Source organism: Streptomyces sp. NPDC101490, assembly GCF_044767145.1.
In the GTDB taxonomy this organism is placed as follows: domain Bacteria; phylum Actinomycetota; class Actinomycetes; order Streptomycetales; family Streptomycetaceae; genus Streptomyces.
On the sequence record NZ_JBIWNI010000006.1, the window covers coordinates 1 to 56,977 of the forward strand.

The window sequence follows — 56,977 nt, forward strand, 5'->3', positions numbered from 1 at the left end:
ACCTGCTGGCCACCTGGACCGGAACCTGCCCCACCTGCCGACAAACCACCCCATGGCAGCCCTACGACACCACCTAACAAAGCACTACTAGGGCGCTGAGAACCGGCCCCGGCGGTCAGCTCCCCCCCAGCCGTCAGCACCCCCAGCGGTCGGCCCCCCGGCGGTCAGCCCCCGGCGGGCGCGCCCAGCTCGGTGACCTCGACCCACGACACCCGGTCGAGGTCGGTCACCGCGAGGGAGTTGTCCCACGTGTCGACGGCGACGACGGCGAAGCGGTACGTGTCGCCGTCCTGGACCGAGCCGTAGAGGTGCGAGGTGGCGTCGGCGGGGAAGTACTCGACCCGCTGGTAGACCCAGACGCCGCCGCCCGGCTCCTCGTCGTCGGGCCAGAACTCGCCCTTGAGCAGCTCGTAGTGGTCCAGGTCGGGCTCGGTGCTCGCCGCCCACTCCAGGAACACCCCGTCCTCGCGGGCGACGCCCTTGAGTCCGGCGACGGGCGCCGGGGCGACCAGGTCGCCCGGGGTGGTGAGGGTGAACGGCGCCGAGGGGGCCGACTCGTGGCCCGCCGCGTCGACGGCGGTCACCGTGTACCGGTACGTCGAGCCGTAGCGGGCCGAGCGGTCGGTGGAGGTCCGGGTGGTGACGGTGTTCCACAGGACGCCGTCGCGGTAGACCCGGTAGGAGGCCACGTCCCGGTCGGCGGGCGCGGCCCAGTCCAGGAACACCGCGCCGTTGGCGCTCTCGTGACGAGCCGTCAGACCGGTGGGCGCACCCGGCGCGAAGTCGCCGTGGGAGACGGTGACGGCGGTGCGGCCGGAGGTGTTCCCGGCGGCGTCGACGGCCGACACCCAGTAGCCGTAGGCGGTCTTCTCGGTGACGGCGGTGTCGGTCCACGAGGGGGTGGTGAGCCCGGTGGCGACCTGGACGACGGGGGCCGCCGGGTCGGTGCCGGCGCGCCGGTGCACGGTGTAGCGGGTGGCGCCCGCGACGGGCCGCCAGCCGAGGGTGACGCCGCCGCGCGCGTCGGCCGCGGTGAGCCCGGCCGGGGCGGCGGGGGCGGTGCGGTCGACGGTGGTGACGGTGAGGTCGGCGCCGCCCGGGGACTCGTTGCCCGCCCGGTCGACGGCCCGCAGCTCGTAGAGGAACCTCTCCCCTGTGGCGGGCGGGGAGTTGACGTACGAGGTGGCGGTGATCAGGGTGGTGGGGCTGCTGACCCTGGTCCACACCGTGGTGGTGGCGGCCCGCCGGTAGAGGCGGTAACCGGCGTGGTCCACCTCCTTGTTGGGCGCCCACTTCAGGGTGACCCGGTTGAGGGTCCGGTCGTAGGCGGCGGTGGCGCCCGCCGGTGCCAGCGGCTTGACCCGGTCGACCGTCGCCGAGGTGTTCGGGGTGTAGCCGAACTTGACGTTGGCGGCGCCGGTCCAGTGGGCGTAGTCCACGCGGATCGTGTGCCGTCCGGCCGGGACGGTGACGGCGACGGCCTTCTTCTGGGTGGTGGAGACGTTCCGCCACAGATCGGTCGTGCGGACGCCGTCGAGGTAGACGCGGATGCCGTCCTGCGCCTCGGCGGTGAAGGTGAACGGGCCGCCGGAGCCGAAGTCGCGGGTGAGCGACCAGCGGACGGAGAAGTTGTCCTTGGGCAGGGTGACGCCCGCGGGGTCGCCGAGGCCGTAATTCTCGGCTATCGCGCTGTCGCAGGCGGTCAGCTTCGGGGCGCCGCCGAAGGTGGTGTTGGCGTAGTACTGCGCCGTCCACACGGGGGACGCGCAGCTGACGGCGGCGGTGGCCGGGGCGGCGGCGAACAGGCCGCCGGACGCGGCGAGGGCGGCCGAGGTGGCCAGTGCGCTCAGCCGGTGACGAGTCATCACGAAGAGGGGCCCTTTCCGGACCTACGGGAGACAGGTGGCGCGGGGGGAGGGCGACGGGCGGTGCGGGTGGGGCCGGTCCACCGCCGTCGCCCCGCGACTTTACCGTCCCTTTCCCTTGGGACGACAGGGGTTTGCGCGCCGGGACGCCTCTTCCGGGCGGGTGCGGGACGCCTTCCCGGTCCGGTCCGGGACGCCTTCCCGGGCCTCTGCGGAGGCCCGGCGCGGGCGCTCCCCCGGTCCGGTGGGGGAGCGCCCGGGAGGTCACCCGTAGCGGCGGGGGGTCCAGGCGATCGTGCGGCCGTCCGCGCGTTCCACCGCCCGGGTCTGCGAGGAGCCGATCAGGAGCAGGGTCCGCATGTCGACCTCGGACGGCTCCAGGGTCTCCAGGGTCACCACCCGCACCGACTGCTCCGGTCCGCCGACGTCCCGGGCGACGACCACCGGGGTCCCCGGGGCGCGCAGCGCCAGCAGCAGTTCGCGGGCGGCGGCCACCTGGTGCGTACGGGACTTCGAGCCCGGGTTGTAGAGGGCGATGACCAGGTCGGCCTCCGCGGCGGCGCGCAGCCGCGCCTCGATGACCTCCCAGGGCTTGAGCCGGTCCGACAGGGAGATCGTCGCGTAGTCGTGGCCGAGGGGCGCGCCCGCGGCGGCGGCGGCCGCGTTGGCGGCGGTCACCCCCGGCAGGACCCGTACGGGCACGTCGGCGTAGGCCGGTTCGCAGGCGACCTCCAGGACGGCGGTGGCCATCGCGAAGACGCCCGGGTCGCCGCCGGAGACGACCGCGACCCGGTGGCCCCGGCGGGCCAGGTCGAGGGCGAACTCGGCGCGCTCGGACTCGGCCTTGTTGTCGGAGCCGTGCCGGATCTGCCCGGGGCGCAGCACCGGCACCCGGGCCAGGTAGGTGGTGTAGCCGACGAGGACGTCGGCGTTGACGAGGGCGCCGCGCGACTCGGGGGTGAGCCAGGGCGCCCCGGCGGGGCCGGTGCCGACGACGACGACCTCGCCCCGGTCCCGTACGGGGGGCACGGCGTCGACCCGGGAGGGCAGGACGGCCACCGAGAAGTAGGGGACGGTGCCGGGGTCGACGTCGGCGAGGCCGCCGGTGCGCTCGCCGGGCATGAAGGCGCGCTCCACGTACCGGGCGTCGTCGAGCCGTCCGGCCCGCTCCAGGGCCCGCCGGACGGTGGGGAAGGTGCGGCCGAGCTTCATCACGACCGCCGAGTCGGTGCCCGCGAGCCGGGCCGTCAGCTCGTCCTCGGGGAGGGTGCCGGGGATGATCGTGAGGACTTCCTCGGCCTCGCACAGCGGCTCGCCGAGCCGGGCGGCGGCGGCGCTGACGGAGGTGACGCCGGGGATGACGGTGGTGTCGTAGCGGTCCGCGAGCCGCTTGTGCATGTGCTGGTAGGAGCCGTAGAAGAGGGGGTCGCCCTCGGCGAGCACGGCGACGGTGCGGCCCGCGTCGAGGTGGGCGGCGAGCCGGGCGGCGGCCTCCTCGTAGAAGTCGTCCAGGGCGCCCCGGTAGCCGCCGGGGTGGTCGGTGGTCTCCACGGTGAGCGGGTACATCAGCCGCTCCTCGACGTGGTCCTCGCGCAGGTGCGCGGCGGCGATGGAGCGGGCGATGGACCGGCCGTGGCGGGCCGAGTGGTAGGCGACGACGTCGGCCTCCCCGATGGCCCGCACGGCGGCCAGCGTCATCAGCTCCGGGTCGCCGGGCCCGAGGCCGACCCCGTACAGCCTGCCCGGGGTGCGCGGTGCGGTGCTCATGCCTGGATCTCCGCTTCGTGGGCGAGGGCGTTGAGGGCGGCGGCCGTCATGGCGCTGCCGCCGCGCCTGCCCCGCACGACGAGGTATTCGAGGCCCAGGTCCTGGGCGGCGAGGGCGTCCTTGGACTCGGCGGCGCCGATGAACCCGACGGGTATGCCGAGGACGGCGGCCGGCCGGGGCCCGCCCTTCGCGACCATCTCCAGGAGGTGGAAGAGGGCGGTGGGCGCGTTGCCGATGGCGACGACGGAGCCTTCGAGGCGGTCCCGCCACAGTTCGAGGGCGGCGGCGGAGCGGGTGGTGCCCAGCTCGGCGGCGAGGCCCGGCACGGCCGGGTCGGAGAGCGCGCAGATCACCTCGTTGTCGGCGGGCAGCCGCTTGCGGGTGACGCCGCTGGCGACCATCTGGGCGTCGCAGAGGATCGGCGCCCCGGCGCGCAGTGCGGCGCGGGCCCGGGTGACGACGCCGGGGGAGTACGCGATGTCCTGGACGAGGTCGGTCATCCCGCAGGCGTGGATCATGCGGACCGCGACCTGGGCGATGTCGGCGGGCAGGCCCGAGAGGTCCGCCTCGGCGCGGATCGTGGCAAAGGACCGGCGGTAGATCTCCGCCCCGTCCTTCTCGTAGTCGAACATCGTGGTGCTCTCGCTCATCTCGTGTGGGTCGCCGGGTTGCGGGCCGCCGCGACCGCCTCGGACAGGGCGGCGCGGGGGGTGGGGACGTCGTCCACCAGGTAGCCGTCGTCACCGGTGGCGACGACTTCGGTACGGGCGCCGTGGGGGTGCCCGCAGCGGCGCGCGCAGCCGGAGTAGTGCACCGGCAGCGGGCCGGGGGGCGCGGCGAGCGCGTCGGCCCGCACATCGGCGAGGGACTTGGCGCAGCCGGGCCGCCCGGTGCAGACGGTGACGCCGGTGCCGGGCGCGTCGGGCCGGGTGATCAGGCCGTGCGCGGCGAGCGCGGGCAGCCTGCCGGGGCCCGCGCCGACGACGACCGCCCCGCGCCAGGGCGTGAGCCGGACCTCGTCGGCGGGCAGCAGGGCCCGCAGCTGGGCGGCGGTCAGCCTGCCCAGCGGGGCGAGGACGTGCGGGGTGCCGCCGGGCAGTTCCCCCGGCGGGGGCGGCGGTGACACCGGCGGCGGGGGTACGGCGACGGGCTCGGCCGCGATCCCGGCGCGGGCCAGCGCCCCGGCCCAGTCCGGCGCGTGCGCCCCGGGCAGTTCCCGGGGGCGCCAGGCCCCGGTCCCGGCGGCGTCGGCGGCGTCGAGGAAGGCGAGGGCGGCGGCCAGGGCCGCCGGGACGGCGTCGGCGGCGCCGGTCCTGAAGACCAGCGGGCCCAGCCGCAGCAGGGCGGTGCCGCCGGGCGCTGCGACCAAGGTCACATCGCCGCCGAGTCCGGCGACGTCCCCGCGCCCGTCGTCCAGGACGAACAGGAACCGGCCCGAGAGCGCCGCCGCGCGGGGCTCGGCGCACAGGGCGGCGTCCAGCGTCCGGGCCCACAACTGCACGTCGCCGTGGCCGAGTCCGTCGAGCCCCGCGGTGGGCGAGGCGACGATGTTGCGGACGCGTTCGTGCCGGGGGGAGGGCAGCAGGCCCGCCGGGGCGAGCCGGGCGGCGAGCGCGGCCCCGCAGTCGTCCGGGAGGCCGCGCAGTTCCGCGTTGCCGCGCGAGGTGACACTGATCCGGCCGTCGCCCAGCTCCTCCGCGACCGCCGCCAGGACCTCCACCTGAGGGGCGGTCAGACGGCCCCCGGGGAGCCGGAGTCGGGCCAAGGCGCCGTCGTCGGCGGAGTGCAGGCGCAGCGCTCCCGGGCACGCGTCGCCGCGGTCCCGGGTGCGGGGCGCGCCCGGCGCGGGCGGCGGGAGCGGGGTGGGCGGCATGGCGGCGAGCATACCGACGGGGGACCGGGCGGCCCCCGGGTGTGATCCGGGCGACTGCGAGGTCGGCCCCGGCCCGCCGACGGCACGTTCTACTATGCAGACGGCATGGGGTCCCAGGACCCCGGGGAGGAAGCCCGGTGCGATTCCGGCGCGGTCCCGCCACTGTGAGCCGGCCCGGCACCACCGGGCCGGTGAGCCAGGAACTCCCGCCCTCCACACGACCACCCGGGGCGCGGACCACCCCGAGGAAGGCCTGCGTAGCCATGCTCCTGCTGCTGTCGCACTCCGACACCGACCTGCTCAGTGCCCGCGCGGCCGGCGGACCGGTGGAGTACCGCTTCGCCAACCCCGCCCGGCTTCCGCTGGCCGATCTGCCCGGCCTCCTGGACGGCGCCGACCTCGTCGTCGTCCGTCTCCTGGGCGGGCTCCGCTCCTGGCAGGAGGGCCTGGACGCGGTCCGTGCCGCCGGACTGCCGGTGGTCGTCCTCAGCGGCGAACAGGCCCCCGACGCCCAGCTGATGGAGGCGTCCACCGTCCCCGTCGGCGTCGCCACCGAGGCCCACGCCTATCTCGCGCACGGCGGCCCGGCCAACCTGGAACAGCTGGCCCGCTTCCTCTCCGACACGGTCCTGCTCACCGGCCACGGCTTCGAGGCCCCGGCCGCCGCCCCCACCTGGGGCCCGCTGGAGCGGACCGCCCGCACGACGGACGGCCCGACCGTCGCCGTGCTCTACTACCGCGCCCACCACATGAGCGGGAACACCGGCTTCGTCGAGGCCCTGTGCACGGCCGTCGAGGACGCGGGCGCCCGGCCCCTCCCGCTGTACGTGGCGTCCCTGCGGGCCCCCGAGCCGGAGCTGCTCGACCGGCTGCGCACCGCCGACGCGATCGTCACCACCGTCCTCGCGGCGGGCGGCACCAAGCCCGCCGAGGCGCAGGCGGGCGGCGACGAGGAGGCCTGGGACGCGGGCGCGCTGGCCGGGCTCGACGTGCCGATCCTCCAGGCGCTCTGCCTGACCTCCTCGCGCGCCGCGTGGGAGGAGAGCGACGAGGGCCTGTCGCCGCTGGACGCGGCGAGCCAGGTCGCCGTCCCCGAGTTCGACGGGCGGCTCATCACCGTCCCGTTCTCCTTCAAGGAGATCGACGAGGACGGGCTGCCCGCGTACGTCGCCGACCCCGAGCGGGCGGCCCGGGTCGCCGGGACCGCCGTACGGCACGCCCGCCTGCGGCACATCCCGAACGCCGACAAGAGGCTGGCGCTCGTCCTCTCCGCGTACCCGACGAAGCACTCCCGCATCGGCAACGCCGTCGGCCTCGACACCCCCGCTTCCGCCATCTCGCTGCTGCGCCGCCTGATCGACGAGGGGTACGACTTCGGGCCCGCCGACGAACTGCCCGGTCTGGTCTCCGGCGACGGCGACGAGCTGATCTACGCCCTCATCGAGGCGGGCGGCCACGACCAGGACTGGCTGACCGAGGAGCAGCTGGCGAAGAACCCGGTCCGCATCCCGGCCGCCGACTACCGGCGGTGGTACGCGGAGCTCCCCGCCGAGCTGCGCGAGCGCGTCGAGGAGCACTGGGGGCCCGCCCCCGGCGAGATGTTCCTCGACCGCTCCCGGAACCCGGAGGGCGACATCGTCCTCGCCGCGCTGCGGCGCGGGAACCTCCTCGTCCTCATCCAGCCGCCGCGCGGCTTCGGCGAGAACCCGATCGCGATCTACCACGACCCCGACCTGCCGCCGTCGCACCACTACCTGGCGGCGTACCGGTGGATCGCGGCCCGCGCGGACGACGGCGGCTTCGGCGCCGACGCCATGGTCCACCTGGGCAAGCACGGCAACCTGGAGTGGCTGCCCGGAAAGAACGCGGGCCTGTCCGCCGCCTGCGGTCCCGACGCGGCCCTCGGCGACCTGCCGCTGGTCTACCCGTTCCTCGTCAACGACCCCGGCGAGGGCACCCAGGCCAAGCGGCGCGCCCACGCCACGCTCGTCGACCACCTGGTGCCGCCGATGGCCCGCGCCGACTCCTACGGCGACATCGCGCGCCTGGAGCAGCTCCTCGACGAGTACGCGCAGATCTCCTCCATGGACCCGGCGAAGCTGCCCGCGATCCGCGCCCAGATCTGGACGCTGATCCAGGCGGCCCGGCTCGACCACGACCTCGGACTGGAGGAGCGTCCGGGGGACGACGGCTTCGACGACTTCCTGCTGCACGTCGACGGCTGGCTGTGCGAGGTCAAGGACGCCCAGATCCGGGACGGTCTGCACGTCCTGGGCGGCGCCCCGGCCGGTGAGGCCCGGGTCAACCTGGTCCTGTCCATCCTGCGGGCCCGGCAGATCTGGGGCGGCACGCAGGCGCTGCCCGGTCTGCGGGAGGCGCTGGGCCTGGACGAGTCGGCCGCGACCCGGACCACCGCCGACGAGGCGGAGGCGAAGGCCCGCGAGCTTGTCGAGGCGATGGAGGCGGCGGACTGGGCCGTGGACGCGGTCGCCGAGGTCGCCGCCGCGTACGGACCCGACGTCCACGCGGTGCTGCGGTTCGCCTGCGAGCAGGTCGTGCCGAGGCTGGCCGCCACCACCGACGAACTCACGCACGCCGTGCACGCCCTGGCCGGCGGCTTCGTCCCGGCCGGTCCCTCCGGTTCGCCGCTGCGCGGACTGGTCAACGTCCTGCCGACCGGCCGCAACTTCTACTCGGTTGACCCGAAGGCCGTGCCGTCCCGGCTGGCCTGGGAGACCGGGCAGGCGCTCGCGGACTCGCTCCTGGAGCGCTACCGCACCGACAACGGCTCCTGGCCGACCTCGGTGGGCCTCTCCCTGTGGGGCACGAGCGCGATGCGCACCTCGGGCGACGACGTGGCCGAGGCGCTGGCCCTGCTGGGCGTCCGGCCGCTGTGGGACGAGGCGTCCCGCCGGGTGAACGGTCTCGAACCGATTCCGCTCGCCGAGCTGGGCCGCCCGCGCGTCGATGTCACGCTGCGCATCTCCGGCTTCTTCCGGGACGCGTTCCCGCACGTCATCGGGCTCCTCGACGATGCCGTACGGCTGGTCGCGGGCCTTGAGGGCGAGTCCGCCGAGGACAACCACGTCCGGGCGCACACCCAGGCCGACCTCGCCGAGCACGGCGACGAGCGGCGCGCCACCACCCGTATCTTCGGCTCCCGGCCGGGCACGTACGGCGCGGGCATCCTCCAGCTGATCGACTCCCGCGACTGGCGCACGGACGCCGACCTCGCCGAGGTGTACACGGTGTGGGGCGGGTACGCGTACGGGCGCGGTCTCGAAGGGCGCCCGGCGCGGGCCGAGATGGAGACCGCGTACAAGCGGATCGCGGTGGCCGCGAAGAACACGGACACCCGTGAGCACGACATCGCGGACTCCGACGACTACTTCCAGTACCACGGCGGCATGGTGGCGACCGTCCGCGCGCTCAAGGGCACCGCCCCGGAGGCGTACATCGGGGACTCGACCCGCCCGGAGACGGTCCGCACCCGCACGCTCGTCGAGGAGACGTCCCGGGTGTTCCGGGCGCGGGTGGTCAACCCGCGCTGGATCGAGGCGATGCGCCGCCACGGCTACAAGGGCGCGTTCGAGCTGGCGGCGACCGTCGACTACCTCTTCGGGTACGACGCCACGACGGGCGTGGTCGCGGACTGGATGTACGACAAGCTCGCCCAGGAGTACGTCCTCGACCCGGTGAACCAGGCCTTCCTGAAGGAGGCCAACCCGTGGGCCCTGCACGGCATCACGGAGCGCCTCCTCGAAGCCGAGTCGCGCGGGATGTGGGAGAAGCCGGACGCCCAGACCCTGGCCGCCCTGCGCCAGGTGTTCCTGGAGACGGAGGGCGACCTGGAGGACGCGTCCGACGACTAGGACGCTGTAGCTGTAGCTGTAGCTGTAGCTGTAGCCGTCGCCCGAGCCGCCGTCGCCGAGGCGGGAGCCGGGGCCGGGGTCAGTTCGAGGACCCGGCCCCGGAAGCCCGCCCGCAGCCGCCGGTCGTGGCTGACGACGACCAGCGTGCCCCGGTACGGGACGAGCGCGGCCTCCAGCTCCTCCACGAGCGCCGGGGCCAGGTGGTTGGTCGGCTCGTCGAGGAGGAGCAGGTCGACGGGTCCGGTGACGAGCCGGGCCAGTTCCAGCTTCCGGCGCTGCCCGGTGGACAGGTCCCGGACCGGGGTCGTCAGGTCGCGGGCGGAGAACAGGCCGAGGGCGAGCAGTTCGTCCGTACGGTCCTCCCCGAAGGATTCGCCCACCGTACGGGGGTCGGTGGGCGGGGCCGTCTCCTGCCGGAGCAGCCCGGCCCGCGCGGGTCCGTCCTGCGTCCTCGTGGCCACCCTGCCCCGGTCCGGGGCGAGTTCGCCCGCGAGGAGCTTCAGCAGGGTGCTCTTCCCGGCGCCGTTCGGCCCGGTCACCAGGAGGCGCTCGCCCGGTTCCAGACGGAGGGCGTCCAGCCGCAGCCGCCCCTCGATCCGTACGTCGGCGAGGTCCACGGCCGCGCCCCCGCCGGTGAGTTCGGCGCGGAACGCCAGCGGTGGCGGCGGTGCGGGCACGGGCGCTCCGGTGAGCCGGGCGAGCCGTTCCCTGGCGGCCCGGATGCGGCTCATGGCGCCGTGCGCCCGTGACCTGGCCCGGAAGGCGCCCGCCCCGCTGAAGGCAGCCGGGGCCTTGCGGGGGATCGCGGAGAAACGGTCGATGTGGGTGTCGGCGAGGGTCCGGTGGCGGTCCAGTTCCCGCTTCCACTCCTCGTGCTCCCGCTGTCCGCGGGCCCGTTCGGCGGCGCGTCCGGCGAGATAGCCGGGGTAGCCGTCGCCGTACCGGCGCACGGTCCTGCGGTCCTCGTCCACCTCCAGGACGCCGGTGGTGACCCGGTCGAGGAAGGTCCGGTCGTGGGAGACGGCGACGACCGTGCCCCGGTGGGCGCGCAGCCGTTCCTCCAGCCAGGCCACGGCCCGGTCGTCGAGGTCGTTGGTGGGTTCGTCGAGCAGCAGCAGCTCGGGTCCGGCGGCGAGGACGGCGGCGAGCGCGAGCCGGGAGCGCTGTCCGCCGGAGAGCGCGGCGAGCGGCCGGGCGCGGTCGAGCGGGCCGTCCCCGCCGAGGCGGCGCAGCACGGTCTCGACCCGCCGGTCGGCCCCGGCGCCGCCCCTGGCCTCGTACGCGGCGAGCAGCCCGGCGTATCCGGCGAGGTCGCCGGTCCCGGCGAGTGCCGTCTCGGCGGCGCGGATCGCCCGCTCCAGCTCCCGCACGTCCGCGAGGGCGTGGTCGACGGCGTCCCCGACGGTGGCGTCCGGGGGCAGGTCCCGGGTCTGGGCGAGATGGCCGACTCCCCCGGGGACGTCGACGGTGACGGTCCCGGCGTCGGGGGCTTCGAGCCCGGCGAGCAGCCGGAGCAGGGTGGACTTCCCGGCCCCGTTGTCGCCGACGACACCGAGCCGTTCGCCGGGCCGCAGCGCCAGCGAGACCCCCTCGAACACGGCCCGGTGCCCGCCGTCGGGCCGGTGGTGGTGCCTGCTGACCTCGGTGAGTAGGACACGGAACAAGGGCGGCCTCCGGACGATCGACGACAGAACCAACGAGACGAGACGTCCCGTCTCGTTCGATGGGGAGAACGTACAGCACGGGCGAGCCCTTCGCAAGACGTCCCGTCTCGTTCGAGGGATCGAAGGGATCCAGGGGATCGAAGGGATCGAGAATTTCGAAAAGAAATCCCGCTGGAGAGCGATGAGTACGGCCCGGCCCGGACGTCTACCCCTATGACTGGCTCACCACTGAGGAGAACACCATGGCCGAGACCGACACCCGCATCCTGGAGACCGTCGGCGCGACCCTGCGCTACGACGTCCGGCCCGGCACCGGGACCGACCCGCGGCCCCTGCTGCTGATCGGCTCCCCCATGGACGCGAGCGGGTTCGTCAGCCTCGCCTCGCACTTCACGGACCGCACCGTCGTGACGTACGACCCGCGCGGGGCGGGCCGCAGCGAGCGGACCGACGGCGCCGCCGAGAACCTCCCCGACGAGCACGCCGACGACCTGGTCCGGCTGATCGAGGCGCTCGGCGCCGGACCCGTCGACATCTTCGCGAGCAGCGGCGGCGCCATCAACTCCCTCGCCCTCGTCGCCGGGCGCGGCGACCTGGTCCACACCCTCGTCGCGCACGAGCCGCCGAGCGCCCAGGTCGTCCCGGACCGCGAGGCCGCCCTCGCGAGCTGCGCGGACGTCCACGCCACCTACCAGCGGGAGGGCTGGGGCGCCGCGATGGCCAAGTTCATCGCGCTGACCAGCCGTACGGGCCCCATTCCGGCGAACTGGGCCGAGGAGCCCGCGCCCTCCCCGGACACCTTCGGCCTGCCCACCGGCGACGACGGCTCCCGCGACGACCCGCTGCTCGGCCAGAACATGCGGGGCTGCACCTCCTACCTCCCCGACTTCCCCGCCCTGCGGGCCACGTCGACCCGGATCGTCGTCGCCGTGGGCAAGGAGTCCGAGGGCACCTTCGCCGCGCGCGCCGCGGTGGCCGTCGCCGAGGGCATCGGCACCCCGGTCTCCCTCTACCCCAGCCACCACGGCGGCTTCCTGGGTGGCGAGTTCGGGCAGCAGGGCGCCCCGGCGGAGTTCGCCGAAGCCCTGCGCGCCTCGCTCGCGGGCGCCTGACCCCCCGACACTCCGACACTCCGACACCCCGACACCCTGACTCACGGGCCCCGGTCGCCCGGGGCTCGTCCGACGGGTGACGGTCTGCTCCTTCCACGCGGTGGCTGCCTTCACGGCAGCCGCCGCGTCGGCGTTTCCGGGGCCCGGTTCCGGGATCCGCCCCGGGTTCGCCGCCGTGTCGCGGACCGTCGCCGCGAGCGCGTCCTGGTCGAGGCCCCGGTGGTGCGGCAGAGCCGCCACGGCGGAGACGTACGGCCTCCCGCGCGTACGGATGTGTCCAGGTCCCCCGCGCATGCGGACTCCTCCGTGTCCCCCGCGCGTACGGACATCCGCGTGGCTCCCGCGCGTACGGACACGCGGCGCGCGGATGTCAGTGGACGGGGTGCGAGGACCCCACATGCGAGAGGACCCCACGTCTCGGCGGCAGCCCGAGAACCGATTCGACTTGTTCTAGCGAAGTACGAACAACTTGTTCTATCCTGGTGCGAACAAAGGAGGTCTCATGCATCGCGCCACGCTCCGGCTCCGCGTTCTCGCCGCCCTGCCCCACGTCCTCGCCCTCACCGGCTACCTGCTGTTCCTCGCCCTCCGCTGGGACCGGCTCCCCGACACCCTCGCCACCCACTTCGGCGCCGATGGAGGCCGTGCCGACGGCTTCACCGGCCGCACCGCCTTCGCCTTCGTCAGCACCGCCCTGCTCCTCACGCTCGGCGCGGGCTGGACCGCCCTCGTCCAGCGCGGTTCCCTCTGGGGCGCCTGGGCCACCGCGGGCTTCACCGGCGCGCTCCTCGTCCTGCTCGTCCGGGACAACCTGGACGCCACCGACCCCGCCCTCGTCGAGTCCTCCCTCACCGTCCCGCTGCTCGCCCTGGCCTCCGCCGCCCTCCTCGGGCTCACCGGCCTGGCACTCACCCGGACCGTCCCCCGGACCGCCCCGACCGGCGCCGTCGCCGGTCCCGACGCGCCCCGGCTGCCGCTCGGCGCGAGCGAGATCGCGGGCTGGTCCCGCGCCACCGCCTCCCGCACCCTGACCGTCCTCGCGGCGCTCGCCCTGGCCGCGACCCCCTTCGTCCTGCTCCTCGCCCCCTGGCCGGGCGCCCTCCTCGGACTGCTCGGCCTCCTCATCGGCCTGCCGGGCCTCGCCCTCGCCCGCGTCCGGGTCAGCGTCGACCGGCGCGGTCTCACCGTGCGGTCCGCGCTGCTCGCCCGGCCGCGCGTCCGCATCCCGCTCGACGAGGTCTCCGGGGCGGCCGTCCGCACGCTCGACACGGCCGCCGTCCTGAGCCAGTTCGGCGGCTGGGGCTACCGCGTCCGGGCCCACCGGACGGGCGTGATCGTCCGTACCGGCGAAGCCCTGGTCGTACGGCGGGACAGCGGCCGGGAGTTCGCGGTCACCGTCCCCGACGCGGGCACCGCCGCCGCCCTCCTCAACACGCTCGCCGAGCGCCATGGGAAGGTCTGACCGTGCTCTTCCGTGTCGACCCGGCCTCCGCCGCGCCCCTCGGCGACCAGATCGCCGCCTGTGTCCGGGGCGCCCTCGCCGACGGCTCCGCCGCGCCCGGCGAGCGCCTCCCGGCCGCCCGGGAACTCGCCGACTCCCTCGGCGTCAACGTCCACACCGTCCTGCGCGGCTATCAGCGGCTCCGCGAGGAGGGCCTGATCGAACTGCGCCGGGGCCGGGGGGCCGTCATCGTCCCCGGCGCCACCGCGCCCGACCGCGCCCGGCTCGTCTCCCGTCTCCGCGAGGCGGCGGCCGACGCCCGGGGGCTCGGCCTGACGGCCGAGGAGTTCCTGGAACTGGCCCGCACGAGCCTGGACTGACGCCCGGGGGCGGGCGTCCGGCCCGCACGACTCCCGCGCACGGGACCGGCAGCCGGGGCGTGCGCCCCCGGGGCCGGTCTTCCCGGGGGGCAGGGGTACGGGCTTGGCCGACGGGGTCGTACGGCCCCGGGAGCGGAGGGCCGTACGGACACGGGACCGAGCGTCGGAGCCGTACCCGCTCCGGGCGCACCAGGCGCACCAGGCGCTCCGGGCCTCCGGCCGTACGGCCTCGGGAGGCCCGCCCCGGCGGGGGAAGCCCGCCACCGGGCCCGGGAAGCCTCACGGGTACGACGGCCGGGGCCGCCTCAAGGCACCGGACGCCGGGCGCCGCACCCGTGCCGGGTCCCGGCGCCGGGCGCCCTCAGGCCAGTTCCCGTACCGGCGTCCCCGCCAGGAACGCCTCGATGTCCTCCACCGCCTGGCCGAAGTACCGCCCGTAGTTCCCCTCCGTCACATAGCCCAGGTGCGGCAGCGCGAGCACGTTCGGCAGGGAGCGCAGGGGGTCGTCCAGCGGCAGCGGCTCCGTCTCGAAGACGTCGAGGCCCGCCCCCGCGATCCACCCCTCCCGCAGCGCCCGCAGCAGCGCCCCGCCGTCCACGAGCCCCGCCCGCGAGGTGTTCACGAGGTACGCGTGCGGGCGCATCGCCCGCAGCTCCGGCTCCCCGACCAGCCCGCGCGTCCGCTCCGAGAGCACCAGGTGCAGCGAGACGAAGTCGGCGCCCGCGAACAGCTCCCGGCGGTCCCCCACGTACCCCACGCCGTGCCCGGCGGCCCGCTCCTCCGTCAGGTTCGGGCTCCACGCCCGCACGTCCATGCCGAAGGCGAGACCGACCCTCGCCACCCGGGAGCCGATCTTGCCGAGGCCCACGAGCCCCAGGGTCCGGCCCGCCAGATCGGCGCCGACGGTCGACTGCCAGGGCCCGCCCCCGCGCAGCGACGAGGCCTCCGCCGGGACGTGCCGGGCGAGACCGAGGAGCAGCGCCCAGGTGAGTTCGGCGGGCGGCTCGGAGCTGCTGGCGGTGCCGCAGACGGTGATCCCGCGCGCGCGGGCGGCGGCCACGTCCACGGAGGCGTTCCGCATCCCGGAGGTGACCACGAGCCGGAGCCGGGGGAGCCGGTCCAGGAGCGCGGCGTCGAGCGGGGTCCGCTCCCGCATGACGACGAGGACCTCGCAGTCCGCGACGGCGGCGACCAGCGCGTCCCGGTCGGCCAGGTGCTCCCGCAGCACCCGCACCTCGACCCGGTCCGCGAGCGGCCCCCAGTCGGCGGAGGTCAGGGCGACGCCCTGGTGGTCGTCGAGTACGGCGCAGCGCAGCTTCATGCCCGCATGATCGCGCACCGGGCACCGGGCGGGTAAGGCCCCTCCTCCGGTCCTCCGATCGCCCCGCCCGGAGCGACAGGAACGCCACCGGTGCGGAGAATTGCCCTGACTTGTCAGGAATCGGGTGCGAGGAGTGGATGCCATGGCCGCCGTGGACGACGGTGCCGACGCCGGTGACGAACTGGCCGCCCTCCGCGCCAGGGTGGCCGCCCTGGAAGGCGGGGGGACCGCGCCGCCGTCCCACCACCGCGTCCGGTCGTTCTTCGCCGCCCTGCTCATCGTCCTCGGCTGCGTCCTCGTGCCCCTCGGGCTCGTCGCCTCCTGGACCTCCGACATCGTCGGCGACACCGACCGGTACGTGAAGACGGTCGCCCCGCTCGCCTCCGACCCCGCCGTCCAGGCGGCCGTCGCCGACCGGGTGACCGGCGCCGTCATGGACCACATCGACCTGGCCTCCCTCCTCGAAGGCGTCGCCCCCGACCAGCGGCCCCTGGTCGAGAAGGCGCTCGGCAAGCTCGGCGGCTCGCTGGAGAGCGCCGTCCGCAGCTTCGTCCACGACCGGGCGCAGGACGTCGTCGCGTCCCCGGCCTTCGAGACCATCTGGACCGACGCCAACCGGGCCGTCCACACCTCCCTCGACCGGGCCCTGACCGGCGACGACAACGGCGCCGTGAAGATCGGCACGGACAAGGTCACCATCGACCTGGCACCGGTGATCGACCAGGTCAAGGCCCGTCTCGTCGACTCCGGTCTCACCGTCGCCGGGAAGATCCCCGAGATCCACACCGACTTCACCGTCCTCCAGGCCGACGACATCGGGAAGGTGAAGACCCTCTTCGCCCTGCTCCAGGCGATGGGCGTCTGGCTGCCGGTGATCGCGGTGCTGCTGGTCGCCGGGGGCGTGCTCCTCGCGGTCCGCAGGCGCCGCACCCTGGTCGTGGCCGCCCTCGGCGTCGCCCTCGCGGCCCTCGTCCTCGGGGCGGCGCTCACCATCTTCCGTACGGTCTACCTCAACGCCCTTCCGAACGGGACCTCCCCGGCGGCGGCGGGCGCCGTCTACGACACCCTGGTCCGCTACCTCCGCACCTCGGTACGGGTGTTCGCGTCCCTGGGCGTCCTGATCGCCCTCGCGGCCTGGCTCTCCGGCCCGAGCCGCCCCGCCGTCCTCCTCCGGGGACTGGGGGACGCGGGCGTCTCCGCCAGCCGCTCCTTCGCCGACCGCGCGGGCCTGCGCACCGGCCCGGTGGGGCCCTTCGTCCGCCGTCACCGCGCCTGGATCACCTGGCTGCTCGTCGCGGCGGCGGCCGCGGCCTGCGTCTTCTGGCCCCACCCCACCGGCTGGGTCGTCCTGGGCCTGGCCCTCGCCCTCTTCTTCGCCCTCGCGGTGACCGCGTTCCTGGCGGAACCGGAACCGGAACCGGAACCGAAGCCGGAGCCGAAGCCGAAGGTGGAACCGGGGCCGGGCCCGGGGCCGGAGCCCGGCCACGGTCCCGGCCCGGATGCCGGACCCGCACCGGACGACCCGGGAACACCACCGCGTTAGAAGGGCGGCCGGGAGCCCTCAGGAGGCGTCCCGGAACTCCCGTTCGGCCCGGCCCGGGACGAGCGCCGCCCCCGCGAGCAGCCCGACCGCGATCGTCATCACGACCGTGACGAAGTCCATGAGGTCGTGGAAGCCGTGCAGCACGTGCCCGCCCGAGAGCGAGGTGAGCGCCCGCAGCCCGAGGGACCCGGCGGTGAGCGTGAAGAAACCGCCGAGGAAGAGGACAAGCCGGGGCGGCCTGCCGGGCGGCCGGGCGAGCAGGTCCGCCGTCGCCGCGAGTGCCGCCGCCGCCACGAAGGTCCCGCCCACCTCGCCGATCAGGGCCGTACCCGCGGCCTGCGCGCCCAGCGTCAGGAAGACCAGGGCCGTCACCCAGCCCGCCGCCCGCCACGGCACCCCGAAGGCGAGGACGAGCCCCGCCGTGAACACCGCCCAGCTCCCGACGATCACCCAGCGGGACAGGTCCGCGTCCTGCGCGGTGTCGAAGAGCGCCCCGGTCGGGGTGCCCGTGACGGCCACCCCGAGCAGCACGCCCACGTACAACTGGAGCAGCAGCACCAGCGCGTAGACCAGCCGGACGGCGCCGGTCGAGAGGAAACCACCGACCAGCTCGGCCGCGGCGGCGCTCAGCAGGTCGCCGGGGACGAAGAAGAACAGCGCGGGCAGCATGATCAGCACCGGCCCGCCGTGTGCGTGCCCCGGCTGGAGCAGCCCCAGGGTCACCAGCGAGACCAGGGCCGCGGCCAGCAGCGGCAGCACCCGGGCGAGCCGGGGCCGCGTCTCGGACAGGACCGTGAGGCCCGCCACCAGACCCGCCAGGAGGGCGGTGCTGCCGATCTCGTACCAGGTGGGCTGGACGGCGGGCGCGAAGCCGAGGGCGAAGAGCACGATCCCGAGGAGCCGCGCCCACGGCGGTACGCGGCCCGGCATCGCCTCGATCCGCCGCAGCCCGGCCATCGCCTCGTCCAGCGGGGGCCGCTCCTCCCGCAGCCGTTCGACGAACTCCTTGAGGGCGAAGGCCCGGTCGAGCCGGGGGAGATCGGGAAAGGCGGAGACGACGGAGGTGACGGTCCGCTCTCCGCCGGTCCGCCCCGAGCCGGTCCTGGTACCAGCGGTCCCACCGGCTTTCCCGGCCCCAGCGGTCCCAGCAATCCCACCGGCTCTACGGGTCCCAGCGACCCCAGCGGTCCCACCGGCTCTACGGGTCCCAGTGGTCCCAGCGATCTCACCGGCTCTACGGGTCCCACGGATCACCCCGCTCCAACCCACCCCACCGACCTCACCAGTCCGACTAACCCTGTCGGCCCCATCAGACCTATGGACCTCATCAGCCCTATCAGCCCCATCATCCCCATCGTGCCCACCGGCCCTGCCCTGTCCCTCCCTCTCCCCCTCCCCCACCCCCGCCGTCACGGAGAGCACCGCGCCGTCCGCGACGAGGACGGTCTCGGCCCGGCCGCCGTACGTCCGGGCCAGCCCCCGGACGACCCGGTCGACCCCCTCGGCGCCCTCACCGCTGAAGCGCAGCATGAACCGGGTCAGCTCCCGCAGGAACCCGTGCAGTTCCTCGGCCGGGGCGCGACCCGGCCCGGAGTCGCTCATCCGCCCTCCCGGCGCTCGCCCGACCCCTCCACGCTGAACGGCCCGGAACCGCCCGGCAAGCGGGGACGCCCGCCCGGGGGAGCGGTCGGCCGGGGGACGCCCGCCGGGGGAACCCGGGGAGCGCGCCCAGGGCGTGTTCCGAAAGTCCCGACTGCCCCCGGGCAGACGGCGCTCCCCACGGAACACGCCCTAGAATCGGCTTCCATGTCGAAGCCTGACGAACTGCTCGTTGAGATCGCCGCCACGGTGGAGTCGGGGCGGAGCAATCAGATGTCCCTGACGGTGGTCGCGGGAGGCGTGGTCCTCACCGGCCGGCTGGCCCCGGAAGCCCTGTGGAGACAGCGCGTGTCGGAGGTCCTGACGGACTCGGACCGCCTCGGGGAGTTCTCCTGCGCCTTCAGCCCCTCCGAACGGAAGGCCGGGGCGCCCACCCATCTGCACTTCCACCTCGCCCGCATCCTCCAGGGCACGGTGGGCATCCCGGAGACCGGCGGAATGTACCGGGTGGCCCTGGAGGACATCAGCGCCTGGACGGTGGGGGACTTCCGCTACTCCGACCACTGACGGCCCCCGAGTACGGCAGAAGGGCCCGACCGGTGTGAACCGGACCGGGCCCTTCTGGCCGTTCGGGCGTCAGCCCGCTCTTCCCTGGCGCACGGCCGGACGGGTCAGACCTCCGCCGGGCCGCCGAGCAGGTTCGAGGCGTGCTGGAGCGGGGCCACGGGCTGGGTGGGCTCGGCGCTGCCGGGAAGGCCGCGGCAGGTGAATCCGAGCTTGGTCATCGCCCTGATGACCTCGGCGGCGCTGAAGTCGCGGCGGTCCTGACGGGTGACGACCTCACCGACCTGCTTGGCGGGGTAGACGCGGCGCCCGATGACCACGGACTCCCCGGTCACTTCTTCGGGCTTCACGTCCTTCATGGCGTCCAGGACGCTGTTCTTGGTGAGATCGAAGGGGAAGCGGGCGATGACACAACGCATGATGCCTCACAGGGTCTGGAGGGTGGCGGTTCCGTGGTGCTGAGCCGGTTCAGCGGGCGAGGGCAAGGATGCCTTGGGCGCCGCTCTGTCCGTCCATGACGGACAGGGGTGCGGTGAGCGGGTGGTGGAGCGTGGGGTGTGCGGCCGTCCTGTCGGCGGGTGGGGCGAACGGTCCGTGGTCACCAAGGATGTCACGCAGCCGGACCCGGTCGGTGTACGAGGGGCCGTCACGGACGGCGGTGGGCCGGGACCGGGTCCTGGACGGTGTCACGACGGGCCTCCCGAGGAGAGGGACCGCCTTCCGGACCGCGTACGTGCTCAGGCCACCGTGTCGAAGGCGGACCGGCGGCCGTTCGCGCGCCGGGCGGCCGGCACGGCTCCGCGTCGGCCCCGGGCGGGTGCCCCGCGCCTGCGCCGCTCGGTCACCGGTGCGGCGATCGTCACGGGGACGCCCGAGGGGGCCTGGGCGCCGGTGATCCGGCTGAGCTCCTCCTCGCCGGAGTGGACCCGGGTGGTCCGGGGCTCGATGCCGGCGGCGGCCAGGAGGCGGGTCACGGCCCGGCGCTGGCCGGGGGTGACGAGGGTGACGACGCTGCCGGACTCCCCGGCCCGCGCGGTACGGCCGCCGCGGTGGAGGTAGTCCTTGTGGTCGGTCGGCGGGTCCACGTTGACGACGAGGTCGAGGTGGTCGACGTGGATGCCGCGCGCCGCGACGTTCGTCGCGACGAGGGCGGTGACGTGCCCGGACTTGAACTGGGCGAGGGTGCGGGTGCGTTGGGGCTGCGACATTCCGCCGTGCAGGGCGGCGGCCCGGACCCCGCAGCCGAGGAGGTCCTGGGTGAGGCGGTCCACGGCGTGCTTGGTGTCCAGGAACATGATCAACCGGCCGTCGCGCGCCGCGATCTCCGTCGTCAGCCGGTGCTTGTCGGCGCCCTGTACGTGCAGGACGTGGTGCTCCATCGTGGTGACCGCGCCCTGGGAGGGATCCACGGAGTGGACCACCGGGTCGGCGAGGTAGCGGCGGACCAGGAGGTCGACGTTGCGGTCGAGGGTCGCGGAGAACAGCAGGTGCTGTCCTTCGGGGCGGACCTGGTCGAGGAGCGCGGTGACCTGGGGCATGAAGCCCATGTCGGCCATCTGGTCGGCCTCGTCGAGGACGGTGACGGCGACCCGGTCCAGTCGGCAGTCACCACGGTCGATCAGGTCCTTGAGGCGCCCGGGGGTGGCCACGACGACTTCGGCGCCGCCGCGCAGCGCCGAGGCCTGCCGGCCGATCGGCATCCCGCCGACGACGGTGGCCAGGCGCAGTCGCACGGCTCGTGCGTAGGGGGTGAGGGCGTCGGTGACCTGCTGTGCGAGTTCCCGGGTGGGGACCAGGACCAGGGCCAGCGGCTGACGGGGCTCGGCGCGCTGTCCGGTGGTACGGGCCAGCACGGCCAGGCCGAAGGCGAGGGTCTTGCCGGAGCCGGTCCGGCCCCGGCCCAGGACGTCACGGCCCGCGAGGGAGTTCGGCAGGGTCGCGCCCTGGATGGGGAACGGCACGGTGAGGCCCTGCGCGCCGAGTGCGGCCAGGAGTGCGGCGGGCATGTCGAGCGCGTCGAACGTCTCGACGGCGGGCAGGGCCGGGGTGATCGTCTCCGGCGGGGCGAACTCGCCCTGCGGCGCGTCCGGACGTCGGCCGCGGCCGGCCGACCGGTGGGGGCCGCCCGAACGGTTGGGGCCTCCGGAGCGCTTCGGGGCGGGGCCGCCGCTGCGGCGGGTGCCGGACGAGCGGCCGTTCGTGCGTGTGGGGTTCATTTCAAGAACCTTCCTCGACGGGGCACGCGTCAAGGAATTCCCCCGGTGGAAGAGCGGTGCGGGGAATCGCAGGCACGCACCGAATAAGGATGCGAAAAGATGAATCGCGGGAAACCCGTGGGAAAAGGAGTGGAATCGGGGGTCCTCGGCAGGAGGCCCGGCACTCCGTTGCTCCGCATGGCCGATTCTTCGCGGGGCTGTGGGAAAAAACGTACAGCTGGGGCCCGCACCCCGAGGGATGCGGGCCCCAGCTGTGAAATGTGCGTCAGCGTCAGGCGGGAACGATGTTCTCCGCCGTCGGGCCCTTCTGGCCCTGCGCGATGTCGAAGGAGACCTTCTGGCCTTCCTGCAGCTCGCGGAAGCCCTGGGCCGCGATGTTCGAGTAGTGGGCGAACACGTCCGGACCGCCACCGTCCTGCTCGATGAAGCCGAAGCCCTTTTCCGCGTTGAACCACTTCACGGTGCCAGTAGCCATGTCATATCTCCCTTGTGGGCAGTACATCGGAATCCGCACTTCACGGACCCCGCGTCGCCGCGATGATGCCCTGACCGGAAAATAATGACCGGAAATACGAAGCACTCCCGCGCGGCATGAGCCGAACGGATGCGCTTGAAGTCTTTGGGTACCAAAACTGCAACCTGCTTCGACAGTACCATGCCCCTGCGAAATATGTGCGTCGAATACCTGCCCCTACCCGGTCCCGGTATGAACTCTCCAGGTGGGGGCCGCGAAATTCGCCGCCCGCGGGCACAGGTATTCGTACGGCGTGAGCATGACCGTGCGGGCGGTGCCACCGCCGGGCGGACGGAGCCCTCCCGGGGGTCCCTGACAGCCCCCGGGAGGGTGTTCGGTGGGGCTCCTGGACGTCAGTTCCAGAAGCCGGCGTGGACCTCGCGGGCCTCGGGGAGGTCGACCGGGCCGACCACCGGGAGGGCGCGCTGACCGGCCTCGAAGACCTCGCGGCAGGGCAGGGCCATGGTGGGGTTCTCCTCGTTGGAGCCGGTCAGGGCCAGCAGCTCGTCCTCGCCGAGCGCGTACACGACGCGGCCGATGCCGCCCCAGTAGACGGCGCCCGAGCACATCGCGCAGGGCTCGGTGCTGGTGTAGAGCGTGCAGCCGCGCAGGAAACCGGCGTCGTACTTCCCGGTGGCGAGCCGTACGAGGTTGGTCTCGGCGTGACCGGTGGCGTCGCGCCCCGTCGTCACCGTGTTCTGGGCCTCCAGCAGGATCTCGCCGCCGGGTCCGGTGAGCACGGCGCCGAAGGGGTGGTTGCCCGAGGCGCGGGAGCGGCGGGCGACCTCCACGGCGGCGCGGAGGACCTGGAGGTCGGCGTCGGTCGCGGTCACGGCGGTGGGGACGGTGGTCATGCGGGGATCTCCTCGGGTGAGTCGGTGCGGGGGGTGTCGGTACGGGGGGTGGCGCCGGTCCGGGTCCTCCGGGCGAGCGCGTAGTGGACGAGCCCGGCCGTCAGGAAGGCGACGGCCGCGGCGCAGGCGCCGAGGGCGGGGTGCCGCTCGGCGATCGGGCCCACGAAGACACCGGGCTGGCTCATGAAGGGGACGGCGGCGAGCAGTCCGAGGAGCCAGGCGGCGAATCCGGGCCCGAAGTTCCGGGGGGCCTCCGCGTCGGGGGAGGTGACGAGGAAGCGCTGGACGAGCATCACGGCCAGCCAGGGGGCGATCCAGTTGCCCAGGACGATCAGGAAGTTCTCGAAGGACTTCCAGTAGTCGCCCTGCCCGGCGAACCAGCCGATGGCGCTGCCGAGTCCGCCGACGACGAGCACGGCCTGCCAGCGGGCCATCCGCACCCCGGCGATGAGCCAGGCCAGCGCGCCGGAGTAGCAGTCCAGACAGCTGGAGGTGATCGTCGAGATGCCCAGGGCGAGCATCGTGACGGTGGCGAGCGCACCGGGCAGCACCTGGCCGACGAGATCGGTGGGGGTGCCGATGAAGGCGAGGGTGCCGATGGCCGCGCCGAGGCTCGCGATCCACACCGAGCCGAGCCAGGTGCCGGTGAAGGCGTACAGGAACAGCTTGCCGGGCGGGGTGTCCACGGGCATGTAGCGGGTGTAGTCGGCGGCGTACGAGGAGAAGCTCAGCGCGCGGGCCGCCTGGATGGCCATCACCAGGGCGAAGGCGCCGACGAAGCCGAGCGGACCGGCCTTGGCCGGGTCGAAGCCGGAGCCGAGGTCGCTCTCGGTGTACCCGTAGAGGGAGACACCGACGAAGAGCAGCGGCAGGACGAGGGCCATCGCCTTCTGCACCAGATGGATGAAGCCGTAGCCGACGAGCGCGATCGCTACCTGGGCGACGGTGACCAGGGCGAAGGCGGGGCCGAACCCCGTACCGAGCAGGGTCCGGACGGCGAACGCCCCGAGGATCGAGTTGACCGCGAACCACGCGCACGCCTTGAAGAAGACGAGCACGGCGGGGAGCGCGGCGCCGCGACGGCCCAGCGGGAGCCGGGTCTGGACGAGCAGTCCGACGCCCTTGGGCGGGCCGAACGTCGACGTGACGCCGATGGCCGCCGCACCCACGGCGGCACCGAGCATGATCGCCAGCAGGGCCTGCGCCCAGCCCAGGCCGAAGGCGGCGGTGGCGAGCATTCCGCTGGTGAGGCTGGAGAACTGGACGTTGGAGCTGAACCAGAGCGTGAACGACGAGCCCGGTCCGCCTTCGCGTTCGTCGGCGGGTATCGGCTCGATGCCGGAGGTCTCCACCGCGGTGGCGGAGCGCACCGCGGCCGAGAGCCGCTGTGCGAGAGGGCCTTGTCGGGTCATGTCGTGCCCCCTTCCATGAATCGTAGGAAGTCAGGGATGCCGGAGTGCTGCAGCAACGGAAGTACACACCCGGTGGACCGGGGCGAGGCACCCGCAGCGGAAGCGAAGTCATGGCTGAAACAGGACGGTTCTTCGTACGATCGTCGGAGACGAGAAGGGGGTGGCGTATGCGGGTAGGGGATCTGCTGGCCATGCCGGAACTGGGACTCACCCTGCTGACCCCGGACGGCGGTGTCGGTGTCGGTGGTGACGGCGGTCGCGGTGAGGGCGGAGGTGGCGGTGGCGACGCGCACGGGGTCGGGGGCGGAGGGGGCGGGTTCGGCCGGGGCGCCGGGCGCGCTCGTACGGGCGGGGGTGACCGCGCCGACCAGGACACCGGCCCCGCCTGGTCCGCCCCGGCCCCCTCCCACCCCATCCCGTCCCACCCCATCCCCTCCCATCCCGTCCCGTCCGGCCCCGTCCCCTCCGCCACCGACCCGCTCGCGCGGGAGCTGCGCTGGGTGTACGCGACCGACCTGCTGGAACCGGCGACGTTCCTGACGGGCGGCGAACTCGTCCTGACCAGCGAGGGCTGGTACCGCACTCCCGCCGACTGCGAGACCTTCGCCGCCTCCCTCGCCGAAGGCGGCGCCGTCGCGCTCGTGGCCGGAGACATCCTGCTCGGCGAGGTCCCGCCCACCCTGGTGGAGGCGTGCGGAAGACACGGCATCCCCGTCCTGGCGGCACCTCCGGACATCAGTTACGGGGCGCTGTCCCGGACCGTCATCGAACGGATCAACCGCGAACGCGGCCTCGAACTCGCCGATGTCCTGGGCCGCCACCGCCGTCTCGTGGCCGCTCTCGTCGAAGGGGCGGACCTCGGCGGCCTCGTCGCCATGCTCGCCGCCGAACTCCGCACGGACTGCTGGGCCCTGTCGTCGGCGGGCAGGCTCCTCGCGGGCCCGGCGGGCCCCTTCCCCGGCCCGGCGCGCGCCCGCGTCGCCGCCGCCGCCCAGCGGGCCGAACGGCTGCCGGTGACGGTCGACGGGCACTGGGTGCTGCCCATCGGGCGGCGCAGCGCGGGCGGCGGTCTGCTCGTCGTACGGGGCGAGCCGTCCGATCCGGAGGCGGCCGCGCAGACGGCGGAACTGCTGGCCCTGGGCGGCGCCCGCCGGGACGAACGGCGCCGCACGGAGCAGCGTTTCCACGCCGATCTGGTGGAGCTGATCGAACAGGGGGCGCCGCCCGCCACGCTCGCCGCCCGGCTGCGGACGGCGGGCCTCGACCCCACCGGCCCCCTGCTGGTGCTGACCGCTCTCACCCGGGGGGCGCTGCGCCCCTGGGACCTGGCCGCCGACCTCGCCGAGAGCGTCCTCGACGAGAGCCCGGACACCCGGACGGTCGTCGCGGGCGGCGAGCACGGACTCACCCTGCTGGTCTCACCCGACGCCACTCTCGACGACACCCGTCTCGCCGATCTGCTGGACGAACGCCTGACGCGCTTCGAACCGGTGGCCGAGGGCGGTCGTGTCGCCTTCGGCCTCGGTGCCCCCGCCCCCGACGCCACCGGTCTCGCCCGCGCCCTGGAGGAGTCCCGTCACGCGGCCCGGCTCGCGGCCCTCCGGCCCGGGCGCCTGGCGCTGGTCACGGCCCGCGCGCTCGATTCGCACCTGCTGCTGCTCGCCGGTGTCCCCGCCGACATCCGCGCCTCCTACCGGCGACGGCTCCTCGGCCCCCTCCAGGAGTACGACACCGAGCACGGCACCGACATGGTCCGCACCCTGACGGTCTTCCTGGAACACAACGGGGCCTGGCGCACCGCCGCCGCGGCCCTCCACATCCACGTCAGCACCCTCCACTACCGGGTCGGCCGCATCCAGCACCTGACCGGCCGGGACCTCTCCACGGCCCGCGACCGGGTGGACCTCTACCTGGCCTGCGCGATCGACGCGGGCCACCCCGCCGCCCCACCCCTCGGCCCCACCTGACACCGGCCCCGCCCGGCCCGACACCGACACCGGCACCGGCGCGCCCGGCCGCCGCCGTGGCCCCGTTCTGCCGCGTCCCGTTCCGCTCCGGAGCACATCACCGTCCGGACCGCCGGGCGGCGATCCAGGCGCGTGCCTCGCGGTGGGCGCGGTCGAGGGGGGCGAGGAGCGGCCCCTCGGCGGGCACCACGGCGTCGGCGTCGAGGTGGTCGGCCAGCCCGGTGCGGCGCAGCAGCGCGAGCTGGGAGGCCTGGACCCCGGCGAGGACCAGGCGTCCGCCCTCCGCGTGGAGGGTGTCGGTGTAGTGGCGCAGGGCCTTGAGGATGGCGGAGGAGGGGATGTCGGGCGCGGTGCGGACGGCCAGGACGAGGACGGCGTCGTGGGCGCCCTTCGGGTCGGGGAGCCCGGCGCGGAGCACGGGGAGTTCGGCGAAGAGGCTGCCGCCCTCGTAGTCGAGGACGGTGACCTCCCCGGGCGGCAGCCTCGCGGGGACGGGCGCGGTGGACCACCGGCCGTCGGTGTCGTCGCGCACGAGGGCGGTGAAGCGGGCGCGCCGGGCGGCCTGGGCGCAGTAGAGGAGGAGCGAGAGGACTGCTCCGATGACGATGGCGCGCTGGAGCGGCAGCTGGGTGGTGGCCAGGAAGGTGGCGAGCATGGCGGCGCTCGACAGTCCGGAGGTGCGCAGGACGAGGAGGATGTCCTGGCGCTTGCCCCAGACGAGTTCGCCGCCGACGATCAGGACGAGGCCGCCGATGACGGGCATCGGGATGTGTTCCGCGAGCGAACCGGCGACCAGGACGACGAGGGCGAGGAAGACCCCGGAGACGACCCCGGCCCAGCGGGTGACGGCGCCCGCGGAGGCGGCCACGCCCGTACGGGAGAGGGAGCCGCCCGACGGCAGGGCCTGGAACAGTCCGCCGCCCACGTTGGCGACGCCCTGGGAGACGAAGTCGCCGTTCACGCCGGAGCGGCTGCCGTCGGGGTTCGGCAGGGACGGGGCGATGCCGGCCGCCTGCGCGAGGGCGACGAGCGCGACCGAGGCGGCCCCGGCGGCGAGTTCGGGCATCGCGCCCCAGGCGGGGGCGGTGAAGGACGGCAGTGCGGCGGGAATGCTCGCGATGTCCCGTACGAGGCCGACGTCCGTGCCGAGGACGGCGACGGCGGCGCTCACGGCGACCATCGCGATCAGCAGCGCCACCGGCCGGAGCCGTCGTACGAGCCGGGCGAGGGCCCACGCGCCGACCGTCGCCGCCGCGACGAGGGTGGCGGAGGGTTTCCACTCCCCGATGTGGGCCACGCTGTCGAGGAGTTGGACGATCCTGTTGTGGCCGTGCGGCGGGTAGCCGGTGGCGTCCTCCAGGACGCCGGTGACGATCTGGAGCGCGATGCCGGTGGAGAAGCCGACCATCACGGCGTTCGACACGAAGGAGAGCACGACGCCGAGCCGCAGCACCCCCATCAGGAGCATGATCACGCCGACCAGGACGGTCAGCGCGGCCACGTTCCCCGCGTCGTGCGGGTCGAGTCCGGCGTCCGCGAGGGCGCTCTGCCCGGTGAGTGCGATCGCGCTGGTCAGGGTGGTGATCATGAGGACGGTCGGGGTGGTGAGCGAGCCGAGGACCGGCGGCACGACGCCCGCGTAGAGGCCGGAGACCGGGTGGAAGCCCGCGACGGCCGCGTACGCCATGCCCTCCGGGATCGAGAACAGACCCGTCACCATGCCGGAGGTGACGTCCGACGGCTTGGGCCGCCCCCACCGGAACCCGCCGAGCCTGCGGAACCCGCCCAGTCTGCCGAGCCCGTCGAGCCCGCCGAGGAGACGGCGGAGCCTCATGAGAGGCCCGTGAGCGCGTCTCCGATGTACTTGGCGCCGAGCACGGCGAGCACGGTCGTCATGATCGCCGCGTTGTGGACCGTCATCCACTCCTTCCAGCCGCCGAGGACACCGGCCGAACGGTCGCCGCCCAGCAGGTACACCCCGAGCGGCAGCGACGTGCACAGCGAACCGATGAGCACCATCAGGACGGCGGCGACGGTCTTGCCGCCCGCGCCCGCGCCGCTGGTGGCGATGGAGACCGCACCGCCGACGGCCAGGACGAGGTTCTTCGGGTTGGCGGCCACCAGCGCGAAGGCGAGTCCGGCGGATCTGGCCGCCGTGAACCGGTCGACGGCCCGCATCCACTTCGGCGCCGCAGCCTCGTGCCCTTCCCTCGGCCGGTCCCGCCACTGCTTGACCGCCATCAGCGCGAACAGCACGCCCAGCGCCAGCTTCAGCCAGTACGCCCAGACCGGTTTCTCCCCGCCGGTGGTCAGCCCGCTGCCCGCCACGACGACGACCGCGACCACGGCGGTCAGCCCGGCCGTCCAGCCGAGTGTGAACGCGGTCCCGTTGGCCCGCCCGTTCGGCGTGGCCAGCATCAGGATCACCGCGATCAGCGGCAGCGGACTGATCGCGACGCCCACGGCCGACGCGAGCATCGAGCCGATCGCCTCACCCATCCCCTGCTCCCTCCGTATCGGTGGACGCGCCGGTACGCACACCGTCGGGCGGCGTACCGGGGTGTGGGCCGGGGCGCTCGCCCGTACCCACCGGGACGTCAGTCCTGGAGCTCGAAGTCGCCGGGCCGCCAGGAGCCGTCGAAGGCCGCCTGCTCGGGGCCGTAGATGCGGAAGTACGCGAACCAGCCCCGGCCCGGGACGGTCTGGATCCACCGGCCACCGCCGTCGGCGGGCTCGGCGGGCCCGAAGTACAGGTCGACGTGGTCGCTCCCGTCCGGCTCCAGCTTGTCGAACAGCGAGCGCAGCGCCGCCTGCCCCTGCTCGGCCACGATCTCGGACCGGGTCGCCGCGTCGTACACCGTGACCGACCAGAACAGCGAGTCCGGTACGGGAAGCGGCACCCGCAGCCGGTACGTGTGCCCGCCGTCGAGGTAGGTGCCGTCGGCGTCCCGCAGCCCCAGCCAGTACAGGGACCCGGCGCCCTTCTCCCGGCGGAACATCGCGGGGGAGGCGACGATCGCCTGCGCGAACCACCGGTCCCTGGCCTCCACGTCCAGCGAACCCGACCGCTCGAACGTGCCGTTCTCCGGCCGCAGTCCCACCCACTCCCAGACGCGGTCCGGCCACACCGTCCGGTCGGGCCGACGGGAGGCGAACGCGGAGACCAGCATCTCGTCCCGCCCCTGTCGCGCGGCCCCGGTCAGGATGCGCTCCATCCGCGCGTCGGGGGCGAAGGGCCGCCCCGCCTCGATGCCGAGTTCGGCGAGCAGCCCCAGCATCGGCCGCAGCTCGTCGACGGGCGGCTCGGCGTCGACGACCGCGTGCAGGACGCGCCAGTACTCCAGGTTGTCCTCCCACGCGAGGGGAGTGGTGTCCATCGGGCGGCCGTCCTGGTTCAGCACGGTGAAGGCGGGCGGAGCGTCCTCCAGGGCCAGCGGGAAGAAGCGGACCGAGGCCAGCAACCGGTTCGCCGCGTCCACGTCACCACCGAGCGGGAGCGCCCGCAGCGCGCACAGCACCTGCCAGGTGTCGCTGCGCACGACCTCGTACTCCTCGGTCCCGGCCGGTGCGTCGCCGTCGTGACCGGGCGGCAGGAGCAGCACCTTGCCGCCCTTCGGGCCGTTGCGGCCGGGCAGCCCGAGGTCCACCAGCCAGCGGTGGTAGTGGTCGTCGACCAGACCGACCAGCGGGCCCGGCGGCAGTTCGATCACCAGCGGTCCGCTCTTGCGCAGGTCCAGGCCGCCGCCGAGGTACGGCGTGTCCGAGTTGAGGGTGAACCCCACGTGGTGCGGGCGCGCCACCACCAGCGGCGCGGACTCGTTGTCCACGGCCCCCGCCGCCCGCGTACCGTGCAGGATGGCCTCCATCGACACCACTGGATAGAAGAACCGGTACGCCTCCACGGCCCTGCGCGGATCACTCCGGTCGAACGAGGCCGCCGCGCTCTCCGCCACCGGATACCCGCCCCGGAACTCCACCTGCTCCACGACGTACCGCCTTCCTGCCGGGTGCCGGCCCGGCGGAAGCCCGCCGGGCGCCCTCCCCACCCTCACCGGGACCCCCGCGCACGGCGAACGCTGTCCGCCGAACGAGTGCTGTACGGACCGGCGGCGACCCGCCCGTACGGCCGACGGCCCCGGTCTTCGTACGGCCCCGGTCTCCGTACGGCCCCGGTCTCCGTACGGCCCCCGCCGGAGCGGCCCCGGCCCGGGTCTCACGGCCTGCGAGGTACGGCCACCCCCACCTCGTGGAGGTGGACCAGGACGTCGAAGGCGCGGCCGAGCGCCTGATCGAAGAGGGGGTAGCCGTCGTGGAACTCCGTGCCGATGCTGCGGGTGGGGCGGGCGGTGTCCAGCCAGCCGCGGGCGGTGGGCGCGGCGGCGCGGAGGTCGGCGTAGAAGTCGCGGTGGCGGACCTTGTCGAGGGTGTTCTCGTTGCTGCCCGGTACGGCGGCGCCGACGGAGAACTCCTTCCACTCGCCGCCGAGGGCGGTGTCCTTGGAGAGGAAGGAGCCCCGGTCGAAGGTCATGCCGATCGGGAGGTAGTTCCGGCCCAGCGCGTCACGGAGGAAGGACCCCTGGGTCTTGGGGTAGGACGCGGCTTCCGCGGCGATGAGCCCGAGGTGGTCGTTGTGTGCGGAGACCAGGATCTTGTGGCCGGTGCGCTTCTGCCACCACAGGACGTTCCGGGCCATGGCCTCGTCGCGCAGGCGCATGAACGCGGGAAGGGTGGTGGGGTCGCCCGGATCGAGGGTCAGGAACTCGGTGGTGTCCGCGACGGAGCGGGCGTTCTGTACGGCCCAGTCGTGGGCTTCCCGGTCCCGGCCGCCCGCCGCGCCGATCAGGTCGAGGACCTGCCGGGCCTGCCCGGCGAGGCGCTGCCGCTCGGCGATCGGCCTGCCCATGTAGGCGTAGACGTCGTCGACGGGGCGCAGCCCGGTGTAGAGCTCGTCCACCCGGGGCGCCAGTGCGGGGTGGTGCCGCTGGACGTAGCCGGTGATCCGGCCGAAGAACTCGTCGGTGACGGCGGGGGCGGAGAGGTCGTTGCCGACGAAGTGGACGGTACGGGTGGGGTTGCGCCGGTTGTGGTCGCGCATCCACTGGAGGAGGTGGACGAACTCCTCGCGGTCCCAGGGGGAGTTGGCGAGGTGCTCCGCGGCGATCCGCCGGGCGTCACCCTCGCCGGTCTGGAGGTACTCGTCGATCTGCAGCCCGGCGCCCCAGCTGGACTCCAGCGAGAAGGCGCGGAACCCCTTCTCCTCGACGAGGTGGCGGAAGACCCGTTCCTTCATGGCGAAGAACTCGTGGGAGCCGTGATTGGCCTCGCCGAGGCCGACGACCTTCGCGCCGCCGATCATCGCGCCCAGGGCCCGCAGATCGGTGGTCCTCCCGCCGGGTTCGGTGGAGCGCAGCGGGTGGGCGATCCGGTCCAGCTCGCGGACGACGGCGTCCTTGGCCGGGCCCGACCGGGCGGCGACCGGATCCGGGGCGGCCTGCGCCCCGACGGGAGTGAGCGCGGCCCCCGCCGCGACCGACACGGCGACGAGAAGGGCGCCCCTGCGACTGAGCTGCTGCCGTCGATGCCTGTTCATACCCCTGGACTCCTCACGGATGCGCTTCCGGTGACACGACAGATCCTGACCCGCGACACCGTGGCAGCGCGCGGGGCCTGACCTCCGTGTTTCGTAGGGGGATATCCCCCTACGAACGGCCCCTGGGCACCCCTGCGAACGGGCCCCGCACCGTTACGAACGGACCCCGGCACCCCTGCGGAAGAACACCCACCGCCGCCGCCTCTGGCGGAGTACCGCGTACTCGGAGCCGCGACCGCTGAGCCAGATCCGTTGTGCGGCGAGGTAACCAGCCCTCCAGCCAGCAAGGCCCGTTGGGCAGCGACCATCGGTTCCTCGCCTGTCATCCGGAGCGCGGTCCAGGCGAACGATGTGCTCCGATCGGATCGTCCGCCTGGTTCCTTGCGAGGCTCACGAGCCGTTCAGGCCGCTGGTCTCCCTCGTCAGCGGCCCTCGGTCGACAGACCGAGAAGTCTCACCATTCTCCGTGCACGAGGAGCTAGAGGCTGGGCGGTGATCATCTCCTCAGCGCCTTCATGCGCAGGTGCAACAGACGTGATCAGCGAATCCGGCATGGCCACCTCGGCGTCTCCGAGAGGCACGGAATGCCCGCAGATATCCAGGCTGAAGTCTGGCTCGTCCAGGGACAGCCCTACAGTCGCGCCACCCGCCAACAGAGAAGTAGCGGTGGGGAGGTCTGCGGGACGGGAGAAGGTCCACTGTGACAGCGAGGGTGGCACCGCGACGGTCCGCCCGTCGAGGAGCTGATGTGCCAGCAGGATGCTCGCGCAGTCGTCGGGGGAGAGGGACTCGGGGACGCCGAAAGGAGTGCCGGTCCGACGTTGCACTTCGCAGAGCTTCTCCATGAGCGCGATCTCTTCGTCCAGAGCGTTGCTGCTGATCGTTTCCCTGCCCACATGGGCGCAGGGCACGGGCGGTCCGACGGGCTTGTTCTGGAGGTGCAGCTGAAACCAGTGAGGCGACCGTGCCTGCCGGGCGAAATGGAGCAGGGACAACCTCTCGCTGGGCTGCATGCCGGGTGTGGGTGACAGGGACAGGTCCGTCTTCGCGGTTCGATCCCGCTGATCCAGCCGGAGGACGACCTTGAGCGATCCTGTGTGGTTGGTCCCGGTAGCAACGGCGCCACGCCTTCCTCTGTGGCTCACCTGAAGATCCACGGTCAACGAAGCCAGGCGGCGGCCATTCTCGCCCTGGATCACGGCACGTGCGGGGATGCTGAGGACGGGTACTCGGCTGGATCTCAAGCGGAGCAGTGCAGAGGGGTGCGGGGGCTCGTTGCGAATTCCGAAGCCCGCTGGAAGGTCGAGGACGACCCGCGTGAGATGGTCCCCGGTCAGCTTCACGGGATCCCCGAAGTCCAGAAATTGCTCCCAGGCACCACGAGCGGCCATCCCCTCAGCCGTGTCAGGGAATGCGGCTTCGAGACGGAGGGTCGCCGGTCGGTCTGTCTCGGCACCCGGGTAGGCCGGCTCCATGGAGATGATCTCCCCATGAGGCCCGGCTGTTACGGAGAAGCGGTAGTGGGGCTCGATCTCGTTGAGTCTCGCAACGGTCTCGCTGATGCGGGCGACGGCCTCGGGCCCGTCCGTCACGGCGACAAGCTGTCCGTCGGCGAGTTGGCGCATGACCTCTTGCGTGGTCCAGATGCCGTCGTGGAGGTAGTGGTGCGTGAAGGCTGGCTGCTCCAGTTCCCTTGCCCTCAGCCAGTTCAAGCCGTGCCAGGACAGCTGGAACGGATACCGAGAGCGCAGCCCCTCGAACCAGTCCAGCTCCGTGGGGGTTTGATCGATCGGCACTACGAGAGTCCAGCTCGTCGGTCCGTGCTCAGCGGCGCGGGCCAAGGATCGCTCCACCTTCTGGCGGCGGGAATGGTTCAGTCTTCCCGTGAACGACTTCATCTCGTAGATCGCTAGGGTGCCGTCATCCCGACGGAACAGAACGTCACGCCCGCCGTCACCCCCCGACCCATCAACCCGGATCACGTCCGGGTTGAGCAGACTCAGCAACACGGCCACTGCCGTCTCGTAGGAATCCGCCTGCTGTGCGACCTTCTCCCAGCACGATGAGCTATTCGCCATGCAGCCTCCTTCTTCCGGGTTTGCGCGTACTCGTCGACCCAGTCCTCGATCTTGGGAGGGATGGGTCGTTCGGTGGCACTCGGATGACCACCGAACGTAGGAGGGCCAGCCGACCTGGCGCCCTGTTGCAGCACTTGGTGCGCGGATGGCACGTGGGCGCTGAGAGGTCTAGACGATAAAAAATCCCCAGGTCACTGACCTGGGGACTCGTCTCTGAGAGCGGATGGCGTGAATCCAACCCGCGCATAATTTTGGGAATCAACGGTTCTTGAACGGTCATATTCGCTCAGACCTACATGTTTTGCCGAGCCGGGAGGGACAGAGCGGCGACCTGGGGACCCGACATCGGCGCGATCTCGGTCATGGTTCCGCCCTTCATCCGGCCGACGTGGTCGAGGGCCGTACGCCGAACCACTGCTCGGCGCCGTACTCCTCGAACCGCTCGACCTCGGTGAAGCCCAGCTTCGCCGCGAGGCGCATCGCGCGGTCGTTGGCGCTCCGGGTGGAGAGCACCACGGGTTCGCCGGGGCGCGCGCCGAAGAACCAGTCGAGTGCCGCCGCGCACGCTTCGAAGGCGTAACCGTGTCCCCACACCTCCGGCAGGAACAGGTATCCGAGCTCGGCCTCCCCGGCCTCAGGGCGGATGTGCCCCCGGCGCTCGGCATCGCGCGCGTCGAGTGTGATCATGCCAATCATCGTTCCGTCGAGTTCGGCCACGAAGCAGCCGGGGCGTCGGCCGGGCACTTCGGGCATCGCGCGCTCAAGTTCGTCGCGAGGCCGGGTGCCGCCGATGTAGGTGCCCACTTCGGGCGAGGCGAACAGCTCGATGAACGACGCACGGTCCCGGGCCTCGGATTCGCGAAGCACGAGCCGACGGGTCGGTATCGGGGCGGGCGGCCAGTCGGAGGTTCCGGCTTCGATCATGACGGGGAACCTACCGCACGGCCCGTGAGGACGATCGGTGCAGAAGCCCGGCTCCCGCCCGGCGGTCTTTTTCAACAGCCCGCAACCGGGACCGCAGAGGCACACGTACATGTCGATGATCTGAGAAGTGTGAAGCGAGAAGTCGTTTTCCGTATGGCCGTCATGGGGTTCGAGCCGTTCGGCCGAGAGGATCCGTAGTCGTTCCATGTCGGATGAGATCACCCTTCGTCCTGTCACCGCCGACGATCTGGACCTGTGCGAGGGGGAGTTCAGCGGGCTGGACGGCTGGGCGCGGGACGGCGAACGCACGGGGAGCGACAGCGGATCGCCCTGGCCCGGGACCGTGCGGCGCGGCCGGAAGACGGCTCCGCCTTCGCCGAGCACCTCGCCGAGGCCTGGCGGCGGGTCGACCGGCTTACCGGGCCCGACCAGGTGGCCGGACTGTGCGTGCCCGCCACGGCGACGCCGTGCTCCTGTCGGAGTTCCTCCTCACCCGCGTCGTGGAAGTCGCCGTCCACGGAATCGACTCGGCCGACGTGCTCGGCCGCGAAGCCTGGCTCAGCCCGGCAGCCGACGACGCCGTGACAGAGCTGCTCCTCGGCGCGGAGCACGCGGCGGCAGCCGACAGACTGGAGTGGAGTCGTCTCCGCTTCCCGCGCAAGGCCACCGGCCGGGGAGCCGCTGAACGAAGTGGAGGCCGTGCGGGTCGAACAGCTCGGCATCCGTCGGCTCGCCCCGGGCTGACTTCCGCCCCGCAATCCCGTGGAACGGGGAATCATGCGGTACTCGGGCGCGGGGCCTGTGCGTTCGGTGACGTCTTGCAATGAGGAGGACCTGTGCGGCGTGGCGAAGTCTGGTGGGTCGAGTTCGACGAGCGGCGGCCGGCCGTGGTCCTGTCGGCGGACGGCGCGTCCGGGATCCGGGTGGTGCAGGTCGTCGACCCGGCGGGCTTCGACATCAGCGGTCTGGGCGTCGAAGTGGCCGTGGGTGCCATGGAGGGACTGCCCTTCGACGGTGTCCTGCGGTTCGCGTTCCCGCGCCCGGGGTTCATCCCCTGTACGTGGCTGGCCACGGTGTCCCGCGACGACCTGATCGAGCCGGCGGGCGTCCTGTCCTCCGCGAAGCTCAGCGAGATCGAGGAAGCCGTTCAACTCGCCGAACAGGTGCGGGAGCAGACCCCGGAGGCGACCGTGAAGCTCGGCGAAACGAGAGAATCCCTCCGTCGCGGCGGTCTCGGGTAGGTGAAGGAAGGAAGAGGGAACGGACGCCCACGATGACGCAGCCGGCCCACCCAGGCGCTCGACACTCCCACCCGCCTCCTGGACACCTCTCCGCAACGACGAAGCCCCCAGTCCACTGACCGGGGGCTTCGTCCGAAGAGCGGATGACGGGAACCGAACCCGAGCCATGGGCTGGGGAATCACCACTGCCCATTCGGACTACGCGTCTCCGCCCTGGGGGAACGTGATCTGACACCACTCATTCCGCATGCTCGTGGGAACCCGTGTCGACCGCTGTTGGCCGTCTTGAAGCGCACGGTTGGGGCACGAGACCCGGACGCCCGTCTTCACACCCCGACTGCCCACCGGGCGGCCGCGACCGCGCCCAGGAGGAGCGGAGGGGCGAGCCACCAGGGGCCCATGGCGCGGCGGATCGACGGAAGCAGAGTGATCAGCAGAGCGAGTCCGCTCGCGGCGACGGCGAGGACGCAGGACAGCTCGATCCCGGCCCGTGCTTCGTCGTCCCAGCTCCCCGCGGGCCGGATCGTGAGGGCCGTGTACACGAACCATGCGGCGATCGCGTGGAGGAGCACCAGCGGGACCGCCATGACCCACCGCAGACAGCCGTCGTCACTGGTGGTTCCGGCGGCGTCGGGCCGATCGGGTATCACTGGAGAGCCCCCTTGGCTTCGTCGAGGTTCTTGGTGAAGGCCCGTCCATAGGCTTGGGCGTCATCACCCTGCCAGTACGGACCACCGTTGTACCGTGCCGCCAGTTCCTGGTGCTGCTCGGGCGTCATCTGCTCGGGGGGAACGCCCGCGAACTCGCTCTCGGCCTTGAGCTGGGCCAGGTACTCCGCCGCGATGAAGATGTTCTGCCCCGGGTCCTGGAGAGACTCCTCCACGACTGCCCGCTGCTGGTCGGTCATGTTCTGGGGGTCGTAACCGAGTACTTCGGCTCCGCGGCGCACTTGGATGGCGATGGGGCCGAAGGACGTCTCGTCCGGGGTGCCGCCGAGGCGCCAGGGGAGGTTCTCCACTGAGCCTCATCACCTGTATGGGGGACGGACGCAGACTGAAGCGCCTTGCGGGCGGGCCGTGTCACCCCTCCAGGACGGTGGCGTCCGTGCCCTCCTCTCACTGCCCATGGCTTTCGTTACCCGGTGGTGTGCCCCCCTGAGGAGACATGCCAGCGGAGTCGAAGACGGCCACGTCTGGGCGGCACCGATTCTTGGGCTGAGATCATCGGCCGGTAGGCGGCTCTGCCAGCCTGCCGCCGGCTCCGCAGGCGCCACGCTGTTCTCCGGCTAATACTCGAGCGTGTGGACGGATCACCAGTCGGCGGGGCCATGGGGCTCGGCATCCGTGAAGCGGTCGTGGTTCGGCAGTTCATCGAGGGCGACTCCGTTGCCCAACTGACGTGTCTGCTGCACCGCGCCTATTCCACTCATGCCGCCGAGGGGCGTGTCTTCTTTGCCTCGTACCAGTCGGTGGAGGACACGGCGTACAGGCTGGGTAAGGGCGAGTGCTGGCTCGCGCTGTGGGCCGGTGAGCTGGTGGGCACCGTGACAGTGGCCGCGCCGTACGGGGTACCCGAGGGGTATCCGGCTCCGTCGGGTGCCGGGGCGTTCTGGCAGCTCGCGGTGGATCCCGAGTGGCGGGCGGTGGGGCTGGGGCAACTGCTGCTCGACTTGGCGGAGGAACGCATCGGGGCCCTTGGGGCCTCGCAGGTCGTGATCGATACGTCGGCCGAGGCGGCTGAGCTGGTCGGCTGGTATCGCAGGCGCGGTTACGTACCGGTCGGCTCCTGGTGGTGGGGCGTGACGAACTACGAGAGCGTCGTCCTCATGAAGGAGCTGAGCCCGGCTGTGCGCGGGTTCGGCGCCTCCTCGTGAGGTGATGCCGAACCCGCGCGAGGGTCTCCTACTGGCCGAGCACGTGGGCCGCGTCCTGGGCGGCGATCACGAGGGCCTCGTCGAGTGCTTCCACGCGTCGGCCGCCGGCGCTGGCGAGTGGGCCCTTGCCGCCGGTTCCGCCGCCGACCGTGCGCGCGGCCGGGATGAGGATGTGGCTGGCCTCGGTGCCGGTGGCGTGGAGGCTGTGGGTGATCGCGGCGGCGAGGAGGGCCTTGCCTTCGTGTTCGGTGCCGAGGACGACGACGGCGTGGCCGCTGTCGAGGAGGCAGGTGGTGTGCTGGGCGAGCGAACGGAGCTCGTCCGGGCCGAGGCCGGTCACCTTCTCGCTGACGACCCGGCCGCCGGTGACCGTGCGGGCGGTGGCGGCGAGCTGCTGGGCGCGGTCGCGGAGCTCGGCCTCGCGGAGGCGGGCGAGTTCTCGTTCGGTGGTGGCGAGGGTGTCGAGGCGTTTACGGAGGGCTTCGGGGGCGTCCTGGGGGCGGGTGCCGAGGAGGGTGGAGAGTTCTTCGAGGAGGTGGCGTTCGGTGTCGTAGTAGTCGAGGGCATCTCGGCCGGTGAGGGCTTCGATGCGGCGGAGGTTGGAGCCGATGGAGGCTTCTCCGACGATGCGGACGGGGCCGGCGTTGGAGCCGTGGCCGATGTGGGTGCCGCCGCAGAGTTCGCGGGAGAAGTCGCCGATGTCGACGATGCGGACGTGGTCGCCGTACTTCTCGCCGAACAGGGCGGTCGCGCCGGCGGCCTCGGCTTCGGCGCGCGAGGCGTGCCAGACGCGGACCTCGGGGTCGGTGAGGAGGCTGTCGTTGACGAGGGTCTCGATGGCGGCGAGCTGGGGGCGGTCGACGGCGGAGAAGTGGGCGAAGTCGAAGCGGAGGCGGCCGGCGTCGACGAGCGAGCCGTGCTGGCGGGCGTGGTCCCCGAGTGTGCGGCGGAGCATGGCGTGCAGGACGTGGGTCGCGGAGTGGGAGCGGGCGACGGACTCGCGACGGGCGCCGTTCACGAGGGCTTCGGCCTGCTGCCCGATGTGGAGCTCGCCCTCGGTGACGCGGACGGTGTGGACGTGGAAGCCCTCCAGACCCGGCTTGGTGTCCAGGACTTCAAGGACCGTGCCGTCGGCGGTGCGGATGGTGCCGGTGTCGCCGACCTGGCCGCCGGACTCGGCGTAGAACGGGCTGCGGTCCAGGACCAGCTCGATGGTGCTTCCCGGGTCGGCGCCGGGCACGACGTTTCCGTTGGAAACGATGCCGAGGACGGTGGCTTCGGCCTCGAGGCGGTCGTAGCCGACGAAGTCCGTACGGCCGTGGCGGGCGGACAGTTCGCGGTAGGCGTCCTGGCGTCGCAGGGCCTCGGCGGTCTTGGCTTTGCCGCCGACCTTGGCGCGGCGCTGCTGCTCGGTGAACAGGTCGGCGAAGCGGTTCTCGTCGACGGTGAGGCCGGCGTCGCGGGCGGCTTCGATGGTCAGCTCGACGGGGAAGCCGAAGGTGTCGTGCAGCTCGAAGGCGGTCTCGCCGGTCAGGGTCGTGGACCGGCTCTCGCGGCTGCGGGTGATCGCGGCGCTGAGGAGGCGGGTGCCCTGGGCGAGAGTGCGAGCGAAGGACTCTTCCTCGGCGGTGACGACCTGCTCGATGAGGTTGGCCTGGTCGGTGAGCTCCGGCCAGACATCGCCGAGGTTGCCGATGACGCTGGCCGTGGTCGGGGCCAGGACGGACTGGTCGATGCCGAGCAGGCGGGCGTGACGGATCGCGCGGCGCATCAGGCGCCGGAGGACGTAGCCGCGGCCGTCCTTGGCGGGCAGGACACCGTCGGCGATCAGATAGGCGATCGAGCGGGCGTGCTCGGCGACGACCTGGAAGGAGACCTTCTCCTCGCCGCTGCCGGGGTACTCGCGGTCGGCGAGTTCCTGGACCGTGGTGAGGGTGGGGCGGAGCAGGTCCGTGCCGCAGACGTTCTCGACGTCCTGGAGGATCGCGGCCAGGCGGTCGAGGCCGAGGCCGGTGTCGATGCTCTGCTGGGCGAGGTCGCCGAGGATCGGGAAGTCGCCCTTCCCGTCGCCCTCGCCGCGCTGGTACTGCATGAAGACCAGGTTCCAGATCTCCACGTACCGCTCGCCGTCGACGGCGGGTCCGCCCTCGCGGCCGAAGGCGTGGCCCCGGTCGTAGTGGATCTCCGAGCTGGGGCCGCAGGGGCCGGGGACGCCCATGGACCAGAAGTTGTCCTCCATGCCCAGGCGCTGGATGCGCTCGGCGGGGACGCCGATCTTGCGCCAGAGCTGCTCGGCCTCGTCGTCGTCCTGGTAGACGGTGATCCAGAGACGGTCCTTCTCCAACTGGTAGCCCTGGGTGAGGAGTTCCCAGGCGAAGGCGATGGCGTCGGCCTTGAAGTAGTCGCCGAAGGAGAAGTTGCCCATCATCTCGAAGAACGTGGCGTGCCGGTTCGTCCGGCCGACGTTGTCGATGTCGGAGGTGCGGGCGCATTTCTGGATGGTGGTGGCGCGGGGGAACTCCGGGGTGACCTCGCCGAGGAAGTACGGCTTGAACTGGTTCATGCCGGCGTTGGCGAGCAGCAGCGTCGGATCGGAGGGGATCAGCGGGCTGGACGGGACCTGGCGGTGACCGCGCGAGGTGAAGAAGTCCAGGAAGGTGGAGCGGATCTGCGTCGAGCGCATGGTGGTGTGGCCCTCACGGAAGAGTCGTGGAGAGATGGGGGGTCGATCACACGCCGAGCCGGGCCGAGAACAGAGACTGAGAGGTTCTCAGTTCTCCAGCTCGACGCAGATAGCTCGCGCCCCCACGGTGTAGACCATGACTCCAGATCCGTTGTCTGAGGTGGCGCAGTCATCACCGGACGCAACGGTCCGCTGACACTGCACCACCCACGGTAGCGGGTCGACAGTCAAGATCGCTGAGGTTTTCCGCCCCGTCACTCCATTGAGGTCAGGGACAGGAGCGTGTCGGCGAGGTCGTCGGCTCGGGGCAGGACGACGGTGGCGCCGGCCCGGGTGAGCGCCGTCGGGCTGGAGAAGCCCCACCCGGCGCCGATCGGTGTCACGCCCGCCGCTCGGGCCGCGTGCATGTCGGACGGCATGTCGCCGAGGAACACGGCGTAGGCGGGTGCCACGCCGAGCTTGCCGAGGGCGAGCAGGAGGCCATCAGGGGCGGGCTTCGGTGCCGCGTCCTCGTAACAGACGATGACATCGAGCAGGCCGAGGATGTCGGGTGGCAGGAGCCAGTCGACTCGGCGGCGGTTGCGCAGGGTCACGATGCCTGTGGTGACAGCGGCTGCCCGGAGCGCGGTGAGGGCTTTGGTGGCGAACGGGAACACCTCGGTGGTGAGGGTGGCTGTGGCCATCGCCGCATCCCAGCGGTCCTGGTCGATCGTTCCCACGTGGCCCAGTTCGGCGAGGACGTGCTCGCGCGGGGTGGTCGCGGCCCAGGACGGAAGGTCGGCGATGGTGACGCGGCGGCCGAGGGCGGAGGTCGCGAAGCCCGCGAGGGTGGCGAGCTGGGCGTGGTGGCTGTCGACGAGGACGCCGTCGAGGTCGAACAGCACGGCCCGCTTCACTCGGCCCCGTCCTTCCGGGGCGCAGGCAGGTCGGCCTCGGTGAGGAGGGAGTGGAGAGCGACGTTGTGATCTGCCAGCAGGCTGCGCCCGCCGAGCGGGCGCTCAAGCACACAGCGCATCGTGGACCGGTGCTCCAGCGATGCGCAGGAGGCCGGCCATGCCGAGCAACTGCTCGCCGGAGCGGACCACATCGTCGACCAGGACGGTCCGGCGGCCGTCGAAGGACGCGCCCTCGATCTGCCGACGGGAGCCGTACCCCTTCGGGCGGCGGCGCAGGAAGACGGCGGGTAGGCCGGTGGCGGCGGACAGGGCGACGACGAGGGGGACTCCGCCGAGCTCGATGCCGGCGAGCAGCTGGGCGTCGGCGGGGACGCGGTCGGCCATGGCGGTGGCGGTGTCGCGCAGGAGCTCGGGGTTTGCGGCCAGGCGGTACTCGTCGAAGTAGCTGTCGAGCTTCGCGCCGTCGGCGAGGTGGAAGGGAGCGGTGACGAGGGCGGTTTCGGCGAGCCGGACGGTGAGGTCGGACAGCCGGGTGTCGGTGGTCATGATCCTCCGATCGGTGGGGTGTGAAGCGAGGCGAGTCGGTCGCGGAAAGCGCTGGCGGTCTCGGTGGCGTGGAGGAAGCCGAGGGGGCGGGCCGGGGTCTCGTACAGCCACTTCTCCTCGCGCAGGAAGGCGAGCAGGCGCAGCGCAGTGGTCCCGGCGAGCACGATCGGTACGGGCCGGATCGTGGTCGCGTAGTAGACGGCGGCGGTCAGCTCGTGGAGGGTGCCGATGCCGCCGCCCATGGCCACGACGAGGTCGGCGTGGTCCAGGTAGTGGTTGAGCCGGGTGCCGAGGTCGGGCAGGTGGACGGACGCGGTGGCGTACGGGTTGAACGCGCCCCACTTGTCGTGCTTGTCGATGAGGGTCACGGCGGTGACCAGGGCTCCTCCGGACGAGGCTCCCCGCGCGGCGGCTTCCATCAGGCCGTTGTAGCCGCCGTGCAGGAGCGCGTATCCGGCCTCGGCCAGGGTCCGGCCGGCCTCCTCGGCCAGCTTCTCCTCGTCGCCGGAGGCGGCGCGTACCCCGCCGAAGAAGACGCCGGTACGGCCCGCTGGGGCCCCATCGGTGACCGTGCGCGCGAGGCGGAGCCCGTTCACATCAGGTCCAGGTAGGTGCGGTACGCCACGATGGCGTCCTCCAGGCCGTTCAGTACCTCGGGGCAGGTCCGCTCGACCAGGGCGAGCGTCCGTTCGACGGCCGCGTCCACGTCAGCGGCGGCGGGGACGGCCCGTCCGCTGATCGCCGCCTCCAGGTCGCCGAGGCAGGCCCGGCCGATCGGGGTGAGGACGAGCTCCTCGCGCAGTTGGTACCAGCCCCAGAACCGCGAGGTCGGGGCCAGAGCGGCCTTGATCAGGTCCTTCGTCGCGGTGTGGAGGCGGTGCCACTCGGAGTACGCCACGAATCGCTGGCCGCGCTTGATGCGCTTGCGAAGCAGGACGGCCAGCACCAGGTGCTCGATGAACAGCTCGACGCACGTACGGGGCCGGGCGAGGAACTCGGCCGCGAATCGTTCCGCGGCTGCGGATTCCTCGGCCGGGGCGAGGGCCGGCTCGCGGTCGAGGAGCAGGGCGGTGGCGACGGTGGCCCGGAGGCTCGGGACGCGCGACGCGGGCACGATGTAGAGGTCGATCTGGTGCAGGTGGCCCTCGTCGGGGACGAGGAAGACCATGCCGACGCCGCCGAGGTCGGCCACGATCGTGTCGCGCCAGCCGGGCAGCAGGGCACCGGCCTCGACGGACATCACGTCGTCCAGGGCCTCGGTGAACGCGGGCAGGGCGGCGTCCTGGACGCCGACGACGAAGTCGACGTCGGAGAGGCGGTCGGCGGTCCCGTGGGCCAGCGACCCGCGCACCATCAGGTGCGTGACGGCCGGGGAGGCAGCCAGGGCGTCGGCGAGCCGGGACAGCAGCGGGAGCTGGGACGGGCGGTTGGCGACGGTGAGTTCCGCCAGGTGCAGGGTGGGCACGTGCGTCCTCCGATCGGAAATCAGCGGGTGATGCCGGTCAGGCCGTCAGAGCGAGGAGACGGCGCTTCGCCGTCGTCCAGCGCGTGGCGGCCTCCTCGTCGCCGAGCGAGGTGTGCAGCTCGGCGATCAGGTCGTAGACCGCCCCCTCGGGCAGCGCGTACGTGTAGAAGAGCCGCAGCAGCAGGCGCTCGGCCGCGTCCGTATAGCCGAGGCGGACCATGCTGCGGGCGGCCTGGAGCCGCTCGGCGACGACCGTCGGACCGGCCGGGGGAAGGGGCTCGACGGAGCCGGGGTCGAGGGTGGGGCGGCGGGCGAGACGGTGGAAGGTGTCGTCGGCGTACACGTCGGCGATCAGGTGGATCCGGTCCGGCCCCAGCAGGTTGCAGACGCCGTGGGCGTACGTCGGCGTCAGCCGCCAGATCCGTCCGCCGGTCATGTGCACCTTGGAACCGCCTGTTACGAGGAACGCCGACGTGTTGGTGTGGAGGGGGATGTGCAGCCGGTGCCGCTCGACCTGGTCGAGCTCGTCGTAGTCGCGGTGCTCCCAAAGGAAGGCGTTGGGCTCAAGCCGGGCGAGCCGTACCCACATGTAGTTCAGGCCGAGTTCGGTCAGCAGGGCGGCGGTGGTCGGCATCTGTTCCAGCAGGTCGGTCGGCCTGGCCGCGCAGTCGCCGATCGTGACGTCGGCGGCGTCGCCGACGCGTTCATCAGCGATGTCGTCCACCAGCCTCCCGACTGGTAGGAGCTGTACTCGGCCTTCCAGGGCGCCTGGGCCGTCAGCACCTCGTGGCGCATCCGCTCCAGACGAGCGGGGTCGACGGCGTCGAGCTGGGCGATCTGCCCGGCGAGGGTGGTCAGGGTGTGGTCCATGGGTCACCGTCCGCGTCTCGGAAGAGGGAAGGGGTACGTGGCTGGTCGCCCTCCGCCGAGTGGTGCGGGAGTGGCGCGGGGGAGGCTCCGGGTCTCCTCGGCGGAGGGCCGTTCAGTGGTCGGTGGCGCCGGGCAGCGGAAGCCCGCCCGGTACGGCCACGGGAGCAGGTCTGCGTCCGGAGAGGTCGATGAGCTGATCGGCATGGGACCGCAAGGTCCAGGCAGGCGCGGCCAGGCCGGCGAGAGCGAGGAACGTCAGCGCGTACCGGCTGCTGCGGTCAGTCCGTACGCGTGCGGGAGCGAGGACGCGCACGGTCGGCCGACGGTGGCGGGACCCGCTCATGTGAGGTCACCGGTGGCCTTCTCGTCGCTCGCGAGAAGGTGCTTGGTCTGGGCGTGAAGCCGTTCCAGGTCCGCCGGGGTGAGGACGAGAGCGCCCTCGCTGGCCGATCCGTCCTCGAAGTGGAACACGACGGGCACCGAGCCCTGGCGGGTGCACGGGTCGTAGACCGCGTCCTCGTCGGGCAGAAGGGTGGTGTGCGTGATCCGCGCGGACACCGGCCGCAGCGTGGAGGCGTCCGCAGGCGCGGACCAGGTGGGGCCGCCGCCGGGCGGGCGCAGGTGATAGGTGGTGGCGGAGTCCTGGCCCGGGAGGGTGATCACGACACCGACACGGCCGCTACGGGCGGTGTCGGTGGCGAGGTCACCGAGTCGGGGTGCGAAGGGAGCCGTCGTACGTAACTCGGCTCCCTGGGTGGATAGATGGGGTGTGCGTCGTCCGGTCATGCCCCGAAGTTAGGGACGGCTGGGACCCCGAATATGAGCCGGAGGAATACGACCCCTATCCGTCCAGGTGAAAGCGGTCGGACATGCGCCGCAACTTCTCGCGCGTGGCTGCCCGTTCGGCGTACACGATGCCCCGGAGCGTGGAACGGGCGATGGGGTGGTTTCGTACGAGCTGGGGCGCGATCCGCTCGGCGGTCTCCAGCTCGGCGAGGGCCTTGTCCCGGTTGCCGTCCCACAGCCAGGCCCGCGCGATGTCCATGTGGTGGTGTCCTTGGCGGGAGTTGGGGAGCGCGCCGACGAGTTCGGGACTGGTGCGGCGGTTTATCTCCAGGGCCTTGCCCTGCTCGCCCATCTCCAGGGCCACGCTGATGGCGTGGATCTGCACGTTCCCGGAGGAGAAGGTCAGCGAGTGCCGGTCGTACACCGGTACTCCGGCGTACGCGTCCATCCGCTCGGCGGCGTCCTTCGCGTACCCGATCCGGTCCTCCGCCTCGGATGCTCGACCGGCGCGGGCCGCCGAGATCGCCGCCCGGAGCTGGAGCGTGCCCCAGGCCCGTACGGCCAACGGGTCGCCGTGCTCGTATGCTTGCTGCACCGACCCGATCGCCTTGTCCGAGAGGGTCAGCGCGTCCGCCCAGTCGGCCGTCGCCCACATGTCCCACACCCGCATCCAGTCCGCGACTGCGGGCAGCACGGGATCCCCGGACAGCCGCGCCGACCACGCGGCCCGCTCGCAGGCCATCGCCACGAGCTCGGGGTGGCCGAGGGAGTGGGCGGCGGTGTGCGCGAACTTGCAGCACACCGCGTAGATCGCGTACGCCTCCTCCCGCTCGTGCCCCTCCTCCGAGGCTTCCGCCAGCGCGCGGGCCTCGCGGAACAGGTCGGGCAGGACGCGGAGGATCGATACGTTGGAGGCGGTGTCCCGGAGCCGGTGGAGCCGTGTCACCTCCCGCCACAGCTGCGGCGCGGGCCTCGGCGTCCCGTCGAAGACGGGGGCGAGGTCGTAGCGGCGCAGCTCGCGCAGGATCGACGAGGCGGCGATCTGCCACTGGTTGTCGTCGGGAGAGCTGCTGTACGGGCGGCCGATCAGGTCGTTCGGATGGACGTGCAGCTCGGCGGCCACCTGGTTGAGCAGCCCGACCCGGTCCAGCTCGATCAGGCCCCGCTCCATCTTCGACACCCAGCCCTGCGACTTCCCCAGGGCCGTGGCCAGGTCGGCCTGTGGCATCCCGAGGCGCAGCCTCGCCCTGCGGACGCGCCGGCCGATCTCCTCGGCTTCCTCCAGCATCAGGACACCTCCCCGACCGCCGGGCTTCCGCGCGGGGTGCGCCGGGCTGTCCGTGCGGAGTTCGTCACCAGCACGGTACTCATATGGACGCGGGCGCGAGAGACGTCAGACGGATTCTTGCTGCGATGCAGAGAGGCTCGGCGGTTGCCCTGTTCCGAACCGGAACGGCTCCGCCCACAAAGGGCCGTCCAGTCCTCGGAGCGAACTCAGCTGATCTACCAGCACTCCATCCGACCAGGGCCTCCGTCAGGAGCCACTCCACGCGTTCTTCCCACGAGGACTGGGAGCCCTTGGTCCTCAGGATGCGTTCCCCTTCCGACACGAACAGCGATGTCGGCCACACCAGCTCGTAGTTGCTCAGATCCACGATCACGGCGTGATCATCACCCAATCGCACGTACGGCGGGGTGGGCTTCGGATCATGCTGCCCGCCACCCAGCGCCCTGACCTCATGCGAGGTCTCCTATGGAACGCGAGTGGCACGCCGACCCCAAGCGGTCCGGACAACGACGAAGGCCCCGGTCTGTGACCGGGGCCTTCGTTCAAGAGCGGATGACGGGAATCGAACCCGCGCTATAAGCTTGGGAAGCTCATGTTCTACCATTAAACTACATCCGCGTAGCGGACGGGTGATCCGTGCCGCATCGTTGCACACTGTACCCCATGTGCCACTTGAGTCGAAGCTCGTGGTTTTCCGGGTGCGGAGTGCCGTGCTGGAGGGTGTCCCGTTGATCCCCTAATGTGGCTTCTCGTCCACCACATGTGTAGGGGAAGGGACTTGATGGGTCCGATGGAGCGCACCGTCGTCCGTTGTGCCGAGGGGCACGTGTTCAGTACCGCTTCGTTCCCGCTTCAGCAGCTCGGGGCCGGGCGGATCGGGCCGGGGCGGCTCATCCGGTGTCCGAGGTGTGCGCGGCTGCGGAATGCCGTGCCCGTGGAGGCCGGACGGCGCTGACGGTGGCCGGGGCGCGGACGAACGCCGATTGGGGCAGGTCCGCGCCCTCTGCGTATCGTGGGGACGTGCTTCTCTCAGACAAGGACATCCGGGCCGAGATCGATGCCGGACGGGTGCGCATCGACCCGTACGACGAATCCATGGTGCAGCCCTCGAGCATCGACGTGAGGCTTGACCGCTTCTTCCGGGTGTTCGAGAACCACCGGTACCCCCACATCGACCCCGCCGTCGAGCAGCTGGACCTCACCCGTGAGGTCGAGCCGGAGGGCGACGAGGCGTTCATCCTGCATCCCGGCGAGTTCGTGCTCGCCTCCACCTACGAGGTCATCGGCCTCCCCGACGACATCGCTTCCCGGCTGGAGGGGAAGAGCTCCCTCGGGCGGCTCGGGCTCGTCACCCACTCCACCGCCGGGTTCATCGACCCCGGCTTCTCGGGCCACGTGACCCTGGAGCTGTCGAACCTCGCCACCCTGCCGATCAAGCTCTGGCCGGGGATGAAGATCGGGCAGCTGTGCATGTTCCGGCTCAGCTCGCCCGCCGAGTTCCCGTACGGCAGCGAGCGGTACGGCTCCCGGTACCAGGGCCAGCGGGGGCCGACGGCCTCCCGTTCCTTCCTGAACTTCCATCGGACCCAGGTGTGAGGCGGTCGCAGACATGAGTGACGTACGCGAGAACCTGACGTACGAGGGATTCGGGCGGGCGGTCCGCGAGCTGGCGCAGGCCATCGCCGACGACGGCTACGAGCCGGACATCGTGCTCTCCATCGCCCGGGGCGGCGTCTTCGTCGCCGGTGGTCTGGCCTACGCCCTGGACTGCAAGAACATCCACCTGGTGAACGTGGAGTTCTACACAGGCGTGGGGACGACCCTGGAGATGCCGGTCATGCTGGCGCCGGTGCCGAACGCGATCGACTTCAGCGACAAGAAGGTGCTGATCGCCGACGACGTCGCCGACACCGGCAAGACCCTCAAGCTCGTCCACGACTTCTGTGTCGACCACGTCGCCGAGGTCCGCTCGGCCGTCGTCTACGAGAAGTCCCACTCCCTCGTGAAGTGCGAGTACGTGTGGAAGAAGACCGACGAGTGGATCAACTTCCCCTGGTCGGTCGAGCCGCCCGTCGTCCGGCGCGAGGGCCAGATCCTCGACGCCTGAGCCGCCGAGCGGTACGGAGAAGGCCCCCGCCGGGCGTCGGCGGGGGCCTTCTCCTCGTAGCGCGTGCTTCTACAGCGTGCCCAGCTTGATCAGGCTCAGCAGGGCCACCAGCTGGATCGCCGACGCGCCCAGGGCCTTCGGCCACGGCAGGTCGTGCGAGCGGCTGATCATCAGGGTGAAGAGCGCGCCCGCCGCCAGCCAGGTCAGCCAGCCGATCACCTGGACCAGGCCGTTCTCGCCGCCCAGGAAGAGCGCGAAGACCAGGCGCGGGGCGTCCGTGATCGACATGATCAGCATGGAGAGGCCCACGGTCGGCTGCCAGGCGCCGTCGCCGCCGAGCTGCCGGGCGAGCGTGTGCGTGACCGCGCCCAGGATGAGCCCGCCGAGGACGAAGCCCGTCGCGGTCATCAGGACGTACGGGACGGCCGTCGACAGGGTCGCGTTGATCGCCTCTTCGCGCGCCTTGTCGAAGCCGAAGATCGCGAGGAGCCCGTAGAGGAAGGTGACGACGAGCGCCGGGCCCCAGACGGCGTGGTCCCGCATCTGGAGGAAGGTGTCCGCCGGACGCAGCACGATGCCGCTCAGGAGGCCCTTCCAGGGGAGCCGGGGGCCCGTGGGGACGGGGGCGGCGGGGGGCGCGGCCTGCCCGTAGGGGTCGTCGACGCTGAACATCTGGGTGTGACCCGGATTGTTCGCGGCGGCGGCTCCGGGGTGCTGCTGCTGCCCGTAGGGGTCCCCGAAGTACTCGGGCTCGTCGTACGGCTGTCCGCCGTGTCCGCCCTGGGGCCGTCCGCCGTACGGGGGCTGTCCGCCCCGGCCGCCACGCCCGTCCTGCCCGTGGTGCGGGGGCTGTCCGCCGTACGGCTGCTGACCGTGCCCGCCCTGGGACCGGCCGCCGTACGGCTGTCCGCCCCGCTGCTGACCCCCGTACGGCTGTCCGCCGTCCTGGGGGTGTCCGCCCCGCTGCCCGTACGGGGCCTGGCCCCGGCCCTGGCCCTGCTCGGGCCACTGCTGCTGCGGGTACGGCGGCGGGGCCGCCGGGGGCCCGTAAGGGGCCTGCTGCGGTTGCTGAGGGTTGCGGTTGTCCCGGCCGCGTCCGTTCCTGAATCCAGCCACGTCAAGGAACGTACCCGCTCCCGGTGTCTCCGTGCTCCTCCGCGTCCGGGTTGCCACGGAGCTGTGACATCCCCTAGGGGATCGTCAGGGGCCTCCCCGAGGCCTCCTGAGGGACTCCCGGGGGCGTTCCGGTCGGTCCCCGGCCGGTTCCGTTCACGGCCCCGGCACCCGCCCCGACGGCCGAAGGGCCGCCCCGCGCGATGTGCGCGGGGCGGCCCTCCAGTGTTCCTGGCGTTCCTGGCGTTCCCGGTGTTCCTGGCCCGGACCGTCGGTTCACACCGTCCGGACCGGCGGCCCGGACCGTCGGTTCAGACCGCCGGCTCGGGCTCCGGCTCCGGGTCCCCGGCGGGCTCCGGGTCGGCCGGAGTCCTGACCGATTCGAGGAGCAGCTGGGCGACGTCCACGACCTGGACGGACTCCTTGGCCTTGCCCTCGTTCTTCTTGCCGTTGACCGAGTCGGTCAGCATGACCAGGCAGAACGGGCAGGCGGTGGAGACGATGTCCGGGTTGAGGGACAGGGCCTCGTCGACGCGCTCGTTGTTGATGCGCTTGCCGATCCGCTCCTCCATCCACATCCGGGCACCACCGGCGCCGCAGCAGAAGCCGCGCTCCTTGTGGCGGTGCATCTCCTGCTGGCGCAGCCCGGGGACGGCGGACATGATCTCGCGCGGCGGCGTGTAGACCTTGTTGTGACGGCCCAGGTAGCAGGGGTCGTGGTAGGTGATGAGGCCCTCGACCGGGGTCACCGGGACCAGCCTGCCCTCGTCGATGAGGTGCTGGAGCAGCTGGGTGTGGTGGATGACCTCGTACTCGCCGCCGAGCTGCGGGTACTCGTTGGCGATGGTGTTGAAGCAGTGCGGGCAGGTCGAGACGATCTTCTTCGCCGACTTCGGCTTCTTCGTCGACTCGTCCACGCTCCCGTCCTCGTCGAGGGACTCGCCGAACGCCATGTTCAGCATGGCGACGTTCTCCTGGCCGAGCTGCTGGAACAGCGGCTCGTTGCCCAGGCGGCGCGGGGAGTCACCGGTGCACTTCTCGTCGCCGCCCATGATCGCGAACTTGACGCCCGCGATGTGGAGGAGTTCGGCGAAGGCCCGGGTGGTCTTCTTGGCGCGGTCTTCGAGGGCGCCCGCGCAGCCGACCCAGTACAGGTAGTCGACCTCGGTGAGGTCCTCGATGTCCTTGCCGACGATCGGGACCTCGAAGTCGACCTCCTTGGTCCACTCGACGCGCTGCTTCTTCGCCAGGCCCCAGGGGTTGCCCTTCTTCTCCAGGTTCTTGAGCATCGTGCCCGCCTCGGACGGGAACGCGGACTCGATCATCACCTGGTAGCGGCGCATGTCGACGATGTGGTCGATGTGCTCGATGTCCACCGGGCACTGCTCGACGCAGGCGCCGCAGGTGGTGCAGGACCACAGGACGTCGGGGTCGATGACGCCGTTCTCCTCGGCGGTGCCGATGAGGGGGCGCTCGGCCTCCGCGAGGGCGGCGGCGGGAACGTCCTTGAGCTGTTCCTCGGACGCCTTCTCCTCGCCCTCGGCGGTCTTGCCGCCGCCCGCGAGGAGGTACGGGGCCTTGGCGTGCGCGTGGTCGCGCAGCGACATGACGAGGAGCTTGGGAGAGAGGGGCTTTCCGGTGTTCCAGGCGGGGCACTGCGACTGGCAGCGGCCGCACTCGGTGCAGGTGGAGAAGTCGAGGAGGCCCTTCCAGGAGAACTGCTCGACCTGGGAGACGCCGAAGACGGCGTCCTCGGCCGGGTCCTCCCAGTCGATCTCCTGGCCGCCGGTGGTCATCGGCAGGAGCCCGCCGAGCGCGGTGGCGCCGTCCGCGTTCCGCTTGAACCAGATGTTCGGGAAGCCGAGGAAGCGGTGCCAGGCGACGCCCATGTTGGTGTTCAGCGAGACCACGATCATCCAGATGAACGAGGTGCTGATCTTCACCATGGCGGTGAAGTAGATCAGGGTCTGCAGGGTGCCGACGCTCAGGCCCTCGAAGAGCATGACCAGGGGGTACGAGGCGAAGTAGGCCGCCTCGTAGCCCTGGACGTGGTGGATCGCGCCCTCCAGGCCGCGCAGCACGTAGATGGCGAGGCCGATGGTGAGGATCACGTACTCGACGAAGTACGCCTGGCCCGCCTTGGAGCCGGCGAAGCGGGACTTGCGGCCGGCCCGGCCCGGGAGGCTCAGCAGCCGGACGGCCATCAGCACGGCGATGCCGAGGATCGTCATCACGCCGATGAACTCGATGTACAGCTCGAACGGCAGGAAGCCGCCGATGACCGGCAGCGTCCAGTCCGCCCGGAAGAGCTGGCCGAACGCCTGGGCCAGGGTGGGCGGCAGGGTCAGGAAGCCCACGGCGACGAACCAGTGGGCGAAGCCGACGATGCCCCAGCGGTTCATGCGCGTGTGGCCGAGGAACTCCCGGACGAGCGTCACGCTCCGCTGGTAGGGGTTGTCCGTCCGGCTGCCCGCGGGGACGGGCTGTCCCAGCTTGAAGTACCGGACGAACTGGCCGACGGCGCGAGCGAGCAGAGCAACGCCGACCACGGTCAGGGTCAGCGACACGATGATCGCGGCGAGTTGCATGAAGGGCTCCTCGGGCGGGCCTACTAAGCAGTAACTTATGGAGTCCGTGCAGAGATTACCCGTTCGGGGCTCCGTGCTGTAGCGGCGTTCGCGGTGATCTGTGTCGCTCAGGCAAACCTTGCCGCGCGCCGCCTGCGGACAGCTGGAAGCGTACGCGCCAGGATGGTCAGGTCCGTTCCCAGCCAGTGGTGGTCCACGTAGTGCAGGTCCAGCAGCTCGCGTTCCTCCCACGGCAGCTCCGAGCGCCCGCTGATCTGCCAGGGGCCGGTCAGCCCGGGGCGTACGGAGAGCCGGCGGCGGCCCTCGCCCGCGCACTCGCGGTGGGCCGGGGCCAGCGGACACGGCCCGACCAGTGACATCCGGCCGCCGACGACGTGCAGCAGCAGGGGCAGCGCGCCCAGCGGGCTCCGGGTGCGGAAGGTCAGCATGGTGAAGGGGTGCCCGTCCAGGCCCGCCACCGTGCGGCGGCGCAGGACGCGCCCCTCGGGGGCCGCCGCCCCGCCGGGCGCGGGTGGAACGCGCCTCCCGGGGGCCGCCCCGCCGAGCGCGAGCGACAGGGCGACGGCCGCGAGGACCGGCGACAGCACGACCAGGAGGGCGAGCCCGCCCAGGACGTCGAACACGCGCTTGCCCGTCATTTCCCGCACCCTTCCGAACGTCCGGCGAGCCCCGTCGTCCCCCGTGTCCTCCGGGCGCCGGGCGGGCCCGGTCGTCCCCCGGCGCCCGCGCGGGCGCCGGGTCGCCGCGCCCGTGCGGGACGCGGTGTCCACCGCTCCTTCCGGGCGGCGGACGGAGATCCCCGGGACGCGAGATCATGGGTTATTCGTGGGATATTCGTGGTATATGGCAGCTTTGCCCGTCATGGGGCAACCGGACTCTCTCATGCGCCACCCCGCCGGGTCCCGGAGCGACGCGCGCCGCTCCGGCGGGTCGGAATGACGCGTTCCATGCCCGCCCGGGGCCGCTCTGAGCGGATGGGCGGACGAAGAGTTGAGTCACCTGCGCTCAGGTCTGTTGACTCTGATGCGGGTGTCATGCATCCTTGAGTCAGTTCCACTCAAGTCAGTCAGCTGGAGGAATCGAAATGGCACGTGCGGTCGGCATCGACCTGGGCACGACTAACTCCGTCGTCAGCGTTCTCGAAGGCGGCGAGCCCACCGTCATCACCAACGCCGAGGGCGCCAGGACCACGCCGTCCGTCGTCGCCTTCGCGAAGAACGGCGAAGTGCTCGTCGGCGAGGTGGCCAAGCGTCAGGCCGTCACCAACGTCGACAGGACCATCCGGTCGGTCAAGCGCCACATGGGCACCGACTGGAAGATCGAGATCGACGGCAAGAACTTCAACCCGCAGCAGATGAGCGCCTTCATCCTGCAGAAGCTGAAGCGCGACGCCGAGGCGTACCTGGGCGAGAAGGTCGTCGACGCGGTCATCACCGTCCCGGCGTACTTCAACGACTCCGAGCGTCAGGCGACCAAGGAGGCCGGTGAGATCGCGGGCCTCAACGTCCTGCGCATCGTCAACGAGCCGACCGCCGCCGCCCTGGCGTACGGCCTCGACAAGGACGACCAGACGATCCTCGTCTTCGACCTCGGTGGCGGCACCTTCGACGTGTCCCTCCTGGAGATCGGCGACGGCGTCGTCGAGGTGAAGGCCACCAACGGTGACAACCACCTCGGTGGTGACGACTGGGACCAGCGCGTCGTCGACTACCTGGTGACGCAGTTCCAGAACGGCCACGGCGTGGACCTGGCCAAGGACAAGATGGCTCTCCAGCGTCTCCGCGAGGCCGCGGAGAAGGCGAAGATCGAGCTGTCGTCCTCGACCGAGACCTCGATCAACCTGCCCTACATCACGGCCTCCGCCGAGGGCCCGCTGCACCTGGACGAGAAGCTCACGCGCGCCCAGTTCCAGCAGCTCACGTCCGACCTGCTCGACCGCTGCAAGGTGCCGTTCCGCAACGTCATCAAGGACGCGGGCATCAACCTCTCCGAGATCGACCACGTCGTCCTCGTCGGCGGTTCGACCCGGATGCCCGCCGTCGCCGAGCTCGTCAGGGAACTGACCGGCGGCCAGGACGCCAACAAGGGCGTCAACCCGGACGAGGTCGTCGCCATCGGCGCCGCGCTCCAGGCCGGTGTCCTCAAGGGTGAGGTCAAGGACGTCCTGCTCCTCGACGTGACCCCGCTGTCCCTCGGCATCGAGACCAAGGGCGGCATCATGACCAAGCTCATCGAGCGCAACACCACGATCCCGACCAAGCGGTCCGAGATCTTCACGACGGCCGAGGACAACCAGCCGTCCGTGCAGATCCAGGTCTACCAGGGCGAGCGCGAGATCGCGGCGTACAACAAGAAGCTCGGCATGTTCGAGCTGACCGGCCTCCCGCCGGCCCCGCGCGGCGTCCCGCAGATCGAGGTCGCCTTCGACATCGACGCCAACGGCATCATGCACGTGACCGCGAAGGACCTGGGCACGGGCAAGGAGCAGAAGATGACCGTCACCGGCGGCTCCTCGCTGCCGAAGGACGAGGTCGACCGGATGCGCCAGGAGGCCGAGCAGTACGCGGACGAGGACCACCGCCGCCGCGAGGCCGCCGAGTCCCGCAACCAGGGCGAGCAGCTCGTCTACCAGACGGAGAAGTTCCTCAAGGACAACGAGGACAAGGTCCCCGGCGACGTCAAGACCGAGGTCGAGGCGTCCCTCGCCGAGCTGAAGGAGAAGCTCAAGGGCGAGGACAGCGCGGAGATCCGCACCGCCACCGAGAAGGTCGCGGCCGTCTCCCAGAAGCTCGGCCAGGCGCTGTACGCCGACGCCCAGGCCGCGCAGGCCGCGGGCGGCGACGCCGGCCAGGCCAAGGCCGACGACGACGTCGTCGACGCCGAGATCGTGGACGAGGACAAGCCGAAGGGCGGCGCTGTCTGATGTCGGAGGAGACCCCGGGCTTCGAGGAGAAGCCCGACGTCCCCGCCGACGGCACGCCCGAGGAGACCGAGGCCGCCGCTCCCGCCGACAAGGCGGACGGGGCGGCCCCGGCCGGGGACGCTACGGATGTAGCCCTGCTGGCGCAGCTGGACCAGACCCGTACCGCGCTCGACGAGCGCACCGCGGACCTCCAGCGGCTCCAGGCCGAGTACCAGAACTACCGCCGCCGCGTGGAGCGGGACCGGATCACGGTCAAGGAGATCGCCGTCGCGAACCTCCTGGCCGAGCTCCTTCCGGTGCTCGACGACGTCGGCCGGGCCCGGGACCACGGCGAGCTCGTGGGCGGGTTCAAGTCGGTGGCCGAATCGATGGAGACCGTCGTCGCCAAGATGGGTCTGCAGCAGTTCGGCAAGGAGGGCGAGCCCTTCGACCCGACGATCCACGAGGCCCTGATGCACTCGTACGCGCCGGACGTCACGGAGACGACGTGCGTGGCGATCCTGCAGCCGGGGTACCGGATCGGCGAGCGGACCATCCGGCCCGCCCGCGTGGCCGTCGCCGAGCCCCAGCCGGGCGCGGCACCGGCCAAGGACGACGCGAAGCCGTCCGCCGACGAGGAGAGCGGTGCCCCCGACGAGGGGTGACGCACCGCTCTTCGGTGAGGTGGTCACCGGGACCCCGGTGACCACCGGAGCAGGGACGAACACCGGAGCAGTCCGGAAGGAGGGACGTCGATGAGCACGAAGGACTTCGTCGAGAAGGACTACTACAAGGTCCTCGGCGTCCCCAAGGACGCCACCGAGGCCGAGATCAAGAAGGCGTACCGGAAGCTCGCCCGCGAGAACCACCCGGACGCCAACAAGGGCGACGCCAGGGCCGAGGAGCGCTTCAAGGAGATCTCCGAGGCGAACGACGTCATCGGCGACCCCAAGAAGCGCAAGGAGTACGACGAGGCCCGCGCCCTCTTCGGGAACGGCGGCCTGCGGGCCGGCGGCCCCGGGGGCGGCGGCTCGTTCAACTTCGACCTGGGCGACCTCTTCGGGGGCGCCCAGGGCGGGGCCGGCGGCTTCGGCGGCGGCGGTGGCGGGATCGGGGACGTCTTCGGCGGGCTGTTCAACCGGGGCGGCGGGGCGGGTCCCCGCACCCAGCCCCGGCGGGGCCAGGACATCGAGTCCGAGGTGACGCTCAGCTTCACCGAGGCCATCGAGGGCGCCACCGTGCCGCTGCGGATGTCCAGCCAGCAGCCGTGCGCCGCGTGCTCCGGCACCGGCGACAAGAACGGCACCCCCCGGGTCTGCCCGACCTGTGTCGGCACCGGGCAGGTCTCGCGCGGCAGCGGCGGCGGTTTCTCGCTGACCGACCCGTGCGTGGACTGCAAGGGCCGCGGTCTGATCGCGGAGAACCCGTGTGAGATCTGCAAGGGCAGCGGGCGCGCCAAGTCCTCGCGGACCATGCAGGTCCGCATCCCGGCGGGTGTGAGCGACAACCAGAAGATCCGGCTGCGCGGCAAGGGAGCGCCGGGCGAGCGCGGCGGGCAGAACGGCGACCTGTACGTCGTCGTGCACGTCGACGCCCACCCGGTCTTCGGCCGCAAGGACGACAACCTCACCGTGACCGTGCCGGTCTCCTTCGCGGAGGCGGCGCTCGGCGGCGAGGTCAAGGTGCCGACGCTCGGCGGGCCCCCGGTCACCCTCAAGCTGCCCCCGGGCACCCCGAACGGCCGGACCATGCGCGCCCGGGGCAAGGGCGCGGTCCGCAAGGACGGCACCCGGGGCGACCTCCTCGTGACGGTCGAGGTCGCGGTGCCGAAGGAACTGGACGACAAGGCACGTGAGGCCCTGGAGACCTACCGCGAGGCGACCGCCTCGGAGGACCCCCGGGTAGAGCTGTTCCAGGCCGCGAAGGGAGCGTGACCCGGTGGACGGACGCCGACGCAATCCGTACGAACTGACCGACGAGTCGCCGGTGTACGTCATCTCGGTGGCGGCCCAGCTCTCCGGTCTGCATCCGCAGACCCTGCGTCAGTACGACCGGCTCGGTCT

Annotated in this window: 48 protein-coding genes, 1 tRNA gene and 1 riboswitch (1 of these 50 cut by a window edge); of the genes, 15 read left to right on the forward strand and 34 right to left on the reverse strand. The window is 72.2% G+C overall.

From position 1 onward, the window contains the following. Positions 1-164: 164 nt before the first annotated feature. The 4 genes from ACIRQY_RS14885 to ACIRQY_RS14900 all read right to left on the reverse strand — a co-directional run bounded on the left by ACIRQY_RS14885 (position 165) and on the right by ACIRQY_RS14900 (position 5,517). Entirely contained in the window at positions 165-1,865 is a 1,701-nt protein-coding gene (locus ACIRQY_RS14885; RefSeq protein WP_403925904.1) for a PA14 domain-containing protein, read from the reverse strand. A 264-nt stretch (positions 1,866-2,129) separates the two neighbouring features. Next, positions 2,130-3,632: a precorrin-2 C(20)-methyltransferase gene (locus ACIRQY_RS14890; protein ID WP_403925382.1), complete on the reverse strand. Its 1,503-nt coding sequence runs from the start codon at positions 3,630-3,632 to the stop codon at positions 2,130-2,132. Further along, positions 3,629-4,282, reverse strand: a complete 654-nt coding sequence (locus tag ACIRQY_RS14895; protein WP_351783534.1) for a precorrin-8X methylmutase — start codon at positions 4,280-4,282, stop codon at positions 3,629-3,631. The genes ACIRQY_RS14890 and ACIRQY_RS14895 overlap by 4 nt, the downstream gene beginning before the upstream one ends. Continuing rightward, positions 4,279-5,517, reverse strand: a complete 1,239-nt coding sequence (locus ACIRQY_RS14900; RefSeq protein ID WP_403925385.1) for a cobalamin biosynthesis protein CobG — start codon at positions 5,515-5,517, stop codon at positions 4,279-4,281. Before ACIRQY_RS14900 ends, ACIRQY_RS14895 begins: the two co-directional genes overlap by 4 nt. Positions 5,518-5,631: 114 nt before the next feature. Next, positions 5,632-5,711, forward strand: a riboswitch (cobalamin riboswitch). 57 nt (positions 5,712-5,768) lie between these two features. Here ACIRQY_RS14900 and cobN point away from each other — a divergent pair. Further along, positions 5,769-9,377: a cobaltochelatase subunit CobN gene (cobN, locus tag ACIRQY_RS14905; RefSeq protein ID WP_403925388.1), complete on the forward strand. Its 3,609-nt coding sequence runs from the start codon at positions 5,769-5,771 to the stop codon at positions 9,375-9,377. Here the strand turns inward: cobN and ACIRQY_RS14910 are convergent. Further along, positions 9,374-10,975 (reverse strand): ABC-F family ATP-binding cassette domain-containing protein, encoded by a 1,602-nt coding sequence (locus ACIRQY_RS14910; RefSeq protein WP_403925907.1) that lies wholly within the window; start codon positions 10,973-10,975, stop codon positions 9,374-9,376. The two genes, cobN and ACIRQY_RS14910, sit on opposite strands and share 4 nt — an antisense overlap. 308 nt (positions 10,976-11,283) lie before the next feature. On the opposite strand from ACIRQY_RS14910, the gene ACIRQY_RS14915 reads away from it, so the two are divergent. From ACIRQY_RS14915 to ACIRQY_RS14925, 3 genes are all read left to right on the forward strand, one after another. Next, entirely contained in the window at positions 11,284-12,153 is an 870-nt protein-coding gene (locus tag ACIRQY_RS14915; RefSeq protein WP_403925391.1) for an alpha/beta fold hydrolase, read from the forward strand. Between the two features lie 502 nt (positions 12,154-12,655). Next, a complete protein-coding gene (locus tag ACIRQY_RS14920) occupies positions 12,656-13,615 on the forward strand; it encodes a DUF1648 domain-containing protein (RefSeq protein ID WP_403925394.1) in 960 nt (319 codons plus the stop codon). 2 nt (positions 13,616-13,617) lie between these two features. Next, on the forward strand, positions 13,618-13,974 hold the full coding sequence (locus ACIRQY_RS14925) for a GntR family transcriptional regulator (RefSeq protein WP_351783554.1): 357 nt from the start codon (positions 13,618-13,620) through the stop codon (positions 13,972-13,974). A 361-nt stretch (positions 13,975-14,335) separates the two neighbouring features. Here ACIRQY_RS14925 and ACIRQY_RS14930 read toward each other — a convergent pair whose 3' ends face one another. After that, on the reverse strand, positions 14,336-15,295 hold the full coding sequence (locus ACIRQY_RS14930; RefSeq protein WP_403925397.1) for a D-2-hydroxyacid dehydrogenase family protein: 960 nt from the start codon (positions 15,293-15,295) through the stop codon (positions 14,336-14,338). Positions 15,296-15,437: 142 nt separating this feature from the next. On the opposite strand from ACIRQY_RS14930, the gene ACIRQY_RS14935 reads away from it, so the two are divergent. Continuing rightward, positions 15,438-16,838, forward strand: coding sequence for a hypothetical protein (locus ACIRQY_RS14935; RefSeq protein WP_403925399.1), 1,401 nt, complete (start codon positions 15,438-15,440; stop codon positions 16,836-16,838). 18 nt (positions 16,839-16,856) lie between these two features. Here the strand turns inward: ACIRQY_RS14935 and ACIRQY_RS14940 are convergent, their stop codons facing one another. Continuing rightward, positions 16,857-18,440: a threonine/serine exporter ThrE family protein gene (locus tag ACIRQY_RS14940; RefSeq protein ID WP_403925402.1), complete on the reverse strand. Its 1,584-nt coding sequence runs from the start codon at positions 18,438-18,440 to the stop codon at positions 16,857-16,859. 204 nt (positions 18,441-18,644) lie between these two features. Here ACIRQY_RS14940 and ACIRQY_RS14945 point away from each other — a divergent pair, with 204 nt between their 5' ends. After that, positions 18,645-19,004 (forward strand): hypothetical protein, encoded by a 360-nt coding sequence (locus tag ACIRQY_RS14945; RefSeq protein ID WP_351785525.1) that lies wholly within the window; start codon positions 18,645-18,647, stop codon positions 19,002-19,004. Between the two features lie 104 nt (positions 19,005-19,108). On the opposite strand, the gene ACIRQY_RS14950 is transcribed toward ACIRQY_RS14945, so the two are convergent. From ACIRQY_RS14950 to ACIRQY_RS14975, 6 genes are all read right to left on the reverse strand, one after another. Continuing rightward, entirely contained in the window at positions 19,109-19,420 is a 312-nt protein-coding gene (locus ACIRQY_RS14950; RefSeq protein ID WP_403925405.1) for an SCO5918 family protein, read from the reverse strand. 49 nt (positions 19,421-19,469) lie between these two features. After that, entirely contained in the window at positions 19,470-19,691 is a 222-nt protein-coding gene (locus ACIRQY_RS14955; RefSeq protein WP_403925408.1) for a hypothetical protein, read from the reverse strand. Positions 19,692-19,738: 47 nt separating this feature from the next. Next, a complete protein-coding gene (locus ACIRQY_RS14960; RefSeq protein WP_403925411.1) occupies positions 19,739-21,217 on the reverse strand; it encodes a DEAD/DEAH box helicase in 1,479 nt (492 codons plus the stop codon). A 271-nt stretch (positions 21,218-21,488) separates the two neighbouring features. Continuing rightward, positions 21,489-21,692, reverse strand: a complete 204-nt coding sequence (locus ACIRQY_RS14965) for a cold-shock protein (RefSeq protein ID WP_030939356.1) — start codon at positions 21,690-21,692, stop codon at positions 21,489-21,491. A 392-nt stretch (positions 21,693-22,084) separates the two neighbouring features. Further along, positions 22,085-22,585: a nucleoside deaminase gene (locus tag ACIRQY_RS14970; RefSeq protein WP_403925414.1), complete on the reverse strand. Its 501-nt coding sequence runs from the start codon at positions 22,583-22,585 to the stop codon at positions 22,085-22,087. After that, complete coding sequence (locus ACIRQY_RS14975; RefSeq protein ID WP_403925417.1) at positions 22,582-23,997, reverse strand: purine-cytosine permease family protein; 1,416 nt, start codon at positions 23,995-23,997, stop codon at positions 22,582-22,584. The genes ACIRQY_RS14970 and ACIRQY_RS14975 overlap by 4 nt, the downstream gene beginning before the upstream one ends. A gap of 167 nt (positions 23,998-24,164) precedes the next feature. Here ACIRQY_RS14975 and ACIRQY_RS14980 point away from each other — a divergent pair, with 167 nt between their 5' ends. Further along, on the forward strand, positions 24,165-25,964 hold the full coding sequence (locus ACIRQY_RS14980; protein WP_403925419.1) for a PucR family transcriptional regulator: 1,800 nt from the start codon (positions 24,165-24,167) through the stop codon (positions 25,962-25,964). A 97-nt stretch (positions 25,965-26,061) separates the two neighbouring features. On the opposite strand, the gene ACIRQY_RS14985 is transcribed toward ACIRQY_RS14980, so the two are convergent. The 6 genes from ACIRQY_RS14985 to ACIRQY_RS15010 form a co-directional block, all read right to left on the reverse strand. Beyond that, positions 26,062-27,798, reverse strand: coding sequence for a SulP family inorganic anion transporter (locus ACIRQY_RS14985; protein ID WP_403925422.1), 1,737 nt, complete (start codon positions 27,796-27,798; stop codon positions 26,062-26,064). Then, complete coding sequence (locus tag ACIRQY_RS14990; RefSeq protein WP_403925425.1) at positions 27,795-28,463, reverse strand: GAP family protein; 669 nt, start codon at positions 28,461-28,463, stop codon at positions 27,795-27,797. The genes ACIRQY_RS14985 and ACIRQY_RS14990 overlap by 4 nt, the downstream gene beginning before the upstream one ends. A 98-nt stretch (positions 28,464-28,561) precedes the next feature. Beyond that, positions 28,562-29,950 (reverse strand): DUF1254 domain-containing protein, encoded by a 1,389-nt coding sequence (locus ACIRQY_RS14995; protein ID WP_403925428.1) that lies wholly within the window; start codon positions 29,948-29,950, stop codon positions 28,562-28,564. A 227-nt stretch (positions 29,951-30,177) separates the two neighbouring features. Further along, positions 30,178-31,554: an erythromycin esterase family protein gene (locus tag ACIRQY_RS15000; protein WP_403925431.1), complete on the reverse strand. Its 1,377-nt coding sequence runs from the start codon at positions 31,552-31,554 to the stop codon at positions 30,178-30,180. Positions 31,555-31,976: 422 nt separating this feature from the next. Further along, on the reverse strand, positions 31,977-33,632 hold the full coding sequence (locus ACIRQY_RS15005) for a hypothetical protein (protein ID WP_403925434.1): 1,656 nt from the start codon (positions 33,630-33,632) through the stop codon (positions 31,977-31,979). Between the two features lie 375 nt (positions 33,633-34,007). Beyond that, positions 34,008-34,556, reverse strand: a complete 549-nt coding sequence (locus tag ACIRQY_RS15010) for a GNAT family N-acetyltransferase (protein WP_403925910.1) — start codon at positions 34,554-34,556, stop codon at positions 34,008-34,010. 836 nt (positions 34,557-35,392) lie between these two features. Between ACIRQY_RS15010 and ACIRQY_RS15015 the strand changes: the two genes are divergently transcribed. Continuing rightward, complete coding sequence (locus tag ACIRQY_RS15015) at positions 35,393-35,797, forward strand: type II toxin-antitoxin system PemK/MazF family toxin (protein ID WP_403925437.1); 405 nt, start codon at positions 35,393-35,395, stop codon at positions 35,795-35,797. 326 nt (positions 35,798-36,123) lie between these two features. Here ACIRQY_RS15015 and ACIRQY_RS15020 read toward each other — a convergent pair whose 3' ends face one another. Together ACIRQY_RS15020 and ACIRQY_RS15025 are read right to left on the reverse strand one after the other, a co-directional pair. Then, positions 36,124-36,447 (reverse strand): hypothetical protein, encoded by a 324-nt coding sequence (locus tag ACIRQY_RS15020; RefSeq protein WP_403925440.1) that lies wholly within the window; start codon positions 36,445-36,447, stop codon positions 36,124-36,126. After that, the gene (locus ACIRQY_RS15025) at positions 36,444-36,815 is read right to left on the reverse strand and encodes a hypothetical protein (protein ID WP_403925443.1); all 372 of its coding nucleotides are present in this window, start codon (positions 36,813-36,815) and stop codon (positions 36,444-36,446) included. The genes ACIRQY_RS15020 and ACIRQY_RS15025 overlap by 4 nt, the downstream gene beginning before the upstream one ends. A 309-nt stretch (positions 36,816-37,124) precedes the next feature. Between ACIRQY_RS15025 and ACIRQY_RS15030 the strand changes: the two genes are divergently transcribed. Further along, entirely contained in the window at positions 37,125-37,670 is a 546-nt protein-coding gene (locus ACIRQY_RS15030) for a GNAT family N-acetyltransferase (RefSeq protein WP_403925446.1), read from the forward strand. Positions 37,671-37,698: 28 nt separating this feature from the next. Here ACIRQY_RS15030 and alaS read toward each other — a convergent pair whose 3' ends face one another. The 10 genes from alaS to ACIRQY_RS15080 form a co-directional block, all read right to left on the reverse strand. Next, the gene (gene alaS, locus ACIRQY_RS15035; RefSeq protein WP_403925449.1) at positions 37,699-40,353 is read right to left on the reverse strand and encodes an alanine--tRNA ligase; all 2,655 of its coding nucleotides are present in this window, start codon (positions 40,351-40,353) and stop codon (positions 37,699-37,701) included. Between the two features lie 254 nt (positions 40,354-40,607). After that, positions 40,608-41,249 carry an HAD family hydrolase gene (locus ACIRQY_RS15040; RefSeq protein WP_403925452.1) on the reverse strand — a complete coding sequence of 214 codons (642 nt, stop codon included), beginning with the start codon at positions 41,247-41,249 and terminating at the stop codon, positions 40,608-40,610. A 102-nt stretch (positions 41,250-41,351) separates the two neighbouring features. Beyond that, complete coding sequence (locus tag ACIRQY_RS15045; RefSeq protein ID WP_403925455.1) at positions 41,352-41,795, reverse strand: orotate phosphoribosyltransferase; 444 nt, start codon at positions 41,793-41,795, stop codon at positions 41,352-41,354. Then, positions 41,792-42,391, reverse strand: a complete 600-nt coding sequence (locus tag ACIRQY_RS15050; RefSeq protein WP_403925458.1) for an LOG family protein — start codon at positions 42,389-42,391, stop codon at positions 41,792-41,794. The genes ACIRQY_RS15045 and ACIRQY_RS15050 overlap by 4 nt, the downstream gene beginning before the upstream one ends. Continuing rightward, a complete protein-coding gene (locus ACIRQY_RS15055; protein WP_403925461.1) occupies positions 42,388-43,260 on the reverse strand; it encodes a hypothetical protein in 873 nt (290 codons plus the stop codon). Before ACIRQY_RS15055 ends, ACIRQY_RS15050 begins: the two co-directional genes overlap by 4 nt. Before the next feature lie 37 nt (positions 43,261-43,297). Further along, on the reverse strand, positions 43,298-43,984 hold the full coding sequence (locus ACIRQY_RS15060; protein WP_403925464.1) for an aspartyl/asparaginyl beta-hydroxylase domain-containing protein: 687 nt from the start codon (positions 43,982-43,984) through the stop codon (positions 43,298-43,300). 258 nt (positions 43,985-44,242) lie between these two features. After that, entirely contained in the window at positions 44,243-44,473 is a 231-nt protein-coding gene (locus ACIRQY_RS15065; protein WP_403925467.1) for a hypothetical protein, read from the reverse strand. After that, positions 44,470-44,916, reverse strand: coding sequence for a hypothetical protein (locus ACIRQY_RS15070; protein WP_403925470.1), 447 nt, complete (start codon positions 44,914-44,916; stop codon positions 44,470-44,472). Before ACIRQY_RS15070 ends, ACIRQY_RS15065 begins: the two co-directional genes overlap by 4 nt. A 55-nt stretch (positions 44,917-44,971) precedes the next feature. Further along, the gene (locus tag ACIRQY_RS15075; RefSeq protein WP_403925473.1) at positions 44,972-46,204 is read right to left on the reverse strand and encodes a helix-turn-helix domain-containing protein; all 1,233 of its coding nucleotides are present in this window, start codon (positions 46,202-46,204) and stop codon (positions 44,972-44,974) included. Positions 46,205-46,751: 547 nt separating this feature from the next. After that, positions 46,752-46,822 (reverse strand) — tRNA-Gly (locus tag ACIRQY_RS15080). Positions 46,823-47,224: 402 nt separating this feature from the next. Between ACIRQY_RS15080 and dcd the strand changes: the two genes are divergently transcribed. Further along, positions 47,225-47,800 (forward strand): dCTP deaminase, encoded by a 576-nt coding sequence (gene dcd / locus ACIRQY_RS15085; RefSeq protein ID WP_351785576.1) that lies wholly within the window; start codon positions 47,225-47,227, stop codon positions 47,798-47,800. Positions 47,801-47,813: 13 nt separating this feature from the next. Then, positions 47,814-48,311 (forward strand): phosphoribosyltransferase, encoded by a 498-nt coding sequence (locus ACIRQY_RS15090; RefSeq protein ID WP_366441932.1) that lies wholly within the window; start codon positions 47,814-47,816, stop codon positions 48,309-48,311. A gap of 69 nt (positions 48,312-48,380) precedes the next feature. Here the strand turns inward: ACIRQY_RS15090 and ACIRQY_RS15095 are convergent, their stop codons facing one another. The 3 genes from ACIRQY_RS15095 to ACIRQY_RS15105 form a co-directional block, all read right to left on the reverse strand. Beyond that, positions 48,381-49,427 carry a Yip1 family protein gene (locus ACIRQY_RS15095; protein ID WP_403925477.1) on the reverse strand — a complete coding sequence of 349 codons (1,047 nt, stop codon included), beginning with the start codon at positions 49,425-49,427 and terminating at the stop codon, positions 48,381-48,383. A gap of 308 nt (positions 49,428-49,735) precedes the next feature. After that, on the reverse strand, positions 49,736-52,012 hold the full coding sequence (locus ACIRQY_RS15100) for a heterodisulfide reductase-related iron-sulfur binding cluster (protein WP_403925480.1): 2,277 nt from the start codon (positions 52,010-52,012) through the stop codon (positions 49,736-49,738). Between the two features lie 107 nt (positions 52,013-52,119). After that, positions 52,120-52,650 (reverse strand): sugar transferase, encoded by a 531-nt coding sequence (locus ACIRQY_RS15105; RefSeq protein ID WP_351785588.1) that lies wholly within the window; start codon positions 52,648-52,650, stop codon positions 52,120-52,122. 446 nt (positions 52,651-53,096) lie between these two features. Here ACIRQY_RS15105 and dnaK point away from each other — a divergent pair, with 446 nt between their 5' ends. The 4 genes from dnaK to ACIRQY_RS15125 form a co-directional block, all read left to right on the forward strand. After that, positions 53,097-54,935, forward strand: a complete 1,839-nt coding sequence (dnaK, locus tag ACIRQY_RS15110; protein WP_351785590.1) for a molecular chaperone DnaK — start codon at positions 53,097-53,099, stop codon at positions 54,933-54,935. Then, positions 54,935-55,579 (forward strand): nucleotide exchange factor GrpE, encoded by a 645-nt coding sequence (grpE, locus tag ACIRQY_RS15115; protein ID WP_351785593.1) that lies wholly within the window; start codon positions 54,935-54,937, stop codon positions 55,577-55,579. Before dnaK ends, grpE begins: the two co-directional genes overlap by 1 nt. A gap of 90 nt (positions 55,580-55,669) precedes the next feature. Continuing rightward, positions 55,670-56,848, forward strand: a complete 1,179-nt coding sequence (gene dnaJ, locus ACIRQY_RS15120) for a molecular chaperone DnaJ (protein ID WP_403925485.1) — start codon at positions 55,670-55,672, stop codon at positions 56,846-56,848. Between the two features lie 4 nt (positions 56,849-56,852). Continuing rightward, a protein-coding gene (locus ACIRQY_RS15125; RefSeq protein WP_351785598.1) for a heat shock protein transcriptional repressor HspR crosses the window boundary here: on the forward strand, positions 56,853-56,977 show its 5' end (the start). It continues 319 nt past the right edge of the window; 125 of the gene's 444 nt are visible here — the first part of the coding sequence; its start codon is at positions 56,853-56,855; its stop codon lies off the right edge, out of view.

Coding starts and splice junctions, on each gene's coding strand:
- ACIRQY_RS15030 (WP_403925446.1), top strand. CDS start 37,125: ATGGGGCTCGGCATCCGTGAAGCGGTCGTGGTTCGGCAGTTCATCGAG.
- dnaJ (WP_403925485.1), top strand. CDS start 55,670: ATGAGCACGAAGGACTTCGTCGAGAAGGACTACTACAAGGTCCTCGGC.
- ACIRQY_RS14940 (WP_403925402.1), bottom strand. CDS start 18,440: ATGAGCGACTCCGGGCCGGGTCGCGCCCCGGCCGAGGAACTGCACGGG.
- ACIRQY_RS15000 (WP_403925431.1), bottom strand. CDS start 31,554: ATGAACAGGCATCGACGGCAGCAGCTCAGTCGCAGGGGCGCCCTTCTC.
- ACIRQY_RS14960 (WP_403925411.1), bottom strand. CDS start 21,217: ATGAACCCCACACGCACGAACGGCCGCTCGTCCGGCACCCGCCGCAGC.
- ACIRQY_RS15070 (WP_403925470.1), bottom strand. CDS start 44,916: ATGACCGGACGACGCACACCCCATCTATCCACCCAGGGAGCCGAGTTA.
- ACIRQY_RS15100 (WP_403925480.1), bottom strand. CDS start 52,012: ATGCAACTCGCCGCGATCATCGTGTCGCTGACCCTGACCGTGGTCGGC.
- ACIRQY_RS14975 (WP_403925417.1), bottom strand. CDS start 23,997: ATGACCCGACAAGGCCCTCTCGCACAGCGGCTCTCGGCCGCGGTGCGC.
- ACIRQY_RS15090 (WP_366441932.1), top strand. CDS start 47,814: ATGAGTGACGTACGCGAGAACCTGACGTACGAGGGATTCGGGCGGGCG.
- ACIRQY_RS15010 (WP_403925910.1), bottom strand. CDS start 34,556: ATGATCGAAGCCGGAACCTCCGACTGGCCGCCCGCCCCGATACCGACC.
- ACIRQY_RS14915 (WP_403925391.1), top strand. CDS start 11,284: ATGGCCGAGACCGACACCCGCATCCTGGAGACCGTCGGCGCGACCCTG.
- ACIRQY_RS14985 (WP_403925422.1), bottom strand. CDS start 27,798: ATGAGGCTCCGCCGTCTCCTCGGCGGGCTCGACGGGCTCGGCAGACTG.
- ACIRQY_RS14895 (WP_351783534.1), bottom strand. CDS start 4,282: ATGAGCGAGAGCACCACGATGTTCGACTACGAGAAGGACGGGGCGGAG.
- ACIRQY_RS14945 (WP_351785525.1), top strand. CDS start 18,645: ATGTCGAAGCCTGACGAACTGCTCGTTGAGATCGCCGCCACGGTGGAG.
- grpE (WP_351785593.1), top strand. CDS start 54,935: ATGTCGGAGGAGACCCCGGGCTTCGAGGAGAAGCCCGACGTCCCCGCC.
- ACIRQY_RS14980 (WP_403925419.1), top strand. CDS start 24,165: ATGCGGGTAGGGGATCTGCTGGCCATGCCGGAACTGGGACTCACCCTG.
- ACIRQY_RS15045 (WP_403925455.1), bottom strand. CDS start 41,795: ATGACCACCGACACCCGGCTGTCCGACCTCACCGTCCGGCTCGCCGAA.
- cobN (WP_403925388.1), top strand. CDS start 5,769: ATGCTCCTGCTGCTGTCGCACTCCGACACCGACCTGCTCAGTGCCCGC.
- ACIRQY_RS14890 (WP_403925382.1), bottom strand. CDS start 3,632: ATGAGCACCGCACCGCGCACCCCGGGCAGGCTGTACGGGGTCGGCCTC.
- ACIRQY_RS14950 (WP_403925405.1), bottom strand. CDS start 19,420: ATGCGTTGTGTCATCGCCCGCTTCCCCTTCGATCTCACCAAGAACAGC.
- ACIRQY_RS15065 (WP_403925467.1), bottom strand. CDS start 44,473: ATGAGCGGGTCCCGCCACCGTCGGCCGACCGTGCGCGTCCTCGCTCCC.
- ACIRQY_RS14920 (WP_403925394.1), top strand. CDS start 12,656: ATGCATCGCGCCACGCTCCGGCTCCGCGTTCTCGCCGCCCTGCCCCAC.
- ACIRQY_RS14900 (WP_403925385.1), bottom strand. CDS start 5,517: ATGCTCGCCGCCATGCCGCCCACCCCGCTCCCGCCGCCCGCGCCGGGC.
- ACIRQY_RS14935 (WP_403925399.1), top strand. CDS start 15,438: ATGGCCGCCGTGGACGACGGTGCCGACGCCGGTGACGAACTGGCCGCC.
- ACIRQY_RS15105 (WP_351785588.1), bottom strand. CDS start 52,650: ATGACGGGCAAGCGCGTGTTCGACGTCCTGGGCGGGCTCGCCCTCCTG.
- ACIRQY_RS15075 (WP_403925473.1), bottom strand. CDS start 46,204: ATGCTGGAGGAAGCCGAGGAGATCGGCCGGCGCGTCCGCAGGGCGAGG.
- dnaK (WP_351785590.1), top strand. CDS start 53,097: ATGGCACGTGCGGTCGGCATCGACCTGGGCACGACTAACTCCGTCGTC.
- ACIRQY_RS14970 (WP_403925414.1), bottom strand. CDS start 22,585: ATGACCACCGTCCCCACCGCCGTGACCGCGACCGACGCCGACCTCCAG.
- ACIRQY_RS14885 (WP_403925904.1), bottom strand. CDS start 1,865: ATGACTCGTCACCGGCTGAGCGCACTGGCCACCTCGGCCGCCCTCGCC.
- ACIRQY_RS14965 (WP_030939356.1), bottom strand. CDS start 21,692: ATGGCTACTGGCACCGTGAAGTGGTTCAACGCGGAAAAGGGCTTCGGC.
- ACIRQY_RS14930 (WP_403925397.1), bottom strand. CDS start 15,295: ATGAAGCTGCGCTGCGCCGTACTCGACGACCACCAGGGCGTCGCCCTG.
- alaS (WP_403925449.1), bottom strand. CDS start 40,353: ATGCGCTCGACGCAGATCCGCTCCACCTTCCTGGACTTCTTCACCTCG.
- ACIRQY_RS14990 (WP_403925425.1), bottom strand. CDS start 28,463: ATGGGTGAGGCGATCGGCTCGATGCTCGCGTCGGCCGTGGGCGTCGCG.
- ACIRQY_RS15005 (WP_403925434.1), bottom strand. CDS start 33,632: ATGGCGAATAGCTCATCGTGCTGGGAGAAGGTCGCACAGCAGGCGGAT.